The sequence below is a fragment of the Paenibacillus sp. Soil766 genome, assembly GCF_001428105.1.
GTDB lineage: Bacteria > Bacillota > Bacilli > Paenibacillales > NBRC-103111 > Paenibacillus_E.
In genome coordinates, this window is the sequence record NZ_LMSJ01000010.1 from 107,300 (window position 1) to 154,020 (window position 46,721).

General features: G+C 46.7%; 44 protein-coding genes, 9 tRNA genes, 1 rRNA gene and 1 other RNA gene (1 of these 55 cut by a window edge). 7 read left to right on the forward strand and 48 right to left on the reverse strand.

Annotated elements, in window-relative coordinates; all coding sequences use genetic code 11:
* From ASG89_RS08675 to ASG89_RS08700, 7 genes are all read right to left on the reverse strand, one after another.
* Positions 1-131, reverse strand: the 5' portion of a protein-coding gene (locus ASG89_RS08675) for an HNH endonuclease (RefSeq protein WP_057310203.1). The gene continues 304 nt to the left of window position 1, outside the view; the window shows 131 of its 435 coding nt (coding positions 1-131); it begins with the start codon at positions 129-131; the stop codon falls past the left edge of the window.
* A 250-nt stretch (positions 132-381) separates the two neighbouring features.
* Positions 382-746, reverse strand: a transfer-messenger RNA (tmRNA) gene (gene ssrA, locus ASG89_RS35070).
* Between the two features lie 163 nt (positions 747-909).
* Positions 910-1,392: an SsrA-binding protein SmpB gene (gene smpB / locus ASG89_RS08680; RefSeq protein ID WP_057310204.1), complete on the reverse strand. Its 483-nt coding sequence runs from the start codon at positions 1,390-1,392 to the stop codon at positions 910-912.
* Positions 1,393-1,488: 96 nt separating this feature from the next.
* Positions 1,489-4,608, reverse strand: a complete 3,120-nt coding sequence (gene rnr / locus ASG89_RS08685) for a ribonuclease R (protein ID WP_082592923.1) — start codon at positions 4,606-4,608, stop codon at positions 1,489-1,491.
* A gap of 298 nt (positions 4,609-4,906) precedes the next feature.
* Complete coding sequence (gene secG, locus ASG89_RS08690; RefSeq protein WP_056611230.1) at positions 4,907-5,143, reverse strand: preprotein translocase subunit SecG; 237 nt, start codon at positions 5,141-5,143, stop codon at positions 4,907-4,909.
* Positions 5,144-5,257: 114 nt separating this feature from the next.
* Positions 5,258-5,953 carry an SGNH/GDSL hydrolase family protein gene (locus tag ASG89_RS08695; RefSeq protein ID WP_057310205.1) on the reverse strand — a complete coding sequence of 232 codons (696 nt, stop codon included), beginning with the start codon at positions 5,951-5,953 and terminating at the stop codon, positions 5,258-5,260.
* Between the two features lie 16 nt (positions 5,954-5,969).
* Entirely contained in the window at positions 5,970-6,731 is a 762-nt protein-coding gene (locus tag ASG89_RS08700; RefSeq protein ID WP_057310206.1) for a sulfite exporter TauE/SafE family protein, read from the reverse strand.
* Between the two features lie 128 nt (positions 6,732-6,859).
* Between ASG89_RS08700 and ASG89_RS08705 the strand changes: the two genes are divergently transcribed.
* The gene (locus ASG89_RS08705; RefSeq protein WP_057310207.1) at positions 6,860-7,780 is read left to right on the forward strand and encodes a LysR family transcriptional regulator; all 921 of its coding nucleotides are present in this window, start codon (positions 6,860-6,862) and stop codon (positions 7,778-7,780) included.
* Here ASG89_RS08705 and ASG89_RS08710 read toward each other — a convergent pair.
* The 7 genes from ASG89_RS08710 to ASG89_RS08740 all read right to left on the reverse strand — a co-directional run bounded on the left by ASG89_RS08710 (position 7,768) and on the right by ASG89_RS08740 (position 15,650).
* Positions 7,768-8,433, reverse strand: coding sequence for a M50 family metallopeptidase (locus ASG89_RS08710; RefSeq protein ID WP_321166487.1), 666 nt, complete (start codon positions 8,431-8,433; stop codon positions 7,768-7,770). The genes ASG89_RS08705 and ASG89_RS08710 overlap by 13 nt on opposite strands.
* 144 nt (positions 8,434-8,577) lie before the next feature.
* Complete coding sequence (gene eno / locus ASG89_RS08715) at positions 8,578-9,870, reverse strand: phosphopyruvate hydratase (protein ID WP_057310209.1); 1,293 nt, start codon at positions 9,868-9,870, stop codon at positions 8,578-8,580.
* A gap of 30 nt (positions 9,871-9,900) precedes the next feature.
* Positions 9,901-11,439 (reverse strand): 2,3-bisphosphoglycerate-independent phosphoglycerate mutase, encoded by a 1,539-nt coding sequence (gpmI, locus tag ASG89_RS08720; RefSeq protein WP_057310210.1) that lies wholly within the window; start codon positions 11,437-11,439, stop codon positions 9,901-9,903.
* 1 nt (position 11,440) lies between these two features.
* Positions 11,441-12,193 (reverse strand): triose-phosphate isomerase, encoded by a 753-nt coding sequence (tpiA, locus tag ASG89_RS08725; protein ID WP_057310211.1) that lies wholly within the window; start codon positions 12,191-12,193, stop codon positions 11,441-11,443.
* Positions 12,194-12,226: 33 nt separating this feature from the next.
* Positions 12,227-13,408: a phosphoglycerate kinase gene (locus ASG89_RS08730; RefSeq protein ID WP_057310212.1), complete on the reverse strand. Its 1,182-nt coding sequence runs from the start codon at positions 13,406-13,408 to the stop codon at positions 12,227-12,229.
* A 124-nt stretch (positions 13,409-13,532) separates the two neighbouring features.
* Positions 13,533-14,540, reverse strand: coding sequence for a type I glyceraldehyde-3-phosphate dehydrogenase (gene gap / locus ASG89_RS08735; RefSeq protein ID WP_056611251.1), 1,008 nt, complete (start codon positions 14,538-14,540; stop codon positions 13,533-13,535).
* A 75-nt stretch (positions 14,541-14,615) separates the two neighbouring features.
* Complete coding sequence (locus tag ASG89_RS08740) at positions 14,616-15,650, reverse strand: sugar-binding transcriptional regulator (protein WP_057310213.1); 1,035 nt, start codon at positions 15,648-15,650, stop codon at positions 14,616-14,618.
* A gap of 264 nt (positions 15,651-15,914) precedes the next feature.
* Between ASG89_RS08740 and ASG89_RS08745 the strand changes: the two genes are divergently transcribed.
* The 3 genes from ASG89_RS08745 (at position 15,915) to ASG89_RS37535 (ending at position 16,997) form a co-directional block, all read left to right on the forward strand.
* Positions 15,915-15,986 (forward strand) — tRNA-Arg (locus ASG89_RS08745).
* A 180-nt stretch (positions 15,987-16,166) separates the two neighbouring features.
* A complete protein-coding gene (clpP, locus tag ASG89_RS08750; RefSeq protein WP_057310214.1) occupies positions 16,167-16,748 on the forward strand; it encodes an ATP-dependent Clp endopeptidase proteolytic subunit ClpP in 582 nt (193 codons plus the stop codon).
* Positions 16,749-16,859: 111 nt separating this feature from the next.
* Positions 16,860-16,997, forward strand: a complete 138-nt coding sequence (locus ASG89_RS37535; RefSeq protein ID WP_157276570.1) for a hypothetical protein — start codon at positions 16,860-16,862, stop codon at positions 16,995-16,997.
* Positions 16,998-17,215: 218 nt separating this feature from the next.
* Here ASG89_RS37535 and ASG89_RS08755 read toward each other — a convergent pair whose 3' ends face one another.
* From ASG89_RS08755 to ASG89_RS37540, 25 genes are all read right to left on the reverse strand, one after another.
* Positions 17,216-18,979, reverse strand: a complete 1,764-nt coding sequence (locus ASG89_RS08755; protein ID WP_057310215.1) for a stalk domain-containing protein — start codon at positions 18,977-18,979, stop codon at positions 17,216-17,218.
* A 211-nt stretch (positions 18,980-19,190) separates the two neighbouring features.
* Positions 19,191-19,460 (reverse strand): HPr family phosphocarrier protein, encoded by a 270-nt coding sequence (locus ASG89_RS08760; RefSeq protein ID WP_028555561.1) that lies wholly within the window; start codon positions 19,458-19,460, stop codon positions 19,191-19,193.
* 147 nt (positions 19,461-19,607) lie between these two features.
* Positions 19,608-20,540 carry a DNA-binding protein WhiA gene (whiA, locus tag ASG89_RS08765; protein ID WP_057310216.1) on the reverse strand — a complete coding sequence of 311 codons (933 nt, stop codon included), beginning with the start codon at positions 20,538-20,540 and terminating at the stop codon, positions 19,608-19,610.
* A 5-nt stretch (positions 20,541-20,545) separates the two neighbouring features.
* On the reverse strand, positions 20,546-21,529 hold the full coding sequence (locus ASG89_RS08770) for a gluconeogenesis factor YvcK family protein (RefSeq protein WP_057310217.1): 984 nt from the start codon (positions 21,527-21,529) through the stop codon (positions 20,546-20,548).
* 31 nt (positions 21,530-21,560) lie between these two features.
* Positions 21,561-22,448, reverse strand: a complete 888-nt coding sequence (rapZ, locus tag ASG89_RS08775; RefSeq protein ID WP_057310218.1) for an RNase adapter RapZ — start codon at positions 22,446-22,448, stop codon at positions 21,561-21,563.
* Between the two features lie 74 nt (positions 22,449-22,522).
* Complete coding sequence (locus ASG89_RS08780; RefSeq protein ID WP_057310219.1) at positions 22,523-23,470, reverse strand: ROK family glucokinase; 948 nt, start codon at positions 23,468-23,470, stop codon at positions 22,523-22,525.
* Positions 23,471-23,701: 231 nt separating this feature from the next.
* Positions 23,702-24,649, reverse strand: a complete 948-nt coding sequence (trxB, locus tag ASG89_RS08785) for a thioredoxin-disulfide reductase (protein WP_057310220.1) — start codon at positions 24,647-24,649, stop codon at positions 23,702-23,704.
* A gap of 145 nt (positions 24,650-24,794) precedes the next feature.
* Positions 24,795-26,531, reverse strand: a complete 1,737-nt coding sequence (locus ASG89_RS08790; RefSeq protein ID WP_057310221.1) for a tetratricopeptide repeat protein — start codon at positions 26,529-26,531, stop codon at positions 24,795-24,797.
* A gap of 297 nt (positions 26,532-26,828) precedes the next feature.
* Complete coding sequence (locus ASG89_RS08795) at positions 26,829-27,779, reverse strand: ribose-phosphate diphosphokinase (protein WP_057310222.1); 951 nt, start codon at positions 27,777-27,779, stop codon at positions 26,829-26,831.
* Between the two features lie 74 nt (positions 27,780-27,853).
* On the reverse strand, positions 27,854-28,660 hold the full coding sequence (gene hisJ, locus ASG89_RS08800) for a histidinol-phosphatase HisJ (RefSeq protein WP_057310223.1): 807 nt from the start codon (positions 28,658-28,660) through the stop codon (positions 27,854-27,856).
* A gap of 26 nt (positions 28,661-28,686) precedes the next feature.
* Positions 28,687-29,340: a bifunctional phosphoribosyl-AMP cyclohydrolase/phosphoribosyl-ATP diphosphatase HisIE gene (gene hisIE, locus ASG89_RS08805; protein WP_057310224.1), complete on the reverse strand. Its 654-nt coding sequence runs from the start codon at positions 29,338-29,340 to the stop codon at positions 28,687-28,689.
* Positions 29,337-30,095 carry an imidazole glycerol phosphate synthase subunit HisF gene (gene hisF / locus ASG89_RS08810; protein WP_056611288.1) on the reverse strand — a complete coding sequence of 253 codons (759 nt, stop codon included), beginning with the start codon at positions 30,093-30,095 and terminating at the stop codon, positions 29,337-29,339. Before hisF ends, hisIE begins: the two co-directional genes overlap by 4 nt.
* A 29-nt stretch (positions 30,096-30,124) precedes the next feature.
* Positions 30,125-30,730 carry an imidazole glycerol phosphate synthase subunit HisH gene (hisH, locus tag ASG89_RS08815; protein ID WP_057310225.1) on the reverse strand — a complete coding sequence of 202 codons (606 nt, stop codon included), beginning with the start codon at positions 30,728-30,730 and terminating at the stop codon, positions 30,125-30,127.
* A 2-nt stretch (positions 30,731-30,732) separates the two neighbouring features.
* Complete coding sequence (gene hisB, locus ASG89_RS08820) at positions 30,733-31,341, reverse strand: imidazoleglycerol-phosphate dehydratase HisB (protein WP_057310226.1); 609 nt, start codon at positions 31,339-31,341, stop codon at positions 30,733-30,735.
* Positions 31,342-32,628, reverse strand: coding sequence for a histidinol dehydrogenase (gene hisD, locus ASG89_RS08825; protein ID WP_057310227.1), 1,287 nt, complete (start codon positions 32,626-32,628; stop codon positions 31,342-31,344). It abuts the gene before it with no gap.
* 32 nt (positions 32,629-32,660) lie between these two features.
* Positions 32,661-33,296 (reverse strand): ATP phosphoribosyltransferase, encoded by a 636-nt coding sequence (gene hisG, locus ASG89_RS08830; protein WP_057310228.1) that lies wholly within the window; start codon positions 33,294-33,296, stop codon positions 32,661-32,663.
* A gap of 63 nt (positions 33,297-33,359) precedes the next feature.
* Positions 33,360-34,541, reverse strand: coding sequence for an ATP phosphoribosyltransferase regulatory subunit (locus tag ASG89_RS08835; RefSeq protein WP_057310229.1), 1,182 nt, complete (start codon positions 34,539-34,541; stop codon positions 33,360-33,362).
* Between the two features lie 690 nt (positions 34,542-35,231).
* Complete coding sequence (locus ASG89_RS08840; protein ID WP_235549670.1) at positions 35,232-36,083, reverse strand: peptidoglycan-binding domain-containing protein; 852 nt, start codon at positions 36,081-36,083, stop codon at positions 35,232-35,234.
* A 182-nt stretch (positions 36,084-36,265) separates the two neighbouring features.
* Complete coding sequence (locus ASG89_RS08845) at positions 36,266-36,754, reverse strand: acyltransferase (RefSeq protein WP_057310230.1); 489 nt, start codon at positions 36,752-36,754, stop codon at positions 36,266-36,268.
* The gene (ppaX, locus tag ASG89_RS08850; protein ID WP_057310231.1) at positions 36,751-37,410 is read right to left on the reverse strand and encodes a pyrophosphatase PpaX; all 660 of its coding nucleotides are present in this window, start codon (positions 37,408-37,410) and stop codon (positions 36,751-36,753) included. Before ppaX ends, ASG89_RS08845 begins: the two co-directional genes overlap by 4 nt.
* A complete protein-coding gene (gene lgt / locus ASG89_RS08855; protein ID WP_082592927.1) occupies positions 37,388-38,362 on the reverse strand; it encodes a prolipoprotein diacylglyceryl transferase in 975 nt (324 codons plus the stop codon). The genes ppaX and lgt overlap by 23 nt, the downstream gene beginning before the upstream one ends.
* Positions 38,363-38,425: 63 nt before the next feature.
* Positions 38,426-39,367 (reverse strand): HPr(Ser) kinase/phosphatase, encoded by a 942-nt coding sequence (hprK, locus tag ASG89_RS08860; RefSeq protein WP_057310232.1) that lies wholly within the window; start codon positions 39,365-39,367, stop codon positions 38,426-38,428.
* Positions 39,368-39,536: 169 nt separating this feature from the next.
* Complete coding sequence (locus ASG89_RS08865; protein WP_057310233.1) at positions 39,537-40,667, reverse strand: ABC transporter ATP-binding protein; 1,131 nt, start codon at positions 40,665-40,667, stop codon at positions 39,537-39,539.
* Between the two features lie 112 nt (positions 40,668-40,779).
* The gene (locus tag ASG89_RS08870) at positions 40,780-41,895 is read right to left on the reverse strand and encodes a PucR family transcriptional regulator (protein ID WP_057310234.1); all 1,116 of its coding nucleotides are present in this window, start codon (positions 41,893-41,895) and stop codon (positions 40,780-40,782) included.
* A gap of 130 nt (positions 41,896-42,025) precedes the next feature.
* Positions 42,026-42,877, reverse strand: coding sequence for an NlpC/P60 family protein (locus tag ASG89_RS37540; RefSeq protein WP_057310235.1), 852 nt, complete (start codon positions 42,875-42,877; stop codon positions 42,026-42,028).
* 267 nt (positions 42,878-43,144) lie between these two features.
* Between ASG89_RS37540 and ASG89_RS08880 the strand changes: the two genes are divergently transcribed.
* Genes ASG89_RS08880 through ASG89_RS08890 form a run of 3 tightly spaced genes read left to right on the forward strand, consistent with a single transcriptional unit; the run spans position 43,145 to position 45,649 of the window.
* On the forward strand, positions 43,145-43,741 hold the full coding sequence (locus tag ASG89_RS08880) for a gluconate 2-dehydrogenase subunit 3 family protein (RefSeq protein WP_057310236.1): 597 nt from the start codon (positions 43,145-43,147) through the stop codon (positions 43,739-43,741).
* The gene (locus tag ASG89_RS08885; RefSeq protein ID WP_057310237.1) at positions 43,738-45,300 is read left to right on the forward strand and encodes a GMC family oxidoreductase; all 1,563 of its coding nucleotides are present in this window, start codon (positions 43,738-43,740) and stop codon (positions 45,298-45,300) included. Before ASG89_RS08880 ends, ASG89_RS08885 begins: the two co-directional genes overlap by 4 nt.
* 49 nt (positions 45,301-45,349) lie before the next feature.
* Positions 45,350-45,649 carry an MTH1187 family thiamine-binding protein gene (locus tag ASG89_RS08890; RefSeq protein WP_057310238.1) on the forward strand — a complete coding sequence of 100 codons (300 nt, stop codon included), beginning with the start codon at positions 45,350-45,352 and terminating at the stop codon, positions 45,647-45,649.
* A 93-nt stretch (positions 45,650-45,742) separates the two neighbouring features.
* Here ASG89_RS08890 and ASG89_RS08895 read toward each other — a convergent pair.
* The 9 genes from ASG89_RS08895 to ASG89_RS08935 all read right to left on the reverse strand — a co-directional run.
* Positions 45,743-45,815 (reverse strand) — tRNA-Lys (locus ASG89_RS08895).
* A 17-nt stretch (positions 45,816-45,832) separates the two neighbouring features.
* A tRNA-Tyr gene (locus ASG89_RS08900) sits at positions 45,833-45,914 on the reverse strand.
* Positions 45,915-45,958: 44 nt separating this feature from the next.
* Positions 45,959-46,031, reverse strand: a tRNA-Phe gene (locus tag ASG89_RS08905).
* 43 nt (positions 46,032-46,074) lie between these two features.
* Positions 46,075-46,151, reverse strand: a tRNA-Asp gene (locus tag ASG89_RS08910).
* A 27-nt stretch (positions 46,152-46,178) separates the two neighbouring features.
* Positions 46,179-46,254: transfer RNA gene (locus ASG89_RS08915), tRNA-Thr, on the reverse strand.
* Between the two features lie 10 nt (positions 46,255-46,264).
* Positions 46,265-46,340: transfer RNA gene (locus ASG89_RS08920), tRNA-Val, on the reverse strand.
* Between the two features lie 19 nt (positions 46,341-46,359).
* Positions 46,360-46,436 (reverse strand) — tRNA-Met (locus ASG89_RS08925).
* Between the two features lie 27 nt (positions 46,437-46,463).
* Positions 46,464-46,555 (reverse strand) — tRNA-Ser (locus ASG89_RS08930).
* A 76-nt stretch (positions 46,556-46,631) separates the two neighbouring features.
* Positions 46,632-46,721, reverse strand: a 23S ribosomal RNA gene (locus tag ASG89_RS08935); the annotation flags it as partial.

Below are 46,721 nucleotides of genomic sequence, written 5' to 3' on the forward strand. Positions count from 1 at the left end.
AAGGGGTTGTAAAGTAATTGGATTGTCTGGTCGTCAATCCAGACGGCACGGGCTCGGTTAACTTCCCGCCAAGCCCGGTCAAGCACACATGGGGTTAGTTGCTGACCATCCACATTGAGCACTGTTATCATATTCTATCGCCTCCTAAGACTTAATTTAGACAATAACCACAGACAAACAAATTTGTTTACTAGATACGTGGTTATGTAAGTTGGAGACGGGCTACTTTAGATGACTTGTGGTCGCCTTATATAATCCACGATTGTAGACATTACGTCTACAAGGAATCTTCATTCTGACCACCTAAATATCTGATGTCTACATTCAGTCTACAATTCCACTCTTGAAAAGGCGAAAACCCGCTCCCAGAGCGGGTTTTCAGTATGGAGGTGAGGGGAGTCGAACCCCTGTCCGAAAATATCGCCACACAGGCATCTACGGGTGTAGTCACAGTTTTGATGTCACCCGAGCAGCGCCCCGTAACCGGCTATGCGTTGGGTCAGCCTGATTGTCTTCCTACGTCCGACCCCAGGCGGAGACCACACGTCGTATCCCACTATAGTTGAGCCCCTATCCCAGTCACATGGGCGATGCTGAGTAGAAGCACGCTAACAGGTTATTAAGCTGCTAAAGCGTAAGGTTGTTGTTGTTTGCCATTTAATAGGCTTTAGCGTTTTATAGTGGACGCGGCCCCACTACCCGCAACCCGCGCTCAAACTATCCCCGTCGAATCCAAGAACACCCCCGGATTGCCTTCGTAACCGTCAGAGACGGTGAAGGTTAAAAGGAAAAGCTGTAGAGCCAAGTTACTCGAAATCTCTTCGTTACAATTACTAGTATACCACATGCCTCAGCAAAGTGAACACTAGGTTCATGGAAGACAAGGTGTTACCTTCCAATACTACCAAACTATCTAGCAATCTTCTGCTTCTCACGCAATGCGCGTTGAATATCGCGTTGTGCATCTTTCTTAGCAGCAGACTCCCGCTTGTCGTATTGTTTCTTCCCTTTACCAATGCCAATCAACAGCTTCGCATAACCATTCCGGATATATACCTTCAGTGGAACGACGGTATATCCTTCTTGCTTAGCCTGGCCTAGTATTTTGGCGATTTGCACTTTCTTCAGCAACAGCTTCCGCGTCCGTGTAGGATCTTCGGGATTGCTGCGATTGCCTTGATCGAAAGGGCTAATATGCATATTGTGTACAAAAGCTTCGCCATTCCGAATCGTCGAAAAGCTATCGCCAATGTTGGCTTTACCTGCCCGTAAGGATTTGATCTCCGTGCCGGTAAGGACAAGACCGCATTCATACGTATCTTCAATGAAATAATCGTGTGAAGCCTTTTTATTCTGGGCAAGTAGTTTGCCGTCAGCCTTCTTAGTTGCCACGTGAGATCCTCCTCCCGCACGCTAAATGCAGGTAAATCTTGCTACAATGTGCAACCTATTGTAGCAAGATCAAGCCCGAAAAGCAAGAACCGGAGACTATCTCTGCCGCTTCTTGCTACCATCGCAGTCGTCGCTCCGGCGACGACTGCCCTTGGCGAGCGCGTTCACGCCGCTCGCCCAATCCATGCCGCTGCGCTCCGCAGCAGCGCCACCGCCACCACCCGCTTGGGCTTCGCCCCCAAGCGAAACGCCGCGCTTGCCTTCGCCGCCGCGACTAACCCCGCTGTCAGTCCGCCCTGCGCCGACTGACTGCAACCGCTGGCGCAAGCTGCCGCCATCGCCAATCTTACCGCCTTTGTCGCGCTTGTCGCTCCAAGGCTTACTACCACCCTTGCCGCGGCGCGATTTCCCTTGACCTGCTGCATTACCTTGGAAGGCTCCACCTTGCCCTTCGCCAGTTCCAATGCCAGCAATGTGCTCTGCTTTGCCATCTCCACTTCCAGCAAAGCCCCCATCTATTCCTTGGCCTTTTCTGCCTTGTCCTTGACCTCTTCTCCCTTTTCCTTGCCCCTGAGCACTTCCTTGATCTTGTCCCTGGCCTTGACCTTGCCATTGCCCCTGGTCTTCACCTTGACCTCTTCCTTGGCCGCCTCTACCCCTAGATCTTCTACGACCTTGCTCTGTTCCTGCCGCGCCTTCTGTACCAACAGCGCCTACGGCAGCTCCACGAGCAGCCATTTCAATCCGCCGAGCCGCACCAGTATTGGCACGCCCACGCTTCTTCCCTTGACCTGTCCCTGAGTCTCCGCGTTTCACTGGATTACCTGTTGCCTGATTCCCAGAAGCATCGCTCTTATTCGTGCCCTCTCCTTGCCCAACCACGGGCTGTGCCTTCGCAAAGCCGCCTTTCCCTTTGTAACCGCCCTTACCCTTGTCTGATCTGCCGTCCGATCTACCCCTGCCTCTATCGGATCCGCCCGTATCTTTTCCACCGCGGAAACCTTTAAATCCACCTGAACCCTTGAACTTGCCTCCACCACCGCCGCCGCGGTTAAATCCGCCCTCTTTGCGAGGCTTCATATCCAACAATTCAAAGTCAATCGTATGATCTTCCATACTCACGCGTGCAACACGCACTTTAATGCTGTCGCCGAGTCGATAGATTTTGGAGGTACGCTCACCAATTAGTGCATGCTGTTTCTCATGATGGTTGTAATAATCGTCAGTCAAATCGCTCAAACGAATTAAACCCTCAACCGTGTTGTCCAACTCAATGAACATACCGAATCCCGTCACACTCGAGATAATACCCTCGAACTCTTCACCGACTTTATCCAACATGTACTGTGCTTTCTTTAACGCTTCTGTATCACGTTCTGCATCGACAGCAACGCGCTCACGCTCGGAAGATTGCTGGGCAATATCATTCATACGCGAAGCTAAATAATCATGGCGTTTATCTGGAAGAGTTCCACCGTTCTCCAACACTTCACGAATAACACGATGGATAACCAAATCCGGATAACGACGAATCGGCGATGTAAAATGGGAATAAAACTCCGCTGCCAATCCAAAATGCCCCAAACTCTGCGCATCATACTTGGCCTGCTTCATCGAGCGCAGCATGACTTTACTAATCACGCCTTCTTCCGGTGATCCCTTAATATCTTCTAATAATGCCTGCAAGGAACGCGCATGAATCGCCCCACCCTTACCGCCGCGCATCGCATAGCCGAAGGTCGTTACGAACTCCATGAAGTTCATCAATTTCTCGGAATCTGGATCCTCATGCACCCGATACAAGAACGGCACTTTCAACCATGTGAAATGCTCAGCAACCGTCTCATTTGCGGCTAGCATGAACTCTTCGATCATCATCTCGGCGACGGAGCGCTCTCTTTTAACAATATCGGTTGGCTTGCCGTCAGCATCTACAAGGATTTTGGACTCTTCAAAATCGAAATCAATCGCGCCGCGCTTCATCCGTCTGGAACGCAGTCTAGCTGCCAGCTCTTCCATGCGTTTGAAGTCTTCCATTAAATACGCGTATTTCTCTGCGATTTCTGGTTCTGCCTCACCTGTCAGCAACTTACGTACATTCGTATAGGTCATTCGTTCTTTTGTTTTGATTACACTCGTGAAAATCTCATGATTAACAACTTTCAAATCTTGGTCAAATTCCATTTCACAAGACATAGTCAGTCGATCCACTTGCGGGTTCAACGAACAAATCCCGTTCGATAAACGGTGCGGCAGCATCGGGATCACACGATCAGTCAAATACACCGAACAACCACGATTGTAAGCCTCAATATCAAGCGCTGTACCTTCTCGCACATAGTAACTTACATCAGCAATATGCACGCCAAGTCGAACGTTGCCATTTTCCAACAGCTCCACATTGACCGCATCATCCAAATCCTTCGCATCTTCACCATCGATCGTCACAATAGTTTTCCCACGAAGATCACGACGACCTTGCCCGATGATTTCTTCTTCTGTAATCGAATCTGGTGCGGCATCTGCCTCCGCCAAAACGTCCGCTTGGAAAGCCTCAGGCAATTGATGTTGCCGAATAATAGCCAAAATATCTACACCCGGATCATCCTTATGACCCAGAATCTCAATCACTTCACCCTCAGCCGCGGAACGCCCTTCCGGATAGTTCACGATCTTCACAACGACCTTCTGACCTGAGACGGCTCCCATAAAAGCATGCTGCGGGATGAAAATATCTCTCGTCATCCGTTTATCATCCGCAATGACGAACGCATACGTTTCTTGGCTTTGAAAAACACCAACAATTTGCGAGTTCGCGCGTGTAATTACACGTACAACTTCCCCTTCTAAACGACCACCGCCTTGACTGCGAGAAGTGATTTTCACAAAAACGATATCACCGTTCATCGCGGTATTCAGGTCGTGTGCATTGATATATACATCCGGGTGCTCACGGTCCTCAGGAATGAGGAATGCAAAACCTTTCGCATGAGCCTGTAGCTTGCCTCGTACCAAATTCATCCGTTCCGGAACGCCATAACGATCATTCGGGCTTCTTACGATATGACCGCCTTCTTCTAATTGATTGAGCATTTTGATAAAATCTTTAAACTCATTCGCGCTTCCTATTCCAAAATGCTTCTCAAGCTCTTTATAGGACATAGGCTTATACGCCTCTTCTTGCATCAAACTAATAATCTCTTTGTCTGTTATCATACTCACTCATTTCACCTTCTTGTTGTTGTTGAACTAAGCATTCTCTATCGCCGTATCCATTTCCTTCACTCCATAGTATGCCACTTCCAAGGAAAGGATAAACGCCATTCATGTCCATCTTCTCACCCTTGCTCACACACCGTATCGGCGTTTTGGTATACGCACATGACTCCTCATTTTATATGGAGATTAGTGTCCCCAGCACATGCCCATACCAATCAGTCTATCCGGTAAGCACTTGCTTAAAATGAAAAAACAGCAGGAGTATAGTTCCCCTGCTGTTATCGTTTTATGTGTGTTAGCTCTTCACTACGTAGGCTACGACAATGGAAAGAATAAAAAATGCAGCAGCAAGCCCCATCGTTGCACGAGACAAAAATAGTTCCAAACCACGAGCTTTTTGTTTACCAAATAAGTGTTCTGCGCCACCGGAAATGGCACCGGACAAGCCTGCGCTTTTCCCTTTTTGTAAAAGGACAATCGCGATTAATCCAACCGAAGCTATGATTAACAAAATTTTCATAAAGATTAACATATTAGCACCCCAATTGCCTATTCTTTGCCTTATACAACTAGCATAAATATTCTAACATAGTTCGTCCAGGAACACAACAAAGCCAATCACGCCAATCCAAAACATTTAAATAACTTATCTCCACTCCGCAAGTGCAGTCATTTTATCAAATAAGGGCTCGAATTCTTCTTTCATATCCTCTGGTACAGGAATCAAGGGAAGCCCGAAGCTTCTTGAGATCACTTGCCCCATTGTAAGGTTGCCCAAGTGATTGACATGCAACCAGTCCCGCATTAGCTTCTCGTAATCTTCTGGATGCCTCCGGTATAACGGCTCAAAAAAAGTATACTGATCGACTAACTGCAACCCCATTTCTCTAGAGAGGTCTCTGTTCGCCTGCATATTCGCTTGGAATCGCTCTTCGAAATGAAGTGGTCCTTGATGGTAGATAGGGCAATAATAGGTTTGAAGCACAGGGATCGCATGATATCCACGAATCAGCGAACAAATTGTCCTTAACCGCTCGGTATACAGCTCGACTGGCATTTCCCTAACTGCATCGTTACCCCCGATGGTCACAATGACAAGCGAAGGCTGAATAGGCTTCACATCTCGCTCGATTCGATCGAGCAACTCTATGGTTGTTTCACCGCCAATTCCTAAATTAGTAATAGTAACATGTTTACCTATTTCATTCCTCAAATTGATATGGAACCAATCTACCCAGTTATGTCTGCCATTATTAACAAATGATAATTCTGTATTGCTAGAACCGAATGCACAGATTCGAAAAGCTTGATCCGTTTGCTTCACCCACTGTTGGATCGTCATCGTAATCATCCTCCCCCTAAGATAGTAGTAAAATCGAACCGCCAACGATAGGAACCATAACCATGGCTGGCTTTAGGTAATAGCTGGGCACTCGTTTCGTGAATTTCGCCCCTAAGTATGAGCCAAGCATGATACTTACTGCCACCTGTGCCAGTAACTGCAAATCCAAATACCCCATTTGATAAAAGCCCATTCCCCCACTCCATGCAATTGGAATAATGATGAGCATTGTTGTCCCTGCAGCACGCCTCACAGACATACCGAGTAACGCCATCAATCCAATTTGAATAAACGGGGTCGATCCGATACCAAAAACGCCAGATAGAATCCCCGTCAGAAGCCCTAAGCCAATAGCGGAAACCCAAAACCTCACACCAAACCCTGTCGGTATATCTGACTCTGAGGGTTTCATACGTGCGACGAGTAGGAATCGAAGCAGCAGTACTAATCCCGATACAATCAACAAAGTTGCCGATAGCAAGCTCAAATTTTCTTCAGGTATGTAGGTAGACAGCATGGAGCCGCTCCATGCTCCCATAGCCCCGAAACAACCCACGATAACTCCGGTTCTTATGTGGATATTCCCTTCCCGGTAATGACTTACAGCACCTGAAATGGAGGAGAGCATCATAGCAACTAAGGCGGTGCCTAACACAGTATGAATGGAATAACCGAACACTACGGTCAGAATCGATATGATTAACCCCGACCCGCCAGCTCCAACAAATCCTAGTAGCAGACCTACTGTAAACAGGGTCAGTACAATCTGGATCATCATCTACAATCACCCTCTCTTACATCCCTGCACTTAGTTAAACACAACATTCTAATGATTAATAATGCATAGTTTGCATTTTATCCATGTTATAATGTAATGAGTTTAACAGGATCATTGGAGGTCATCGGATGGAGTGGCAGCAGCTTGAATATTTTCAGGTGGTAGCAACATTGCAGCATTTTACCCGCGCAGCGGAGCAGCTATCGATCACACAGCCGGCGCTAAGCCGTTCAATCGCTCAACTTGAACATGAATTAGGCGTTCCTTTATTCGATAGACGAGGACGTTCCGTCCTATTGAATCCCTATGGGCATAAATTCCTCGAACATACAACACGTATATTACAAGAGATGAAGGAAGCCAAGCGTGACATTATCGTCATGCAAAATCCTTTATTAGGCGACATCTCGTTAGCCTTTCTTAAATCATTAGGCATCAGCTTTATACCGCTTATGGTCAGAAGCTATCTTGAACTTCATCCACATGTGAACTTTCACCTATTTCAGAATTCCACCTCATCTATGCTCGATCAATTGAAGCGTGGAGAAGTCGATTTGTGCTTATCATCGCTTACCGATACAACACCAGAGATTATATGGAAGCCCTTATGGACCGAGGAAATGTTTCTATTCGTCCATCACTGTCATCGATTTGCATCACAACCAAACGTAAGGCTCCAAGAGATCGCTGATGACAAATTTATTGTGCATAAATCGGGGTATGGCAGTAGAGCCATTTTTGATGCAATGTTCGCATCCATGAATAAAGCGCCAATTATCGCTTTTGAGGGTGAAGAGGTTGTCAGCCTGCTCGGATTTGTCTCGGCCAACCTAGGTATTGCCCTGTTGCCAGAAATACCCGGAATGGATATGAAGAACCTTGTCAAATTGCCGATCAGCGATTACCAATCCCAGCGGACCATCGGCCTTGCATGGATAAAAGGAAAACACTTGCCGCCAGTCGTGGATACATTTCGGGAGTTTCTAATCGACTACTCATTTAAGAATGGGAATTATGATAATTTAAAAAAACAGACCTACTCGCGATAAGATCCCATCGCAGCAGGTCTATTTGTACGTTTAGCTCTTTTACTTCGCCCTAAGAAGGCACTCACCGCTTGCTTCGCACACCACAGCGCGAACAATGTAAACCCGATCGACCACACAATAGCAGGTATCCCCGTGTGGTTGGCCAAGTTAGTCGCATCGCCTGCACCTCGGCTGTTTTGCAAGGCATATACAATCAGCGACCCCGGACCAAATACTGACTCTTCCAAGCATAAGAACGCTAGCAGCAGGTAGTAAAAATCGCGCAGCCACTTCGGCGCCAACGCCAAAGCTAGCACGGTCAAGAAAATAAAACCGAGCAGGAACGTAACACCGAAGCTGTTCCGTACGAACAGCACCAGTGACAGCGCTGACAGCGCCGTCATCACCTGCAGCCCCAGCCGCTGCTTGCCTTTGGCATAAGCCGAGAACAGGAACCAAGCAAACAGCGAGGCGGTCATATACCCCGCCAACGAGACCGGGATGATGGCCCATGACTTGGTCATGGACGAGTACGTGACGCCGCTGTGGTCTCTGTACAGCTCGATGTACATGACCTTGCCAGACAACGCAAGTGTCGCGGCGGCATGCCCGAACTCATGTACCATTGTGTCCAGGTTCCGAAAAAACGAGGAAGGAATCCAGTGCGTGAGCACCGCGGTGCCAATTAGGAACAGGATCGTTTTTACCCAGTTGCTCAAAAGCATGACCTCCATGACATCCGACGACTTTACTCCATTATACGCCAAAACGGGCAGGTGTAAGCCACCTGCCCGCCATATAATTAAATACGGATGTTATTACTTGAAGTTTCTCAAGTTGTAGAATGCTTTTTTACCAGCGTATTGAGCTACAGTGAACAACTCGTCTTCGATGCGAAGAAGTTGGTTGTATTTCGCTACGCGGTCCGTACGGGACGGAGCACCTGTTTTGATTTGACCAGCGTTTGTAGCAACAGCGATATCAGCGATTGTGCTGTCTTCGCTCTCACCGGAACGGTGGGAAATAACTGCTGTGTAACCAGCGCGTTTTGCCATTTCGATTGCATCAAAAGTCTCAGTAAGCGTACCGATTTGGTTAACTTTAACCAAGATGGAGTTACCGATGTTTTCTTCGATACCGCGGGATAGGCGCTCAGTGTTCGTAACGAACAGATCATCACCAACAAGTTGAATTTTGTTACCCAATTTCTCAGTAAGCAATTTCCAACCTTCCCAATCGTCTTCGGAGCAACCATCTTCAATAGTGATGATTGGGTATTTATCAACCCATGCAGCCATGAAGTCAACCCACTCAGCAGATGTAAAGGATTTGCCTTCACCTTCAAGGTGGTATTTACCATCTTTGAAGAACTCAGTGGAAGCAACGTCCATACCCAAGAATACGTCAACACCTGGTTTGTAACCAGCGTTTTCGATAGCTGTAAGGATTGTCGTGATTGCTTCTTCGTTGGATTTGAAGTTAGGAGCAAATCCGCCTTCGTCGCCAACTGCTGTGTTAAGGCCTTTTTCTTTCAATACAGATTTCAAGCTATGGAAAATCTCTGCGCCGATGCGAAGAGCTTCTTTGAAAGTAGGAGCGCCTACAGGAAGAACCATGAACTCTTGAACGTCAACGTTGTTGTCAGCATGTGCCCCACCGTTGATGATGTTCATCATTGGAACTGGAAGCGTTTTGGCATTGAATCCACCAAGGTAAACGTACAATGGCACGTCCAAAGCGTCAGCAGCTGCGCGAGCAACAGCCATGGAAACAGCTAGAATTGCGTTAGCTCCCAATTTTGCTTTGTTAGGTGTACCGTCAAGCTCGATCATTTTGTTGTCGATGCCAACTTGATCAAGTGCGTCTAGACCGATGATTTCTGGAGCGATGATTTCATTTACGTTCTCAACAGCTTTCAGAACGCCTTTACCAAGGTAACGACCTTTGTCACCATCACGAAGCTCAACAGCCTCGTATGCGCCTGTGGAAGCGCCTGAAGGGACGATAGCACGGCCGAATGCGCCGGACTCTAGGTATACTTCTACTTCAACCGTTGGGTTACCGCGGGAATCCAATACTTCGCGTGCGTAAACATCAGAAATAATTGTCATTGTGATCAAACACTCCTTCAATAATATAAATTATTTGTTTAGAATTGTTGCCCCAGTCATTTGCTGTGGTTGATTCAATCCTAAGAAATCTAGCATCGTTGGTGCTATATCTGCCAGAATACCGCCATCTCTTAGTGTAACAGATTTGTCCGTCACAATAAAAGGCACCGGATTCGTTGTATGCGCTGTGTTGCGTGAGCCGTCTGCATTCGTAACCACATCCGCGTTGCCGTGGTCCGCTGTGATGCAGACTACGCCACCCTTGGCAAGGATCGCTTCGACCACTTTACCAAGACAATCGTCTGTCGCCTCGATCGCTTTCACCGTTGGTTCAAGCAATCCAGAGTGACCTACCATGTCTGGGTTCGCGAAGTTCAAGATGATAACATCATGCTTCTCAGCTTCAACTTCCTTCACAACCGCTTCCGCTAATTCGTAAGCGCTCATTTCCGGCTTCAAGTCATACGTAGCAACCTTCGGTGAAGGAATCAGAAGGCGAGTTTCACCTGGTAATTCAGCATCCCGACCGCCGCTGAAGAAGAACGTTACGTGCGGGTACTTTTCGGTTTCAGCAGCGCGAAGCTGCTTCAGACCATTTTGAGCCAGCACCTCGCCGAGCGTGTTGTCGAGATCCTTCGGTTTGTACGCTACGAAACCGTCTACGGACTCGCTGAACAGCGTCAGACACACGTAGTAGAGGTTCTTCGCTACTTTAGGACCACGATCGAAGCCACGGAAGTCTTCATTTGTAAAGACTTGGGACAACTGGATCGCACGGTCTGGACGGAAGTTGAAGAAGATGACAGCATCGCCTGATTCTACAAGTCCTACCGGCTTGCCGTCGTCACCAACGATAACCGTTGGCATAACAAACTCATCGTAGACGGATTTCTCGTAGGATTCAACAATCGCTTGCATCGGATCCGTGTAAGCAGGGCCTTCGCCATACACCATGGCGCGGTAGGATTTCTCCGTACGCTCCCAGCGTTTGTCGCGGTCCATTGCATAATAGCGGCCTTGTACGGTCGCGATTTTGCCTACGCCAACTTCCTCGATTTTGTTCAGCAAGGCCTTCATGTACCCCTTCGCAGAATCCGGAGCTACGTCGCGGCCGTCCAGGAATGCGTGGATGTAGACTTCAACGAACTGTTCTTTCTTCGCTAAGTCCAATAGCGCAAACAAATGTTGAATGTGACTGTGCACGCCGCCGTCCGAAAGCAAACCATAGAGGTGCAGCTTCTTAGCGTTTTCTTTGGCATGACGAACAGCGCCGAGTATCGTTTGATTATCGTAAAATTCACCATCACGAATCGATTTGGAAATCCGCGTCAGATCCTGATACACCGTACGGCCTGCGCCGATGTTCAGGTGTCCTACCTCAGAATTCCCCATCTGGCCTTCTGGCAAACCTACAGCCTCACCGCAAGCAGTGAGGGTTGTATGAGGAAACGTAGACCAGTAACGGTCATAGTTAGGCTTTTTGGCATGAGCAACCGCATTCCCCTGCTCTTCCGAGCGGAGTCCGAAGCCATCGAGAATGATGAGTGCTACCGGTTTCGGTCTGGACATGTTACTTCGCCCCCTGGACGAGTTGGATGTAGGAAGCGGACTCTAGGCTCGCTCCACCTACAAGTGCGCCGTCGATGTCAGGCTGTGCCATGTACTCAGCAATATTGTTTGGTTTCACGCTGCCGCCGTATTGGATACGAACAACGTCAGCTACTGCTGCGCCGTAAAGGCCGCTCACCAATGTACGGATGTAACCAATCACGTCTTGTGCATCTTCCGCTGTGGAAGATTTACCTGTACCGATTGCCCAGATTGGCTCGTAAGCGATAACGACTTGTGCTGCTTGCTCTGCACTCAGACCAGCGAAAGCTGCTTCTGTTTGTACTTTACAAACTTCTTTGGTTTGTCCTGCTTCACGCTCTTCCAACTTCTCGCCTACGCAAAGAATTGGTTTCAAGCCGTGTTTGAACGCCGCAACGACTTTCTTGTTCACGATTTCGTCAGACTCAGCGAAGTAAGCTCTACGCTCGGAGTGACCGATGATCACATACTCCACGCCAAGGTCTTTCAGCATTACGCCGCTGATTTCGCCTGTGAATGCGCCGTTATCTTCAAAGTGAAGGTTTTGTGCGCCAACATGAACGTCTGTACCTTTTGTAGCCTCAACAAGCGCAGGAAGGTTTGTAAAAGGGGAACAAATAACACTCTCTACGCCTTCTACTGTGCTGCCTTTTACTTCGTTCACGAAGCTGATTGCTTCGGAGACAGTTTTGAACATTTTCCAGTTACCCGCGATAATCGGTGTTCTGCTCATGGGTTAGACTCCTTTTTATGAGAAAATAATTTCTTATTTGTCGTTAAGTGCTACTACGCCTGGCAATGCTTTACCTTCCATGAACTCCAAGGAAGCGCCGCCGCCTGTGGACATGTGGTTCATTTGCTCAGCCAAATGGAATTTCTCTGTTGCTGCAGCGGAATCTCCACCACCGATTACTGTGTAACCTTCAGTCGTTGCACAAGCTTGTGCGACTGCACGTGTACCGTGAGAGAAAGGTTCGATTTCGAATACGCCCATCGGTCCGTTCCAAACAACTAGTTTGGACTTCGCGATAACGTCTGCGTAAAGTTCACGCGTTTTCGGTCCGATGTCAATGCCTTCCCAATCCGCAGGAATGCTGTCGATGTCAACGATTTGCACGTTAGCATCAGCGCCGAATTTATCAGCAACAACGATATCCACCGGAAGCAGGAAGTTCACGCCTTTTTCTTTTGCTTTTGCAATAAAGCTAAGCGCTAGATCAAGTTTGGAGTTGTCCAGAAGTGATTTACCGATTTCATGGCCTTGTGCTTTCAAGAATGTATAGGACAGACCGCCGCCAATGAGGACGTTGTCTGCAATGTTCAGGAGGTTCTCAATGACTGCAATTTTGTCTTTTACTTTTGATCCGCCAACGATAGCTGTGAAAGGACGCTCTGGGTTGTTCAACGCTTTGCCTAGAACATCAAGCTCTTTCTCCATCAAAAGACCAGAAACCGCTGGGATATAAGCTGCGATCCCTGAAGTCGAAGCATGCGCACGGTGAGCAGCACCGAAAGCATCGTTCACGAACAGATCAGCCAAGTCAGCGAAAGCTTTAGCCAATTCTGGATCGTTTTTCTCTTCACCTTCGTTGAAACGAACGTTTTCAAGTAATAGTACATCGCCATTTTCAAGCGCATCGACTTGTGCTTTCACGATTTCACCAACGGATTGATCCGCTTTGATCACGTTTTGACCTAGAAGCTCTGCCAATTTAGCAGCAACTGGTGTTAAACGAAGCTCTTCAACCACTTGTCCATTTGGACGACCAAAATGCGCAGCAAGAATAACTTTAGCGCCTTGCTCTACTAAGAATTTAATTGTAGGAAGCGTTTCTCTGATACGAGTATCGTCTGTGATTTGACCGTTTTCTACAGGCACATTGAAATCAACGCGAACAAACACTCTCTTACCAGCTACTTCAACATCGCGAACACTTTTCTTATTCATCGTAAAAGCCTCCTGAGCATGTATGGTTATCTACCGGTTCCATCTTTTTCTATGTGTAAATCGCACATAAAGAGGAGAATCGCTTCTCCCCTTCATGTGGTTTTCCAGTTGATGAATTATGAAATTACAGACCTTTTTTCGCGATGAAAGCTACCAAGTCAACAACGCGGTTGGAGTAACCCCACTCGTTATCGTACCAGGAAACAACTTTCAACATGTTGTCGCCAACTACCATTGTGGACAAAGCGTCGATTGTGGAAGAAGCTGGGTCACCATTGAAGTCGCTGGATACAAGTGCATCTTCTGTGTAGTTAAGAATGCCTTTAAGAGGGCCTTCGGAAGCTTGTTTCAAAGCTGCGTTTACTTCGTCAACTGTTACGTTAACTTTAAGCTCAACAACCAAATCAGTTACGGAAACGTTAGGTGTAGGAACACGCATAGCCATACCGTTCAATTTGCCTTTAAGCTCAGGAAGAACTAGACCGATTGCTTTAGCTGCGCCAGTGCTGGAAGGAATGATGTTCTCAGCTGCTGCACGAGCACGACGAAGGTCTTTATGTGGAACGTCAAGAACGGATTGGTCATTTGTGTACGAGTGAACAGTTGTCATCATACCTTTTACGATTCCGAAGCTATCGTTGATAACTTTCGCGAAAGGAGCTAGACAGTTTGTTGTACAAGAAGCGTTGGAGATGATTGTGTGTGCAGCTGGATCGTATTTGTCTTCGTTAACACCAAGTACGATTGTGATATCTTCGTCGGAAGCAGGAGCGGAAATGATAACTTTCTTAGCTCCACCTTTCAAGTGAAGTTCTGCTTTTTCTTTCGCTGTGAAAATACCAGTGGATTCGATTACGATTTCAGCGCCTACAGATGCCCATGGCAGATCCCCAGGGTTACGCTCAGCAAAAACCTTGATGGAACGACCGTTAACGATCAATTCGCCTTCGCCAGCTTCAACTGTAGCGTCTAGTTTACCGTGAGTAGTGTCATATTTAAGCAAGTGAGCCAATGTTTTAACGTCTGTCAAATCGTTTACTGCCACGATTTGTACATCTGGGTTGTTCAATGCTGCGCGGAATACGTTACGACCAATACGTCCGAAACCGTTAATACCTACTTTTGTTGTCATAGTCAGTTCCTCCTAGGTTTACATGCATTATATATATTTCAAAACGTAAGCCGATAAGGGCACACGTTATGATGTCTAACTTCCTACTTGGACATGCTTCATGATTTCTAAGGCAGCTGCTTCATCTGTAACCAATACATCTTCTTGCCCATGTCGTAGTACAGAAGCGATCGCTTCCCCCTTGCTCTTCCCGCCAGCAACACCGATCACAACTTCAACACGCTGCAAATCTTCCAGTCGAAGTCCGACTGTCGGCATCTTATGAACCACATTTCCTTGGCGGTCAAAATAATACCCGAGCGCCTCAGCAAGTGCACCATCAGCTCTCAGACTTCCCGTAGTATCACTATCTACTTTACGTCTGCGTGCCATGACCATAGCATCTCCGATACCATGGACAACAATGCGACAACTGCGCACCGCGTTCACAACTTCCTGAATCTGTGGATCTTGAATCAGCGATTGATACGCCTCTTCGCCAAGATGATCTGGCACATGCAACAGCCTGTATTTTCCGCCTGTCTTCTTGGCCATAATGGAAGCGATCGTGTTCGCTTGCATATCCACACTTTCACCAAGTCCTCCTCGTGCGGGAACGAACAAGCTCCCTTTCATCGAAGAAGATAATGCCAAGTTATTGGCAATCTGTGCCATCGTTGACCCACCGGTTACCGCGATAATATCATCTTTGGCAATATATTTACGCAAAGCGGCCGCGCCAGCGCGTCCAAGCTCTTTCTTCGTAAATACCGAAGTATCGGAATCCCCTGGGACGATAATCACATTGGAGATGTGAAAAGCTTTGGCAATGCTGTCTTCCAAATCTGTTAAGCCAAATGCCATCTTAATGATCGGCTGCATATCTTCCAGCAGCTGACGACCAGACTCACTGATCTTCATTCCGCTTGCGTCCGATTCCAGAAGCCCTAGCTCCTTCAAGAAATCCACTTCACCGCGGAGTACGCGCTCCGTCATGTCGAGTGAGGACGCTAACGTCCTTCGTCCGACAACGCCGGAAACCAAGATGTGTTGCAGAATTGAGTAGCGTTTCTTCATGATGTCCATAAGATCAGGCATGAGCTGTTTCTGAATGTCTAGAATCTCTCTCATAGGACGACTTTCAACGCTCCCGATCCATTGTAGGACGTTTTATGTCCCGGGCATACATTTTGTGTCCCACCCGGGTGAAAAAAAAGTTCCTTGCGCAATTCCATATTTCAAATCTCTTTTACAGTTCTTATTATAACCACTTTTCCCTCAACATTCAACATTTGTTCAAACATTTTTCTCCAAATAGACCTGTAAGGGCTTACCTCCTTGCTTTTTATGGAAAGCTGACTTATAATAACCCTTGCTTCACTTTTTCTAAACTATGCGCCCGTGGTCCAATGGATATGACGTAGGCCTCCGAAGCCTGAGATAAAGGTTCGATTCCTTTCGGGCGCGTCCAACAAATCAGCTACAAGAGAAACGGTTTAATCGCCAAATCAGCTCTGAAGCTGATTTTTTTGTGTTTAGTTTGACCTTTCTTGACCTTCAGACGTTTTTTCGTTATCATACTTGTAGATACTGTAAATAGTATGTAACCCAAATAGTAGGTAACTCAACCCCAAGGAGGTCATTCTCATGAGTTTTATTCCTATGGTCGTCGAACAAGACGCGCGCGGTGAAAGAGGATATGACATCTACTCTCGCTTGCTGAAGGACCGCATTATATTCTTAGGCACAGGTGTCAACGATGTTGTGGCGAATTCCATCATTGCTCAGTTGCTCTTCTTGGCCGCTCAAGATCCTGATAAAGATATCTCGCTTTACATTAACAGCCCAGGTGGCTCCATCACAGCCGGTATGGCGATCTACGACACCATGCAGTTCATCAAACCAGACGTATCCACGATCTGTGTTGGTATGGCGGCTTCCATGGGCGCATTCTTGCTCACAGCTGGTGCCAAAGGCAAGCGTTACGCGCTTCCGAACAGCGAAGTCATGATTCACCAACCACTTGGCGGCGCAGAAGGTCAAGCCTCTGATATCGAAATTCGCGCTAAGCGTATTTTGAAAATGAGAGATAACCTGAACACGATTCTAGCTGAGCGCACAGGACAAACGTTCGAGCGCATCGAGAAGGATACGGACCGTGATAACTTCATGAGCGCGAAAGAAGCAGCCGAATATGGACTCATCGATAAAGTCATCGAGCGCGTCTAATTTATAAACAAACAAGCCAGCCTGTTACGATTGCTCTAGGAGCAAGCCGTGAGGCTGGTTTTTTATTGTATCGGAAATTACGCAGGCTGCTCTCATTGGTGGATAAGTACGGTGAAATGGAGCAAGGATCTGACAGCCACGATGTGGCAGGCACTGCGTACGGGGAGTTTCGTGGAACGACTACATAAGGAACACTTTCACGGTTATTGCGTTCGAACTTTTATGATGCAGAATAAAGTGATGTGGTAACGCTATTTGCACGAGTGAATCGTCGTGGGAGCAAGTAAGATGACGTCATAGCGCTATTTTTTCCAAAACCAGTAGTTGGGAGGCTCATGGAGGGAAAAGACAAAAGACTTGTACGAAGTTCAGAACCGTGGAAACATTGACTTCATCACGTCTTCTAATTGCACAAAAGCCTCAGAAGCGCTAGTGATATCACCAGTCTCCTAAGGCTATTCATTATCTTATTTCAAATCTTCCAACGGATAGAAAATCAAATCAATCGGGAATGCTGAGCCCGCTGGAGGCGTAAACTCAATATCTAACGCTTCTTCCGTTCCTGTCGTGCGCGCTAATACTTCCAAGCCATCAAATGCCGTAATGACACCGGAATACGGTACAGGAATAATTTCTCCGTTGATTTTAAACGGCCCCTTGAACACGCCGCCTCTAGCCATGATCATCACAGCCATTTTGCGCGGCTTATCCGCATGGATTTTATACACTACGCCATAATTCCCGCCATTCTCCACGACTTGCTTACGCATCACATCGTAGCCTTTGACGAATGGATCTGTCTTATTATCACCGATCGTTAACACAGAGGCTTTGGTAAAGCTCGTGGCGTCAATTTTCCATTCAATCTCGGAAACGGGGAACGTACCGCGAACATGACCGTTAAAAGAAAGGAGTGGCAACTCCTTCACGATCGTTGGCGTCAGCATCTTATCCGTTGCGATAAAGGACATTTGAAGCTCGCCGTTCGTTTCAACATCATAGAACAAATTCACACCTTGCCCTGGATAAAATTCAGGCAACTTCGCATACACATAGCTTGCGTGAGGCAGAACCGTCATCTCATCTGTATATACATTGTTTAGAAGGAAATCAACCGAAGCTTCGCTGCCAATCAAATTCGCATAAACCGAAGGGTAGACTTCGCCTTTATTCGTCGTTTTAATCGTAATCGGCTTATCCGTGTTGTTTGTCGCGAAAATGGCAAACGTCATCTTCTGTTGAGTACCATTGATATGATCCGCGTACAAACGCGCTTTACCATTAATGTTGTCTTGATACAAAATACCGCTAGTCGTGAATTCTTCTGGGCTGTCGCTAACTAGCAGTGTGCGCCCTTGAACTTCTTTCACATCTTTCGGAAGCATCGGCAACTCGTTGAAATGTGACCAGATCGTTGTCCAATTGGTTTTAATAAACCCGCCAACCGGCTTCATGTAAATCGGATACTCGACTTCTGACAAGTAAGGTTCATTTACAACAGTCACAAAACTTTTGAACAACTTGCTCACATGCCCATGACCATCCTTAACCGTTAAGGTTACTGGATATTGACCCGCTTTGAAGAACGCCTCTTGTTTACCTGTCCAATCGAAGGATACGATGCCTTCTGCATCTGGATCATAACTCAAATCCAAATATTTAACAGGCTCACCAAGCCTGTAGGTAGGCTTCGCAGTAGCGAACTTAGCAACTGGACGAGAATTGCTGTCTTGATCGATATAGATGCCCTCAGGGGCTTTAAAATGCACGATCTCTACTCGTCTTAATTCATTGTTGTAGGTATACTTGGCACCCATGTAATCCGCTAGCCATGTCAGCTTCACAAGCAACTTGCCATTCACGATAGCAGCTACGGAATTAAACGGTACATCCACCCCATTCGTTGTCACCGTCTTGTGATCGGAATCCAGCACGATGTTGTAGCCTGGAGGCGCCATTTGAATCGTGCGTGATAAATCATTCCACTCTACTTTAAATCCTAATGTATCACCCAAGAATTTGGCTGGAACGAAGGTGCTTCCATCAATAATGGTAGAAGGAGATTCTAGATGGATCTGCTCTTGATTAACGAATGCTTCTGACTTGTCGATATAAAGTAAAATAAAGGACGAGCTTGTTGATACCGCATGCGCGGCTGGTGCGGTAATTGTGCTTACTAGAAATACGAGTAAGGCCAGTAGAGCAATCATTTCTTTTTTTACTACATTCATTTCACTTCGGCTCCTTCTTCAAGCTTGGGATAAGCGCACTATTTAGAAATACAAATAGCCTTATCCATCACGACCACGTTTATTAGACGTAGCCAATTGAAAAAGGTTGCTAATCCCAATATTTGTTAACAAATTTGACACTTTTAGCAAAGCGTAGATGCCCACCTATAAACTGCAAAAAAGCCCCCTCGAAAGGTAGGCTTTTAAAGGATTATTGGTTTTCCAATTCTTCCTTACTGACTAATGTGACTAAAGCGTTTACAGCCTGCTCTGCATCCGAACCTTCTGCACTTATGAAGACTTCGGTCCCTGTGCTGATCGCAAGACTCATAATTCCCATGATGCTCTTCGCATTCACTTTCTTCTCATCTTTCTCAACAAAGATCTCCGATGAAAACTTATTCGCCTCTTGAACAAACAATGCCGCAGGTCTGGCATGAAGTCCTGTTCTCAACTTCACAACGACTGGACGTCTGGACATGGAACTAATTCCCCCTAGTGTGGAGCTTATATGGATTACTATTAATAACAGCGTTTACCTTATGTTTTAATATTATAGCATTTTTCCTTCAAGTACACTAGAAAAAATGCGAAAAACTTATACAATCGTTATTCAGCCCCAAATTCTCTACGAATTTCGGTGTTTTTCGGCCAATTCGTCTATTTTTCGCAGGCGGTGGTTCACACCTGACTTACTGACACTGCCCGAAAGCATGTCTCCGACTTCCTTCAAATTCAAGTCAGGATGCGCAAGCCTAATTTCCGCAACCTCTCTTAACTTCTCAGGCAAGCTGTCTAGACCAATCTCACGTTGTAATAATCGAATATTTTCGATTTGTCTAACGGCTGCCCCGATCGTTTTGTTCAAGTTCGCCGTTTCACAGTTGACGATGCGATTAACGGAATTCCTCATATCCTTCATAATTCGGACATCCTCGAAGCGCAGCAGTGCTTGATGTGCTCCAATGATATTGAGAAACTCGATAATTTTCTCGCCTTCCTTAATGTACAGTACGAACCCTTTCTTACGTTCAATGAATCGGGCGTTCAAGTCGAACTTGTTCGCAAGCTGTGTTAAAGCTTTACAGTGTTCTTCATAAATCGAAGCGATTTCCAAATGATAGGAAGACCCCTCCGGATTATTGACAGAACCGCCAGCCATGAAGGCTCCTCGAAGATAAGCACGCTTGCAGCAATTGCCGCGAATAATGTCCTTGTTAATCCCCGTCGTAAAAATGAACCCCTCCGAGACGATCTTCAAATCACTGAGCAGTTCCTGTACTTGACCAGGCACCCTAACAATGTACACATTATTCTTCTTTAGACGCATTTTCTTACGCACGAGCAACTCCGTGTGTGTATTATACGTCTTCTTGATCAGCGAGTAAATCCGCCGCGCTATGGCAGCGTTCTCCGTAGATACATCCAACACGACGCGCTGGTTCGTTAACTGAACAGCGCCATTCATTCGAATGAGCGCAGACAGCTCCGCTTTTTCACAGCATGAATCCGAATCATTAATTAACGTTAATTCTTTTTTGGTTGTTGCCGCAAAGGACAAGGGACTCACTTCTTCCTTAACAGCCAGCTTTCGACGAGCTGATAGATATGGTCACTCAATTTCTCTGCATCATGGCGAAGATAGGTACGGAATAACACAAGTCGATCTGCAATGACCCGATACCCTCGTTTCGTCACTTCATCCAAATCTAAATGAACCGCTTTTGAACCTTTTTCCGCATATTTCGCTTGCACCTGCGGTGGAATTTCACCATTATTCACGATCACATAATCAAACAAATGCTGACCTAAGTGATCATAAATGGCATCCAGATGATCACTCACTGAATAGTCATCGGTTTCTCCAGGCTGTGTCATGACATTACAAATGAACAATTTCACAGCATTCGATGCCTCGATTTCCTTTGCAATCCCTGGTACAAGTAAATTCGGCAGCAAACTTGTATATAAACTGCCAGGACCGCACAAGATAGCATCTGCTTCACGTATTGCTTGAACAGCTTCTGTGAGTGGTGTTACCCCCGCCGGTTCAATGAATACTTTCTTGATCCGTCCATCGGCCTTCGGAATTTTGGACTCCCCAACAACTAAAGTCCCGTCCTCCATAATGGCTTTCAGCACAATCGCTTGATTCGAAGCCGGGAGCACTCTTCCGCGAACAGCAAATACGCGATTCATTTCTTGCACAGCAGTAACAAAATCACCTGTAATATCTGTCAATGCCGCTAGTATTAGATTCCCCAGACTGTGTCCGGCTAAACCTGTACCGTTCTGAAATCGATACTGAAGCATTAATGACAACAACGGCTCAACGTCTGCTAACGATGTTAACACATTTCGAATATCCCCCGGAGGCGGCATCTGCAATTCACTCCGCAAGATACCAGAGCTTCCTCCATCGTCTGCAACGGTCACGATAGCTGTGATATCAACCGGCTTTTCTTTCAGTCCTCTTAGCATAACAGAGAGCCCTGTTCCACCGCCAATAACGACTATTCGGGGCTTGCGTTGTAATTGACCAAGCTCCATACTTCTTCCACCCTCTTACTGACATAGCCGTCTATAACCGATCCCGCTCGGAATCTCGATGACTCAGACGCACAGTCTCAGTCTCACTGTTCCCCATGACTTTACCAAGATATTCCGTTATTGCAACTGATCTATGTTTGCCTCCTGTGCAACCAATACCAACAACAACCTGGCTCTTGCCTTCCTTCTTATACTGAGGCATTAAGAAGTTCAGCATATCGAGCAGCTTCGTCAGGAATTCTTGTGTCTCTGACCACTTCATCACGTAGTCATAAACATCCGGATCCTGGCCCGTTTGCGGTCGTAATTGTTCCACATAATGAGGATTGGGCAAGAAACGTACATCAAAGATGAGATCAGCATCAATAGGGACACCATACTTGAAACCAAAGGAGATGACATTTATAGATATGCGATTAGCTTCTAGATTGGTGAACCGGGAAATGATTCTTTCCTTCAACTGCACGGGTTTCAGGCTGCTAGTGTCAATCACCTGCGTGGCCAGACCCTTGAGTTCTTCAAGCAGCTTACGCTCAAGACCTATTCCTTCAAGCGGCGCCCCGTCTGGAGCCAATGGATGGCGGCGACGGCTCTCTTTATAACGCTGAACGAGCGTCCCATCCGTTGCGTCCAGGAATAAAATTTCGTAGCTTAGCGTGTAATTTTCTTGAATATATCGCAAGGACTCTTGAAGCGCAGTGAAAAATTCACGTCCGCGCAAATCAATAACCAAGGCAACTTTGCCGATTTTACCCATCGATTGAACGATCAATTCAGCAAATTTCGGAATGAGGACGGGAGGTAAGTTATCCACACAGAAGAATCCTAAATCCTCCATGCTTTGAACTGCAATTGTCTTGCCTGCACCCGACATCCCTGTAATAATGACCAGTTTCGCTAAAGGGTGGTTTTCTTCCATGCCTGACACCTTCCTTTGGGGTGCTTTCGCAGCTCGGCTTTTCTTACCTACATCTGCGAACCCGGTGTAGCTTTCTATCGTAAATTCAATCCTGCAGCTCCAACAACGCCAGCATCATTACCAAGTGTAGCAGCAACAATCTCAACACCCTCAGCTGCAGCTTCTGGTGTAAATTTGATAAACGTTTCACGAATCGGTTGGAATAGAATTTCTCCAGCTTTCGACACGCCGCCCCCGATAATAAAGCGCTTAGGATTAATGACAACAGCCAATGCCGCCATTGAACGTCCGATATAATAAGCTGCACGATTCACAATGCGCAAAGCCACTTCATCTCCGCTTTTCGCATCATCAAACACATGCTTAGCTTCAATTTTCTCGTGAAGAGCTAGTGATGTACGCTCACCGCGTTCCACCGCTTCCTTCGCCATGCGAACAATACCTGTTGCAGAAGAAACCGTTTCAAGGCAACCCATTTGACCACAGCCGCACTGAATCGCTTCAATATCAGGTACGATGGACATATGTCCAAGTTCCCCAGCCATACCAGCAGAGCCCTGATAAATTTTACTGTTAATAATGATGCCGCCGCCAACACCTGTGCCAAGTGTATAGCACACCACGTTCGGGATACCCGCTCCAGCTCCAGACCACGCTTCACCTAACGCAGCTACATTCGCATCGTTATCAATTTTAACTTGTTTACCCAGAAGCGATTCAAGTGTCTTCTTCGCTGGTACGTTATGCCATTGCAAGTTCGGTGAGAATTTCACGAAGCCTTCTGGAATATCCATAAATCCAGCCAATCCCGCGCCAATTCCAGCTACTTGCTCCCATGAATAGTCGGATTCTTCGACAACCTGACGTACATATTGCGCAATACGCTCAAGAACCGACTCTGCACCTAGTTCCGGTGAAGTGGGGCCTTCTAACGTTTTAAGAAGCTTACCTTGCTCATCACAAATACCCACTTTAATATTCGTGCCACCTAGATCTACACCGATATAAATTTGATTGGACATTACAAGGTCACCTCATGAATAATCATAAAATTTTCAAAAATCTCTGGGGTCCCCGCAAAGTAATTGCAATATGCTGCGAAAGCAATACGTCACTTTGGGTTTACTTATGCTTATGCTCCTGTTCCCACTATAAGACAACCCTGCCGGGAGGTCAAGATTCATCGGCACCCTCTTTAAATGAGAAAACGTGGAAAGCGTAGCCCTCCACGTTAACTGAATTGCCATAATGACTTACAAGGAAATACTCCAGTCGTGTACGCTGTTGCCTTCAAGGAACTTCTCGGCTTCCAACGCTGCAGCACATCCGCTTCCAGCAGCTGTAATAGCCTGACGATACTTCGTATCTTGCACGTCACCACAAGCGAATACACCTGGGATGTTCGTTTCTGTTGTTCCTGGCTTCACGATGATGTAGCCATGCTCATCCGTGTCGATTTGTCCACCGAGGAACTTCGTATTCGGCGTATGACCGATCGCTACGAAGATACCGTCTGTTTCAAGGACCTCATCTTCACCTGTTTGGTTATTTTTCACTTTAAGGCCAGTAACACCTTTATCACCCGCTACAACTTCTAACGGCGTGTTATTCAGTGACCACTTCACCTTCTCGTTTCCACGAGCGCGGTCTTGCATAATTTTGGATGCACGAAGCTCATCACGGCGATGAACCAAACGTACTTCCGACGCGAAGCGAGTAAGGAAGTTTGCCTCTTCCATCGCAGAGTCACCGCCGCCAACGACGATAATCTTTTTGCCACGGAAGAAGAAGCCATCACATGTTGCACAAGTACTTACGCCGCGCCCAATGTTTTCTTTCTCGTTCGTAATTCCAAGCAATCTTGCAGATGCACCTGTTGAAATAATCAGTGTTTCTGTTTCGATCTCGCCAAGCCCTTCCACTTGAAGCTTAAAAGGACGGTTCGTCAATTCAACGGAATTAACCCAACCTGTTTTGAATTCAGCGCCAAAGCGTTCAGCCTGCTTGCGCATGTTTTCCATTAATTCTGGGCCCATAATCCCTTCGGGAAATCCTGGGAAGTTCTCTACTTCGGTAGTTGTGGTCAACTGTCCACCTGGTTCTGGTCCTTCAATGACAAGTGGGCTTAGGTTCGCACGCGCCAAGTAAATGGCTGCTGTTAAACCGGATGGTCCTGTTCCTACTACGACTGATTTGTACATATGATTTCCCTCCTAGGTGCTTTCCTAAGGAAAGCTATCTTTACTTAGCATGATTATCAGCGATTGCTCTGCCGGTTCGACAAGAACAATCCCTTCATCTATATGTATGAAAGCCGAGGCTTTCATGATGCATCGAGCTCGGCTATCAAAGACTCGTAAACTTATTGAAAATCGCGTCCATTTTCTCACGTAAGCCACAGGTATCGTCGATGTGCTTCACATGTCGACTGACCGTGGAAACCGTGACGCCATAGCGTGAAGCTACTTCCTGATAGGAAATCGTACGGCGATGCATTTTGGCAATCAAATATTCTAACGCCGCTGCCCAACCTGCTGATTTGTGAATCTTAGGCACGTTCGGGTAGACCTTCGTCAGAAATTCAACCCACAGAATTTCTAAGTCATATTGTTGAACCATATCGTAACGTTTGTGCATATGTGATAGCGCTGTTTCCATTACTCGCTGCCATGTAGCATCCCATACTGGGAGATGGGGCGAATACGGAGAAGCCTCTACCATGATGTCCTTATTCTCGAGATACGCAGGAAGTGATTCCCGAATGCCCATGCTTCGCAGAACGAAAATGGCAACCTTCTTCAAGTAGTCATCCTCTTTGTGATCCAGAATGAAATCCTGAAGCGCGTCTCTCACTTCGTTGTCCGCTATCAAGCCAAAGGCTTGAATAACTTGAAGCTTCGTTTCTACATCGCCATGTCGTAAAGCCCAGAAGAAGGATGACCGTACAAGTGGGTCTTTCTTCAATTGATCTGGAATTCCTTGTGTCGATTTCTCCAGCGCTCGGAATTGTTCCTCGAACGGCAGATGGTAGTGATAGCTCCAAGTAAGTGGAAGCGCCGACTTCTCTCTGATCCGCAATTGCTCTAAGTAGAACTTCGAAATTTCAGCACCTGGATCTAGCTTCTGAACCTGCTTCCACAAGCGGTACGCTTCAGCGAAACGACCGATATGGCAGGCAGCAACAGCTGCATAATGGTACAAACAAGGGTCTGTGCCCCCGTCTCCCGCCTTCAATAGACGCTTAAACAGATGGTAGGCCTTCTCATGCTGAGCAAGAATACCCATCGTCGTCGCCAACTTGAACACATGCTCTTGCTGGAACGGAAACGTCTTGCCTAACAGTGTAGTCAGCTCTGCCAGTTCCTTCTTGTTGCCAAAATGCTGATGGAATATCGCCATATTACATAGTGCGTGCAGATTACCAGGATCAATAACCAGCACTTCGCGGATCGTTTCCATCGCCTTCTCGAATTGGCCCATGTAATAATAAGCCAGTGCCAGATTGTTGCGAGCCGCTGTGAAGTCAGGCTGCGTCTTCACCAACTTCTCCAACTGCCTTACGGCCTCTGCGAACTTCCCTTCCTCAAGCAACGCACGGGCTTTATCATGCTCGAACAGCCCTTCTCGACTCTTGATGCTAGTGAGAGGGGCGGGACGATCAAGCTCGTAGCTCAGCATTTCCATCATTTCTTCGGATTCATCCATGAATTGCCCTGTTGGGTCATTCTCCAAATACCGAACCAATGCCTGTTCAGCCTGCTCGAAGTTTTCCATGTTGGCGTAGTTGTTCGCCATATAAAAGTGACATTCTGTCATCTCGGGATCAATGGTTTCAAGGATATGCTGCAAAATTTGGTTCGACTCGTCATAATTGCCCACTTCGGAGAGAACTCCTGCGAGATTGCAGTGATTCACAGGATTATCCTGCTCATACTCTGCAGCCCGCCGGAAATATTTCAATGCCTTATCATAATGAAACCGATCCAAAGATTGAACCGCTCTCTCGAAAAAGAATGCGGCATCCATGTTAATTGATATAACTTTTGGTTTTGGCGCTTCGGATTTACGCTTTTTCTTTTCCATAGCAAGACACCTCCGGCAATTTGATTACCATCAAATTATACCATAGATCTCCTAGAAGCCAAAAACATTATCCGAAGGTAAGATATGGTCTTGAAATTCGCTTTGATCCTATTCAAATAAAGACTTAAAAAGTCGCCTTTCAAAACCGAGAAGGTTGGACGACAATCCGAGGAAGGAGGACGGAGCGTAGGTGAGCCTACGTGAGTACCGCAGTTCCCGGATTTCGTTCAAGATTCGATGCCGAATCAGCTACCTGATATATCTTCGTTTTCAAAGGTGATTTTTTAAGTTTCCTTCTTATACGCCGCCGTATTTGAATAGGGAGGATAGGGACCCGCCATCTTTAATAATACGAATCGCATCGGACAACAAAGGTGCTACTGAAAGCACATTAAACTTGTCAGAATGACCCTCTGGAATCGCAATAGAATCGGTAATAATAACTTCCTTAATGCTCGGATGATCCAAGCGCTGCAGCGCAGGGCCAGAGAACACAGGGTGTGTCGCACAGATGTAAACATCCAGCGCACCGCGTTCTTTAAGGCTTTCCACAACATTAACGATCGTTGTACCTGTATCAATAAGATCCTCGATAATGATCGGCGTGCGTCCAGCAACATCACCAATGACGTGCGTAATCACAGATTCGTTGTGTTCAGGGCGCTTCTTAATCATCATAGCGAAAGGTGCGTCGAGAATGTTAGCCATTTTCTCAGCAGTAGTCGCACGTCCTGCATCTGGAGAAACGATGATTGGGTTAGGCAGATTTTTTCTTTTAATGCAATCACTAATCAGGTCAAGCGCTGTCAGGTGATCCACTGGGATATTGAAGAAACCTTGGATCGCTGGCGCATGGAGGTCAATCGTAACAACACGAGTTGCGCCTGCTGAAGCGAACAAGTCAGCGACTAATTTAGCTGAAATCGGCTCACGCGGAGCTGCTTTACGTTCTTGACGAGAGTAACCATAATAAGGGATGACAAGGTTGATCGTTTTTGCAGATGCTCTTTTCGCCGCATCCATCATGACTAGAAGCTCCATCATATGCTCATTAATCGGATGGGAGAAGGTTTGTACCAGAAACACGTCGCAGTTACGAATCGTTTCTTCGTAAAGGCAATAAATTTCTCCGCTTTTGAAACGCGATAATTTAATTTGTCCTAGCGGCTGGCCGAGCTCTTTACAAATACTTTCCGCAAGCTTCGGATTCGAAGATCCGGAAAAAATTTTAACATTGTCGCTATGCATGGTTAATGGTTACCTCCGAAGGTTCATTAAATAGATTATATGGTCCTACTTATTATACATGATATGTGTCGAATTTAAAAAGTCACAAGATGTCGTTTTCGAGCAGAAAATGTGGCTATTTCGTTAAATCCAATCGTTTTTAATAGCTCTCTAGCCTCATCCAAATACTGAGACAACCGTTCCGGGAGATGCGCATCCGATCCTAGTGTCACTGGAATTCCCACCTTATGGCAGTATTCAAGCATACGACGACTTGGGAACATCTCTTTACAAGGATGGCGCAGGCCAGAAGCATTTAATTCAATCGCAAGCCCACACTCTTTGACGGTATCTAACGCGGCTTTTTCCAATTCCCATGTATCACGTTCTGGCACGTAACCAAACCGTTTGATCATATCGATATGACCGATATAGTCATACAGTCCAGTTCGGACTGCTTTCTTCACTGCCTCGTAGTATTGGGTATAAACTGCAAAAATATCCTTACCTTCCCAACCAGCCAGCTGCCTAAAATCAGAAATATCCCACTCGCCCAGAAAATGAACCGAACCGATCACGTAATCCCATGGGTAAGCGTTAATAATGGCCGCAATCTCCGACTCATAGCCTTCAATATAGTCGCCTTCCAGACCCACGCGAATATCAATCTGATCCTTATACTTCTCTTTGAGATGAAGGCATTCTTCCACGTAACGAGGAAGTTCCTCCATCGGCATCGCCATTTCCGGCCAATACGTTTGCGGGTCGACATGCAAAAGCGGCATATGATCAGAAAGCCCCAACTGGGTAAGCCCGATCTCGATGCCGCGTTTGACGTATTCCTCCAGTTCCCCAGAGGCATGACCGCAGCGCACATGATGTGTATGATAATCAATCAACATCGTGAATTCACTCCAGGTCGTTTACTTTATTTTTTGACGTGACGATTAGCTAACTCTTTCATAATATCATCCAATGGCAATTTATTATTACGCAGGAGTACCATTAAGTGAAAAATAAGATCACTCGCTTCATAGCGAAGCTCTTCATTGTCTTTATTTTTAGCTGCAATAATGACTTCTGCGGCTTCTTCGCCTACTTTTTTGAGGATTTTATCGACCCCTTTTTCGAAGAGGTACGTTGTATACGCACCCTCAGGGCGCTCTGCGTCACGGGAAGCAATAACAGCTTCTAGTTCAGCTAAAATAGCGAAACGATCGCCGCCAGCAGCAGGTGCAGCTTGTTCTGTTGATCCTTCCACTGCGATGTTCGAAGTGAAGCAAGTGTACGAACCATTGTGACAAGCAGGTCCTACTTGTTCAACTAGAACCAATAGCGTATCCGCGTCGCAATCGTAGCGAAGTGCTTTCACCTTTTGCGTATGACCGGACGTTGCCCCTTTATTCCAAAGCTCATTGCGTGAACGGCTCCAGAACCAAGTATCCCCCGTTTGAATCGTACGCTGCAAAGACTCACTGTTCATGTAGGCCAGCATCAGCACTTCTTTACTTCCGGCATCTTGCACGATGGCAGGTACAAGTCCTTGCGCATCGTATTTAATTTGATCTACTGAAAATGTCATCGAATTTCAACCCCTTTACCTTTCAGGTCCGCTTTGACCCCGTCTATCGTTAACTCTTTATAGTGAAAAATCGTCGCTGCCAGCCCTGCATCAGCCTTGCCTTCGGTGAATACATCGTAGAAATGCTCCGCTTTCCCCGCTCCGCCTGAAGCAATTACAGGAATCGTCAATAACTCGGACACCGCCCGGGTCAGCTTCAGATCAAAGCCATCCTTCGTTCCGTCCGCATCCATGCTAGTCAACAAGATTTCGCCAGCGCCTAGCTCCTCTACGCGTTTCGCCCATTCCAGTGTCTTGATGCCTGTCGGTTTGCGTCCGCCATGGGTGTACACTTCCCACTCGCCCCACTCCGGATTGAACTTCGCATCAATGGCTACCACAATACACTGGGAACCGAACTTCCGTGCACCATCCGATACGAGCTGAGGATTCAGCACCGCCGCCGTGTTGATTCCGATTTTGTCCGCGCCTGCGCGTAAGAGACGTTTCATATCATCGACACTTGAAATTCCCCCACCTACTGTAAAAGGGATCGTAATCTCTCCTGCTGTCTGACGAACGACCTCAACCATCGTTGCGCGTCCTTCAACGGATGCAGAAATGTCGAGAAACACAAGCTCATCCGCACCTTCTTTATCATAAATCGCCGCAAGCTCAACCGGATCACCAGCATCACGTAAATTCACGAAATTCACGCCTTTCACCACTCGGCCATCCTTGACGTCGAGACAAGGGATAATTCTTTTGGCTAACATGCTCAGCACCTCCTTGAGACTATTACACCTTATTTACACAAGGTCAAAAAATTACCCAACAGCTGCATACCGTTATCGCCGCTTTTCTCAGGGTGGAATTGCATGCCGTAGACGTTATCACGACCTACAATCGCCGTTACAGGTTGATAGTAGTCGGTCACTGCCAACAGATCGCTTTCCCGCTCAGGCTTCACATGATAGGAGTGTACGAAATACACGTGCCCTTCCTCCATGCCTTTGAAAATAGGACTGTCACTCTGCTTATAGCTGAGTCGATTCCAGCCCATATGCGGCACCTTGTAGTCTCCGCGGAAACGTACAACAGACCCAGGAAGAAGTCCCAGCCCCTCATGCTCTCCGTGCTCTTCACTGCTGCTGAACAATAGCTGCATACCTAAGCAAATGCCGATCAAAGGCTTACCAGACGCTGCATACTGCTTCACAACCTCACCTAGACCTGTTTCACGCAGATGCTCCATCGCATCGCCGAACGCGCCGACGCCAGGAAGAATCGCACCTTCTGCTGCCAGAATTTGCGCCGGATCACCCGTCACAACCGCTTCATAGCCGAGTCTTTCTACCGCTTTGCTCACGCTATGTAAATTGCCCATTCCATAATCAATAATGGCGATCATGCCTACAGCACTCCCTTCGTCGAAGGAACCCCCTGCACACGAGGATCAATCGATGTTGCTTCATCTAGCGCACGCCCTAACGCTTTGAACACACCTTCAATCATGTGGTGCGTGTTCTTGCCGTAATGAACGATGACATGCAAGGTAATACGTGCTTCAAGAGCAAACTTCCAGAGGAATTCCTCCACCAGCTGTGTTTCAAAGGAACCAACATTCGCTGTAGGGTATTCCGCACGGTATTCAAAATGAGGACGGTTGGAGATATCAATCACAACTTGAGCTAATGCTTCGTCCATCGGGACGAATACGCTCGCGTAGCGTTTGATACCCCGTTTGTCGCCTAGCGCTTCGCGCAGTGTTTGACCTAGACAAATCCCGATATCCTCTACCGTATGGTGGTCATCGATTTCGATATCGCCTTTGGCATCTACATTCAAATTGAAATGACCATGCTTTGTGAACAAATCTAGCATATGGTTCAGGAAGGGAACGTCTGTTTGGAGCTCGGAAATCCCTGTACCATCTACTTCAAAAGCGAGCTTAATGTCCGTTTCATTGGTCTTACGAGCTACGCTCGCTGAACGCGTTCTTACTTGATCTTGTTCCGCCATTTATTTCAACTTCCCTTCTTTTTTAAGTCGGATCTCTACCGCACGCGCATGACCCTCCAGCCCTTCATTCCGAGCCAAAGTCATAATCATGTCGCCGTTCGCGAGTAATGCTTCTTTGCTATAGTGAATGACGCTTGATTTTTTGAGGAAATCGTCCACATTCAGTGGCGATGAGAATCTTGCTGTGCCATTCGTCGGCAGCACATGGTTCGGACCGGCGAAATAATCGCCGACAGGCTCTGTGCTGTAGGCCCCTAAGAAAATGGCACCTGCATTTTCAATGCGCGGCAGCCACGTGAAAGGATCCTGTACCAGCAGCTCACAGTGCTCCGGCGCCAAGCGATTGATGACGTCCACGCCTTCGTAGAGTGAGTCGACAAGCAAGATCGCGCCTTTGGTCGCTGTCGAGACAGCGGCTATGGCTTTCTTCGGCAGCACATCCAGCTGCCGCCATAACTCTAGCCGAACCTCTTCGGCTAGCTCGCGGGAAGGTGTCACCAGAATCGACGGTGACATCTCATCATGCTCGGCCTGCGCCAGCAAATCGGCCGCGACGTATTCAGGATCGGCGTGCTCGTCGGCGAGCACGACAATGTCCGTTGGTCCGGCGATCATGTCGATATCGACGACGCCGAACACGAAGCGCTTCGCTAGCGCGACGTAAATGTTGCCCGGGCCGACGATCTTGTCGACCGGCGCGATTGATTCTGTCCCGTAGGCCAGCGCGGCAATCGCTTGCGCCCCGCCTACGCGGTAGATCTCTTTCACACCTGCTTCGGCCGCGGCCACGAGGATGTGCGGGTTAATGCCCTCTTCACCCGCGGTGGACGGAGGCGTTACCATCGCGATCTCTGGCACCCCTGCGACGATCGCAGGGATAGCGTTCATGAGCACGGAGGACGGGTACGCCGCCTTCCCTCCGGGCACGTACAATCCGACCCGCTTCAGCGGTCGGATGATTTGGCCCAGCAGACTGCCGTCTGGCTGCAGGTCCATCCAGGAATTGCGTTTCTGCTTCTCATGAAACGCACGAATGTTAGCGGCGGCTTGACGCAGCGCCGCCAGGAATGCGGCGTCGACCTGCGCGTACGCCGCTTGGATCTCTTCGTCGCTGACGCGAAGCTCAGCGACGTCTACGCCGTCGAACTGCTGCGCTAGTCGACGCAGCGCGGTATCGCCGTCCTGCCGCACCTCATCGATGATGCGGCGGACGGACTCATTTTGCTCGGGTGAGCCGTATTCGACCTCACGGTTTAATTGAAATTCGGAGGCGGGCATAATCCGCATCTTCATCTTCCTCTCATCTTTACTAATTCAAGCTATAGCCTCACTGTTGGCAGTACGTCCTGCAACATATCGCACAACCGTTGGATGGAATCGTTCTTCATCCGATAACTCACGCGATTCGCAATTAAGCGGCTCGTGATTTGAAAGATTTCCTCTTGCTCCACAAGACCATTTTCCTTCAACGTTTGGCCTGTCTCCACCATATCTACGATGCGGTCAGCTAGTCCGATTAATGGCGCCAGCTCGATCGAACCATTCAATTTAATGACTTCCACTTGCTGTCCTTGTTCCCGGAAGTACTGAGAAGCTACATTCGGATACTTAGTCGCAACACGCGGGTTGATTACCTGTTTCCAATCCGGTAACCCAATTACCGACATGCGGCACCGTGCGATTCCAAGATCAAGCAATTCGTAAACATTCCGATTTTCTTCCATCAGAACATCCTTGCCTACAACTCCAATATCGGCTACGCCATATTCCACATAGGTCGGTACATCGACCGGCTTAGCTAAAATAAATTCCATCCTCGCCCCTGGCACAGGAATGATCAAACGGCGGCCTTCTTCCAAATCCTCAGGAATAGGCAAACCAGCTTTCGTAAACAGCTTCGCTGCTTGTTTATAGATACGGCCTTTCGGCATCGCTACTTTAAGAATATCATCCACCGTTCCAACCTCCTCCAAACTTCCCTCTTTACAGCTGTTTGAGAACCTCAACTGACCAAGAGGCTATTCCGCAATCAATGGGACTACTTCGTCATATCCTGCACGATCCAGTTTATTAAACTGATCTTTCGTCACAAGCTGTGTAATAACGATTCTTACATTATTGTTTTCAATGCTCCGCATAATCCTCGCTTTTTTCAGCGCTTCCTCACGATGCTCCGCATCGTAGGCAATCAGTACGCGTCTCGGTTGATCCACTTGCTCTTTACCCGTTACTTCTAGGATTCGATTCGTCTTCAACGCAAATCCTGTTGCCGGTGCAGGGCGTCCAAACTGACTCAATAAATTATCGTACCGGCCTCCACTGCAGACAGGAAAACCTAATTCAGCAGCATAGCCTTCAAATGTCATACCTGTATAGTAAGAGAAATCCCCAATCATCGTTAAGTCAATCACCACGTGCTCGCTAACACCATAAGCTTTCAGCACATCCCACACTTCGCATAGATGTCGGATCGCGTCCTGTGCGATTGGATGCTGCGAAACCATACGAGCTTGCTCACAGATTTCATCGCCGCCACGAAGGCGCAGTACACCGTTAAGTTCACGTTCAACGTCATGCGCTAGGTCTAGTTTCTTAATCGCTTCTCGGTATCCAACGTAATCACGTCCGAGTAAATGCTCTTTCAGAGAAAGCTGCGCATCGGTGCGCCCTTCCAAGGTTTCTTGGAATAGTCCGTTCAGGAATCCAACATGACCGAGTGCGATCTTAAACTTTTCTACGCCAGCCGCCTGAAGCGAAGCAATCGCTAACGCTACAACTTCAGCATCAGCCTCAGACGAAGCGTCCCCGATCAGTTCAACACCTGTCTGATAAAACTCTGAATCTCTGCCCGCTTCTTCTTCAATCGAACGGAAAACATTCGAGTGATAAGATAGACGGAGCGGAAACTCTTGCTCTTTGAGTAGGGAAGAAGCTACTCGCGCGATAGGCGCCGTTAATTCTGAGCGCAGGACAAGTGTTTTCCCCTTGCGGTCTAGCAGCTTGAACAGTTTCTTATCCTCTGTGGAGCTAGCAACCCCAACTGTATCGTAATATTCAAGTGTAGGTGTAATAATCTGGTTGTAACCCCAGCGTTCCATACAGGCCAATACACGGAATTCTATATTTCTGAGTTTCGTCACCGCATCAGGCAAATAGTCTTTCGCACCTAACGGCTTTTCAAATACTTTTGGCTTCGACACCGTCTCACCTCTATAAGTAGGAGTATAATCAGTTATTCTTACTTTATTGTCCCTAAGTCACTTTATCACGTTAACGTGCTACCATGCTACCAAAATAAAGAATGTACGGCTATTTTAACATGTATCTTTAGGACCGTCAATCGTCTATGCCATGTTCAGCGCTTTAAGAATGGCATATCAACCCATACGTCGTCAACTGTCCTACTACCTCCACTACTGAGAAAAACCACCAGGGGAAACTTTTGGTGCGCGTTCGGGCTCCAGTGCATGTTGAAGGTCAAACCCTAACTCACAACATCTCAGCTTTCGCATATGCAGCGCCATCGAGTATATGCTTAATGAGGCAATACGAATTCCAAACTAACTGGAAAATCTCCAGTTAATTGGGGATGAATTTACGCTTTTCAACGATTAGATGGATTTTCTACATCTATTTCCGCTGAAAGTAGCTCGTTAAGCTCGTTAGGGTGAAATTAACAACAGAAAATCCATCTATTTGCTTCAACCGCCGAAATCCTGTCTATTTAGATGTATAAAATCCAGTTATTTGATATCCCCTAGGTAGGTAGTAAACTTCACCCAACCATACGGACTCTTGGGGCGTTGGCGCCAATGCTGGTCGGCAGTCAGAATTCCCCCAATAGGAAAAGGCATGCTGACGCGGCAGCATGCCCTCTAAGACTACTCTGATTAATCTTCCTCTACGGGTCCATTCGGTGCTTGTCCGTTTTGTCCGTTACCATTGCCATTCGGTGCTTGTCCGTTTTGTCCGTTGCCGTTGCCATTCGGTGCCTGTCCGTTTTGTCCGTTGCCGTTGCCACTACCATTCGGCGCTGGCGTTTGACCGCCATTTGGTACGGGCTTCGGCCCACCATTAGGTCCTGGCGCTTGAGTCGCACTTGGCCCTTGACCTTGGCTTCCTCCGGTACCGCCGCCTTCGATCTTGCCTCCGCCAGTGCCTCCACCGCCACCTTGGCCTTTGCCTCCGCCAGCGCCGTTACCGCCACCTTGACCCTTGCCTCCGCCAGTGCCTTCACCGCCACCTTGACCTTTGCCTCCGCCGATGCCTTCACCGCCGCCGTGGCCCTTGCCTCCGCCGCCACCCTGGCCCTTGCCTCCGCCGTTACCGCCACCCTGGCCTTTGCCTCCGCCAGTGCCTTCACCGCCACCTTTACCGCCGCCTCGGCCCTGTCCAACCCCCTTATGCTTCATATAGCTATAGGTAATTGATTCGAGCGTGCGGCTATCAACGGCGCCGGTTACCGGCAGCCCGTGTTTTTTCTGAAAATACTTTACACCTTGCACAGTTGCATTATCGTAGTAACCGTTAATATCACCAGAGTAGCTTCCCAGTGATTTCAGCATCCCTTGGATAACGAACACATCAGGTCCGCTCGCCTCCTTACCTACAGCCAAACTCGTGTTTGGCAAGGATAGCATCAGCATAAAGGCAAGTATCACTACACCTACATGCTTTCCTATCGACCATCCAAAGTTACCTTTTTTCACTTTTGCGTTTTTACTACGATTCCAATGCTGCACTTCATCGACACCTTCCCTTGACCTATAATTTTACTGCGTCTTTACTATTCCCAATCTGTTATTTTTAATAGTCGTTTTCTTGAGATACTTTGGTGGTAAATTGCTTGCTTGGTTTTCCTCAACAACAAAAAATGGACTCAACATCACATTGATGTTGAGTCCACTACTTTAAGTTTCTTATACTAAGCACTGCCCGACCGAATAACTTGCATCGGATTACCTGCTACGAAGCTATTCGGGGCTACATCCTTATGAACAACAGATCCCGCTCCAATAATCGCATGATCGCCTATCGTCACTCCTGGCAGGATTGTGGTATTAGCTCCAACCATCACATGAGATCCGATGCGCACATCACCTAACCGATATTCCTTCGTTAAATACTCATGCGCCAGAATTGTCGTGTTATAGCCAATAATTGTATTGCTCCCAATGTAGATCCGCTCCGGGAAAAACACATCCACCATCACCATCAAAGCAAATGCTGAGTGTTCACCAACCGTCATTCCTAGAACACGACGATATATCCAGTTTTTCAACCGCAACGATGGCGAATAACGGGTGATTTGAATCCAAATGAAATTTCGCATGGCCTTCCATTTACTAACTGTTTGGTAAATTTGCCATAGCGCATTCGGGCCATCTACGGGATACTTCTCTGTTTGCCTCAATCTACCTTCACATCCGACGATATCCCCACCAAAGGCAATAGGTCAAACATATCATCGACAATATGGTCCGGGTTGTACTGCTCTAAATATGCGCGCCCCTTCCATGACCAGGATACACCGACAGAAGTAACTCCTGCATTTTGAGCGGCCTCGATATCATAGTGACTATCGCCTACCATCATGGTTTCTTCAGCCGAGCTGCCTAGCTCTTTCAGCGCTGCAAAGATACCCTCAGGACTCGGCTTTGGCTCTTTTACATCATCCACTGTCACAATAACGCTGACGTAAGGCGCTAATCCACAAAGTTTGAGTCCCATTAACGTGGTCTGTCTGATTTTACTCGTCACGATTCCGATTTTGATACCATTTTCGTGTAACTTCGCCATGACTGTTCGCACGTTCGGGAATTCCTGCACAAGCTCATCATGTTTAGCAAGGTTGAACGTACGATACTTATTTATGAGCGCTTCGACTTCTTTCTTACCTGTAAAAAACTCCATTTGCTCCACTAGCGGGCGCCCCATATTGGGGATAATAAGCTCCCGGCTAATAGCTTCCGGTGTTTCGCCTTCCAAGCTATGCAAAAACGATTGTACAATTAACTCATTCGTGTCTACAATCGTGCCATCCAAATCAAATAGTACGGTTTGAATCATAGTTGACTCCTTTATCTGTCTCTTCTTCATTGACTACTTTGTTTTTATCAAGCGCTAGTTTAGATACAATCGGATCTGAATACCGTTCATTGGCATAACCTTTTTTCCTTCTAATGATGATCATGATCACAGCCGCAATGACAATCAGCAGTGCAAGCAGTTGGGAGAATCGAATGTTCCCTCCATATGTCAGTACACCTGGTTCAAACACAATTTTCATAGGTGACCATAATGCATTCATCAATGAAGCTAACCAACCTGGACCCGTGATGTCCAAACTGTCCGTACGGATTCCTTCAATGAAGAATCGGCCAATGGAATACCAGATGAAATAACTTAGAAATAGCTCGCCTGCTCTTAAGAACGGTCTACGACGAAGCCAGAATAAAAGCGCCAGCCCTACAAAACTCCAAATCGACTCATACAGAAACGCTGGGTGATAGAACGTACCTTCTATATTCATTTGGTTCACGATAAAGTTGGGTAAATGCAGGCTCTCTCTCAGAAATGACTCCTCTACCGGGCCACCATGAGCTTCCTGATTCATGAAATTCCCCCAACGACCAATCGCTTGTCCGACAATAAGACCTGGCGCTAGAATATCGGCAATACGAAAGAAATTATATCCCTTAGCTCGCATGTAGAATGATGTACCGATAATAGCACCGATCAATGCGCCATATATCGCAATCCCACCATGCCATATCATGAATACTTCCCATAAATTGTCCTTATAATCATCCCATTGGAAAGCCACATAATAAATTCTAGCCCCAATAATGGCAGAAGGAACCCCAATTAACAATAAATCCATGAAGAAGTCGGGTACGATTTTGAATCGCTTTCCTTCTCTGATCGCCAACATTAAACCAATTAAAGCTGCTGTACCTAAAATAATGCCATACCATCGAACATGAATCGGTCCGAGGGAGAACGCAATACTTTCTAACATAGTTTCACTCCTTTATTTGGTGAGCGGTTTTCGAAAACCGAAAACTTAGACTTTCCTATGTGGTCAATCAAAATCCTCAAAATCTTCATTCAACGATTCGGTCAACTTATTCGTAAACTGCAGCGCCGCGTTATATCCCATACGCTTTAAGCGATAATTCATCGCCGCAACCTCGACGATGACCGCTAAGTTTCGGCCTGGTCTTACAGGTATTGTAACGAGAGGCAGATCCGTATCGATAATACGCGTTAGCTCCTCATCTAAGCCCAAACGATCATATTGCTTCTCTTGCTGCCAATTCTCCAATTTTACAACAACCGATATCTTCTTTACATTACGAATCGCGCCTGCGCCAAATAGCGTCATGACATTAATGATACCTACACCGCGGATCTCAAGTAAATGACGAATCAATTCTGGTGCATTTCCGGTTAATACTTTATCGCCATTTTGTCTAATTTCTACCGCATCATCCGCAATCAGGCGATGCCCTCGTTTCACAAGCTCAAGGGCAGTTTCACTTTTACCGATCCCACTGCTACCGGTAATCAACATACCTACCCCATAGACATCAACAAGTACACCGTGGATCGTCGTACTGGGAGCAAGCTTATTTTCAAGAAAACCAGTTAATCGACTTGCAAAAATCGTCGTTGAAAGCTGCGTTCTCAGTACAGTCAGATCACGCTTAGTCGCTTCTTCGAGCAATTCAACGGGAACATCCAATCCTCGCGTTACAATAATACAAGGTGTTTCCTCAGAAGCACACAGCTGTTCAACCCGATTTCTCCGAACACCTGTAGTTAACATCTCTATAAACGTAATCTCTGTTTTACCAAGCATCTGAATTCGCTCTTTGGGATGGTAATTGAAATATCCAGCCATTTCAAGACCAGGACGATACAAGTCGCCTGTTATAATCTGACGCTTTAGTCCACCCTCTCCTGCTAACACTTCCATATGTAGCTGTTCCACCATTTCGGAAACCTTTACCTTTTTGGCCATTGTCCTAACTCCTCCGAATTTGCTTATGTACCATATGTTTTCTTTGTTGCACGCAGGCTTCCAATAGTTTCATCGTAATGGAATACCTAATTGAAATCAACTACTGTGTTCACGAACCTCGAAATATACAAAAAAACCAGCCGATAACGGCTGGCCTTTCAGTACAATCCTATAGGTTTGGGTTAACCAAAATGGAAAGTGTTGATTCTTTATCGAAGAAATGAACTTTGTTCATGTCTAGTGCCAATTTAACGTTAGTACCTTCTTTGATTCCGGAACGACCGTCAACACGAGCGATTACTGTGTTAGCGCCGATACCGTTCAAGTACAAGTACATTTCGTGTCCCAAGTTCTCAGTCAATTCAACGTTAACGTTGAATACTGTGTTCGGGGAAGCTTCCAAGAATACTGGCTCTTCGTGAATATCTTCTGGACGAACTCCCAGAATCACTTCTTTGCCAACAAATCCTTTGTCTTTTAGAACTTGTGCTTTACCAGCTGGAACTTCAACGTTGACAGTACCTGCTTTGAAGAATACACCGCCGCCTTCAGATGTCAATGTTCCGGACATGAAGTTCATGGATGGGGATCCGATGAAGCCTGCAACGAACATGTTCACTGGGAAGTTGTAGATTTCTTCTGGTGTAGCAGCTTGTTGAATAATACCTTTATCCATAACAACGATACGATCGCCCATTGTCATAGCTTCGATTTGGTCATGCGTTACGTAGATTGTCGTAACACCAAGACGTTTTGTAAGTTTTGTGATTTCCGCACGCATTTGTACACGAAGTTTCGCATCCAAGTTGGAAAGCGGCTCATCCATTAAGAATACTTGTGGCTCACGAACAATCGCACGACCCAAGGCAACACGTTGACGTTGACCACCGGAAAGAGCTTTTGGCTTACGATCAAGCAAGTGAACGATATCTAGAATTTTCGCTGCTTCGCGAACGCGAGCATCGATATCAGCTTTTTTGAATTTACGAAGTTTCAATCCGAATGCCATGTTTTGATAAACAGTCATATGCGGATAAAGAGCGTAGGATTGGAATACCATCGCGATATCGCGATCTTTTGGAGCTACGTCATTTACAAGGCGGTCTCCGATGTAAAGTTCACCTTCAGTGATTTCCTCTAAACCTGCGATCATACGAAGAGTTGTGGATTTTCCGCAACCGGATGCACCAACAAGAACTACGAACTCTTTGTCAGCAACTTCAAGATGGAAATCTTTAACTGTTGATTCTTCTGCACCAGAATATCTTTTAACGATATGATTTAAACGTACGCCTGCCATGATTTCATTCCCCCTACAATTTATCGTTCAAATGCTTTATTTGTCAACATTTCTATATACACATCTTACCCTACGATCGACGGACTGACTATGCACAATCCCTACAAAAAAATCACTTTCTTTTCGTTACTTTGTACAATAGCAAGGCCAGTCGTACCAAAACCGCATGATTAAACGTTCTAACATCCAGTCCCGTCTCATTCTTGAACTTGTCCAACCGATAAAGCAGCGTATTGCGATGAATATAAAGCTTCTTCGCAGTTTCACTAACATTGCAGTCTAGTGTAAAGAAATGCTCTAACGTCGTTACTGTCTCGCCATCCAGCACATGATCTGTGCCGCGGAGAACCTGCTCCAGGAAATCTGTTTTTTCCTCTTCCTCGATAAGGTGCAACAGCTTCTCTAGACGAAGCTCCCAGCGCAGATGAATAAAGCTTCCGACATGGAAGGATCGGCCCAGCATAATGGTCTCACGCAGCTTAAGTACGGTAGCAAACATAGACTTCGCTGGTTTCACAGGGAAATCAATAGCTAGATGGCATTCGCCTACCCATTCATTTGCCAGCATCTCATACAAGCCTGAGCCAAGTGCATCAAGGGTTTGCTCAACACTTTCTTCCTCGTCCCCATCGCGCTCTTCGCTGCCGCTAGTAATAAGGACCTCTGGCGCTAGGATTAACCACTCTTTTTCTAGCAAAGGAATCAGAATAATCTCCGCTTCAAAAAAAGATTCTAACAGCTTCTTAAGCTCCGTATAAGATACACGCTGGTTCTGAGGATAGTCCCCATACAACAAGAGAGGGATCTTGGTTGAATACAACGACGACTGTGATGCAAGCGCATCAGGCAGCTCAGCGTGGCCTGCTCCACGTTCCATTTGCTGCAGCAGCCAGTCTCTTAATTGATTCGACTTTCTTTCATCTTCTGACAAATAGGAGCCGAATTGCTTCTTCTCTACAGTTTGTTTAGATTCAATCGTAAGTTCGACGAGTTTGCGTTCGGATACAGACAACTTACTCCCATCCATTCTCAGGACACGGACCTCTTTGTGATCCTGTGAAATGAAGAACAGAACTTCCTGTCCCCGGTTCACACTACGACTAAATGCTTCTTGGCGCTCTCCCTGAACCTCCACAAGCTGGTGCCATTCGGAATCCGGTATCAGGCTTATCTGTATTGGCGACTGTAAAACCGCTTCCAATCGCTCTTTGACATGCTCCCAAATCATCTGCCTTCACTCCTTATTGCCTATAGCATCTTCTATATTTATCTCTCTATTGTACCATATGTCTGACTATTCCTGTGAATCGAAAGGAACCCTCCTGCCAAATTGACAAGAAGGTCCTTAAGTAAACGTACTATTTAATTACGCGGCGAGCTGTTACGTAGTGATCTGCCCACCAATCTTTATTAATAGATGTAAATTTCACGCCACCTTCACCATACGTATGAATCATCATTCCGTTACCTACATAAATACCAACATGGCCAATTTTCTTGCCGGAGTCTACTGTTGTGAAGAAGACCAAATCTCCGGTTTGTAAATTACTTTTACTAACGAAAGTGCCTTCCTTCGCTTGGTCGCGAGAAACACGTGGAAGCGTAATTCCGTATTTAGCAAACACAGTTTTGGTAAAAGAAGAACAATCCATTGTTTTGGTTTGACCATATTTGGCACCAAAAACGTATGGAGTACCAAGATATTTCTGAGCGGTTAGAATCAACTCGGCTTTCAAACGATCCTTAGATGAAAGAATACTTCTTCCCCCAATAAAGCTGCCTTTAAGCTCACTTACATTACGAGTGACGACTTCGTCTTTGTTCTGGGATGCCATGACCATTTTACCCTGGCCTACATAAATCCCAGCAAACGTTGGCTTTGAACCACTACCAAAGAACAAGACGTCACCTGGCTCAGCTTTATCTATTTTCGTGATTTTCGTTGATTTCATATTGAATTGACCTGCTAAAGTTCTAGGTACTGTGTAATTTAACGTTTCAAAGACATAATAGATCAGTCCTGATGAATCAAACCCTGCAGATGGTGTTTCATCACTTTTGGAGTAATCTACGCCAACCATTTTTTTGGCCAAAGAAACGGCATCCATATCATCATTTGCAGCATAAGCGGAAACAGCAGTTGTTGCTGATAATGCGATCGTGATCGCAGCAGTTATTCCTAGCGTGCGGTGTGCAAGACTCTTTAACATTGTATTTCCTCCTGTACGTGCTCTCTTGGGTGTATTGGGTAAAATGGAAAACTTCTCAGTTACTAGTACAAGATTACCATGGTAATGAAAAGACTTTCATTCCTTAAATATTTCCTATCATCCATGACATTGGCAATGGTGCCAATTCCTTCATTCCTCCAAAATTACAACTTCATAAGGTCCACCCTCATATTCCTCATGAATTTGGAAATAATTGTAGTAGCACTTTTCTGGTTTCTATTCTCGTTAGTTATGGAGGTGACAAGCATGAAAGATTATAATCATTATCCAACCTTTGATGTCATGGAAGAAAGCAGGGATTGGGATATACACACGAGATTCATTGTGACAGCTCGACTTATTCGTGAACACACATACGGATATATATCAGTCGTTGAGGCAGAAACCCTTCGTGCTTGGTGTTCACTGCTTATGGACGATTATCGCGGAGAAATCATTCAATACGTCATCAACCATATCGACCAGGTATTATCTGAAAATAAAGGTGAAGGACAACGAAAAGTGGGTACACCTCCGGTTCGTGTACTTTTACGTCAAGGACTCAAAGCAATTAATGAAACGGGATGGATCGTAAATAGTCAACCGTTCTTTGAGTTAGATGAAATGAACCAACGAAGCATTATGCTGCAAATTAGCGACGATAGCTATCCTCAAACGATAAATTGGAATGGCATCCCTCAAAAAATCTTATTTCAAAAGCTGCTTCAACTCAGTGTTGAAGCCTACTATGCCCATCCGTTGGTCTGGTCGGAAATTGGGTTCGGAGGGCCTGCATATCCTCGTGGATATACATTACATACTCCTGACCAACTTGAGTCCTGGGAGGCTGCGAAACGATCATGAAGTGGCGCTATGAAGATGAAACTGTAGACATTGTCATCGTAGGAGCAGGTGCTGCTGGAGGTGTTCTAGCCAAAGAGCTTAGCGAGGCTGGACTCGGAGTGGTTGTAATTGATGCTGGGCCTTGGCGCGACCCTGAGAAGGATTTTGCAAGTGATGAACTAAGTATGAAGCGTCTGACTTGGGAAGATACACGTCTTGTTGATGCAGCCGAGTCATTCGTTACCGGAAAGCATCAGTCTGGACAAGGGATTGGTGGTGGCACCCAGAATTTTACGGGGGTTTTTCTGCGATTTCATGAATCTGATTTCAAAACGAAAGCCATTGATGGTGTTGGAGAAGATTGGCCCATTCACTACAAAGACTTAGAGCCCTATTACACGCGTATCGAAAAAGAAATCTCCGTATCCGGACCTAAGCATTATCCTTGGGGAAACTTCCAGGGTCCCTATCCTTCTCCAGCGCTTGATTCCCTTAGCCCCAATGCCGTCTTATTTCACAAAGGCTGCAAATCCCTTGGTATTCAATCTGTACCTACACCACTCGCCATCCTCTCTAACCCGTTAGAAGGGCGCTCTGCCTGCACCAATCGGGGATTCTGCCTGCAAGGTTGCATGCCCAATGCGAAATTCAGCACGTTAATCGTACATATTCCCAAAGCCGTTCAGGCTGGGGCCGAAATTCTCGCAGATTGCAGAGTCACTCAAATCGAAGTAAATGATTATGGACATGCTTGCGGGGTTCTCTTCGTTCACGAAGGCACAACCTATCGGCAACGGGCCAAAACCGTTATTCTCTGCGCTCATGTTGTAGAAACGCCTCGTTTGCTTCTGCATTCCGCCACACCACAATTCCCTGATGGATTAGCTAATTCCAGCGGATGGGTGGGCAGATCAATTATGACGCATAGCAGCCACGACGTTTATGCCAAATTTGAAGAGGAAGTCCGATTGTACAAAGGGACACCCGTCCTAGCATCTACACAGGATTTCTACGATACTGATCCACGCAGAGGCTTTGTCCGAGGGTATACCATACACGCTCACGGCTCTCGACCTATTGAGATGGCAGAAGGCATTCGCAAGGCCACTGAGGCGCCTCTATGGGGCTCGTCCTTCAGACAAGCTATGCAGGATTACAACTTCTATGGTCGTCTCAAAATGGTAGGAGAGGTACTGCCCGCCTGGAACAATCACGTATCGTTATCTAATGAAAAAGATGAATATGGCATACCAATGGCTTCATTGGCCTTCAATTACTGCGATAATGATATCAAGCTCTTAGAGCACGCTGTTGACAATATGAAGTTGATTCTCCGCGCCGCTGGTGGAGAGATCTCCTACGTCGTTCCTGATACCCAACATTTGATGGGTGGATGCCGGATGGGGAATGATCCCGCGACATCCGTAGTTAACTCGTATGGTCAAAGTCACGATATACCCAACCTGTTCATTTGCGATGCTAGCTTATTCGTCACCTCTAGCGGAGCTAATCCTACGCTTACCGTAATGGCCTTAGCAGCACGAACAGCTGATTACATCATTGACCTAGCTAGCTCTTGATTGTTATCCTTAACAGCAAGTACACGAAGGGAAGGAGCTTGTTATCCTTATGGCCATTGCTGAATTTACGATCATCCCCATCGGGACAGCCACAACCAGCCTTAGCAGCTATGTCGCTGACCTCCATAAAGAATTAGAGCGACATCCCGATATCCGCTTTCAAATGACACCCATGGGCACCATCCTCGAGGGCCCCTTAGACCGTTTATTCGAGGTCATCCGTGCCGTTCACGAGGTTCCCTTCTTGCATGGAGCTGCGCGTGTATCCACTTCCATCAAAATCGATGATCGCCGCGACAAGCCCGCCTCCATGGAACAAAAAATGCAGTCTGTCGCAGACAAGCTATGAACAGCAAAAAAAGCATCCTGCTAAGGGATGCTTTTTCTATATATAATGGAAACAAAAAAAGACCCCACGGTCTTGTACGTTTTCTTATAAAAGTGAGTCATGTAGGATTCGAACCTACGACACCCTGATTAAAAGTCAGGTGCTCTACCAACTGAGCTAATGACTCGTAGGTGAAAGGGAAAATGGAGGCTGATGGATTCGAACCACCGAACTCGAAGAGAGCAGATTTACAGTCTGCCGTGTTTAGCCACTTCACTAAGCCTCCGGATACGAGATACCCGTATTGCCTAAGCAATACAACCATCTCAATGGCTTTGGACGGAATCGAACCGCCGACACGAGGATTTTCAGTCCTCTGCTCTACCGACTGAGCTACAAAGCCAAATGATTATTTATAGCATGTCCTACATTAATTGTAAAAGAAATGGCGGAGCTGACGGGATTCGAACCCGCGGTCTCCTGCGTGACAGGCAGGCATGTTAGGCCACTACACCACAGCTCCATGCTACAAAAGGTCTTGCCATAAAAATGGTGCCGTCGAGAGGACTTGAACCCCCAACCTACTGATTACAAGTCAGTTGCTCTACCAGTTGAGCTACAACGGCGTAAAGATAATGGTGGAGGCTGACGGGATCGAACCGCCGACCCTCTGCTTGTAAGGCAGATGCTCTCCCAGCTGAGCTAAGCCTCCATCTGGTGTTTTGGTTTTATGGTAGCGGCAGAGGGGCTCGAACCCCCGACCTTACGGGTATGAACCGTACGCTCTAGCCAGCTGAGCTACGCCGCCACATAAAAGTGTATATATATTTGGAACTGGCGGAGAGAGAGGGATTCGAACCCTCGCACCACTTACGCAGTCTAACCCCTTAGCAGAGGGTCCCCTTATAGCCACTTGGGTATCTCTCCAAGATATATATACTTCAGGAATAGTATTCCCTGAAAACTAGATACGAAACTTACGTAAAGTGAACTTTTAGGTTTATTGGTTAAGCCCTCGACCGATTAGTATTCGTCAGCTGCATACGTTGCCGCACTTCCACCTCGAACCTATCAACCTCGTCGTCTACAAGGG

Coding starts and splice junctions, on each gene's coding strand:
- hisB (WP_057310226.1), bottom strand. CDS start 31,341: ATGGCGGAACAAGATCAAGTAAGAACGCGTTCAGCGAGCGTAGCTCGT.
- ASG89_RS08870 (WP_057310234.1), bottom strand. CDS start 41,895: ATGATTTGGGAGCATGTCAAAGAGCGATTGGAAGCGGTTTTACAGTCG.
- ASG89_RS08700 (WP_057310206.1), bottom strand. CDS start 6,731: ATGATGATCCAGATTGTACTGACCCTGTTTACAGTAGGTCTGCTACTA.
- rapZ (WP_057310218.1), bottom strand. CDS start 22,448: ATGGAAGAAAACCACCCTTTAGCGAAACTGGTCATTATTACAGGGATG.
- ASG89_RS08780 (WP_057310219.1), bottom strand. CDS start 23,470: ATGTCCAATCAAATTTATATCGGTGTAGATCTAGGTGGCACGAATATT.
- hisF (WP_056611288.1), bottom strand. CDS start 30,095: ATGTTAGCCAAAAGAATTATCCCTTGTCTCGACGTCAAGGATGGCCGA.
- hprK (WP_057310232.1), bottom strand. CDS start 39,367: ATGGCCAAAAAGGTAAAGGTTTCCGAAATGGTGGAACAGCTACATATG.
- ASG89_RS08730 (WP_057310212.1), bottom strand. CDS start 13,408: ATGAATAAGAAAAGTGTTCGCGATGTTGAAGTAGCTGGTAAGAGAGTG.
- ASG89_RS08740 (WP_057310213.1), bottom strand. CDS start 15,650: ATGAGAGAGATTCTAGACATTCAGAAACAGCTCATGCCTGATCTTATG.
- ASG89_RS08865 (WP_057310233.1), bottom strand. CDS start 40,667: ATGGCAGGCGTACGTTTAAATCATATCGTTAAAAGATATTCTGGTGCA.
- ASG89_RS08880 (WP_057310236.1), top strand. CDS start 43,145: ATGAAAGATTATAATCATTATCCAACCTTTGATGTCATGGAAGAAAGC.
- ASG89_RS08885 (WP_057310237.1), top strand. CDS start 43,738: ATGAAGTGGCGCTATGAAGATGAAACTGTAGACATTGTCATCGTAGGA.
- ASG89_RS08790 (WP_057310221.1), bottom strand. CDS start 26,531: ATGGAAAAGAAAAAGCGTAAATCCGAAGCGCCAAAACCAAAAGTTATA.
- gap (WP_056611251.1), bottom strand. CDS start 14,540: ATGACAACAAAAGTAGGTATTAACGGTTTCGGACGTATTGGTCGTAAC.
- ASG89_RS08755 (WP_057310215.1), bottom strand. CDS start 18,979: ATGAATGTAGTAAAAAAAGAAATGATTGCTCTACTGGCCTTACTCGTA.
- ASG89_RS08705 (WP_057310207.1), top strand. CDS start 6,860: ATGGAGTGGCAGCAGCTTGAATATTTTCAGGTGGTAGCAACATTGCAG.
- ASG89_RS08695 (WP_057310205.1), bottom strand. CDS start 5,953: ATGACGATCCAACAGTGGGTGAAGCAAACGGATCAAGCTTTTCGAATC.
- hisH (WP_057310225.1), bottom strand. CDS start 30,730: ATGATCGCCATTATTGATTATGGAATGGGCAATTTACATAGCGTGAGC.
- clpP (WP_057310214.1), top strand. CDS start 16,167: ATGAGTTTTATTCCTATGGTCGTCGAACAAGACGCGCGCGGTGAAAGA.
- lgt (WP_082592927.1), bottom strand. CDS start 38,362: ATGTTAGAAAGTATTGCGTTCTCCCTCGGACCGATTCATGTTCGATGG.
- ASG89_RS08795 (WP_057310222.1), bottom strand. CDS start 27,779: ATGCATAGCGACAATGTTAAAATTTTTTCCGGATCTTCGAATCCGAAG.
- hisD (WP_057310227.1), bottom strand. CDS start 32,628: ATGCGGATTATGCCCGCCTCCGAATTTCAATTAAACCGTGAGGTCGAA.
- ASG89_RS37540 (WP_057310235.1), bottom strand. CDS start 42,877: ATGTTAAAGAGTCTTGCACACCGCACGCTAGGAATAACTGCTGCGATC.
- tpiA (WP_057310211.1), bottom strand. CDS start 12,193: ATGAGCAGAACACCGATTATCGCGGGTAACTGGAAAATGTTCAAAACT.
- hisJ (WP_057310223.1), bottom strand. CDS start 28,660: ATGTTGATTGATTATCATACACATCATGTGCGCTGCGGTCATGCCTCT.
- eno (WP_057310209.1), bottom strand. CDS start 9,870: ATGACAATTATTTCTGATGTTTACGCACGCGAAGTATTGGATTCCCGC.
- ASG89_RS08890 (WP_057310238.1), top strand. CDS start 45,350: ATGGCCATTGCTGAATTTACGATCATCCCCATCGGGACAGCCACAACC.
- trxB (WP_057310220.1), bottom strand. CDS start 24,649: ATGTACAAATCAGTCGTAGTAGGAACAGGACCATCCGGTTTAACAGCA.
- gpmI (WP_057310210.1), bottom strand. CDS start 11,439: ATGTCCAGACCGAAACCGGTAGCACTCATCATTCTCGATGGCTTCGGA.
- hisIE (WP_057310224.1), bottom strand. CDS start 29,340: ATGACATTTTCAGTAGATCAAATTAAATACGATGCGCAAGGACTTGTA.
- ASG89_RS08770 (WP_057310217.1), bottom strand. CDS start 21,529: ATGGAGCTTGGTCAATTACAACGCAAGCCCCGAATAGTCGTTATTGGC.
- ASG89_RS08760 (WP_028555561.1), bottom strand. CDS start 19,460: ATGTCCAGACGTCCAGTCGTTGTGAAGTTGAGAACAGGACTTCATGCC.
- rnr (WP_082592923.1), bottom strand. CDS start 4,608: ATGATAACAGACAAAGAGATTATTAGTTTGATGCAAGAAGAGGCGTAT.
- secG (WP_056611230.1), bottom strand. CDS start 5,143: ATGTTAATCTTTATGAAAATTTTGTTAATCATAGCTTCGGTTGGATTA.
- ppaX (WP_057310231.1), bottom strand. CDS start 37,410: ATGATTCAAACCGTACTATTTGATTTGGATGGCACGATTGTAGACACG.